The following is a 57,671-nucleotide window of genomic DNA, read 5'->3' as shown; positions in this document are numbered from 1 at the left end:
GTAAAGTTATCCACAGCGATGCGTTGGTACGCGTTGAGAAGAACCATTTGCCAACGCCGCCAAGTGGTCCGCCCAAAGCCTTTCGAGTCGGCGTTCCGGCATTCGATCTGTTTCCTTTCGAGGTCTGGGCCAAGCTGAACGCGGCTTTCTGGCGCAAACCGGATTTACAGCAACTGTGTTATGGCGACCCGGCGGGCGACGAGCGTTTGCGCGGCATGATCGCCGCGTATTTGCGCAGTTCGCGAGGGATGCAGTGCTCGGCTGAGCAAATAGTGATCACCAGTGGCGCGCAGCAGGGGATCAGCCTTTGTGCACAGCTGCTGGTGGAGCCGGGCGATGGGGTGGCGATTGAGAATCCGGGGTATCGGGCAGCAGGTCATGCGTTCGCCGTGGCCTGTGCGAAACTGCATGGCGTGGCAGTGGACAGTGAGGGCATCGACTGCAACGAATTGAACGGTCTCAGCGATTGTCGGCTCGCGTATGTGACGCCTTCGCATCAATACCCGACCGGGGTGGTGATGAGCCTGGCGCGACGCCTTGAGTTACTGGCCTGGGCCGAACGCACCCAAGGCTGGATCGTCGAGGACGACTACGATGGCGAATACCGCTATAGCGGCGCGCCGCTGGCACCGTTGGCTGCGCTTGACCGGCAGGGCCGGGTTTTGTACGTCGGGACGTTTGGCAAAGTTGCTTTCCCGGCGTTGCGCCTGGGTTACCTGGTGTTGCCACCAACGCTGGTGCAGGCGTTCTCGCAGCGTCGAGCAGTGGACGTTCGGCATTCCGAGGTGAGCACCCAAGCGGTCATGGCCGAGTTCATGGCCGCCGGGCATTTCCAGCGGCACATCCGCCGCATGCGCCGCGCGGCCCTGAGCCGACGCAATACCTTGCTGGCCGGTTGGCCGCAGAATATTCCCGGCATCGGCAGCCTGCCGAGTGTTGCGGCCGGGCTGCACCTGACGGTGGCGGTCGACTCACAGGCCCGCGAGCGCGAACTGGTGGAGCAGGCGGCCAGCGTCGATGTCGAGATCAATGCGCTGAGCAGCTACTGGTTGCCGGACTCGACAAAACCTGTGGACCAGCGCGCCGGGTTGGTCCTGGGTTTCGCGGCGGTGCCCGAAGCGGCCATCACCGCCGCACTCGGGCGACTGAAAAAGGTCTGGAGTCGTTAAGGGTTACGATGCGGTTTCTGCCTGTGGTTCCAGGTCCAGAAACAATTTACGTAACCCGGGATCTTCGATCTTTCTGAACACCCCATCGATGGGCTCGAAGGTCGTCAACGCCTGTTGCTGCTCAGACGACAGCGTTTTCAGATAGTCATCTGAGACTTTCAAATGGGCCGCGGTGGGCGTTTTCGCCGGGCTCGTCAGGGTTTCGTAGTGGAAATGCGCAACCCATAACGGCTGATTGCGGAACTTGTCGAAAATCCGGTATTCCTGGAAAAAGTCGCCGAGCCCCTTTGTCTGGATGCGCCCTCGTTTATCGCGGCTGATGTCGAGCTGCCCGTTTTCATGCATCCATTTGAAAATACTCTGGGTGGGTTTGCGCCGCGTGTACAGGTCGGCTCGAACGCTGACACCCTCCTTGCGAAGGCGGCTGGCCCCATCACGTAGATCGCGGCTCAGCGCAGCAACCGGAATCGGCGATCCTTCGGTCTTCCTGCTGTTGATCAAGGCTTGATCAACACTGTTGGCAGTCTGTTCCAGTTTCAGTGCCCGCTGATCAAACACATCTTGTATGTCGGCAGGGACGCGTCTTGGGAGCAAAGCGTCTTTGCGGGTGCGTTCGATGAACGCGTTCGTGTCCAGGTTCAGCTCAATTCCGGCCTCGATCGTTCCGGCATCATCCAGCAACGCAGTGGGTGGCTGGTAAACGGTGGGAGTGAATGGCTTGAGCGGATCTTCCGCGATTTTTTCGGGCTCATTTTTGCTGGAATCGCGAGGCCGCGTCTTGCGCACTTTGATCGGCTGTCGTGATGTGCCCGGTCGTTCTCGTTCTACTGGCGTTTGCACGGCCATGGGCTCTGGCTCTGGAAGCAATGTCTGTAAGTGGTTTTGTGCCAGCTGCGCGAATTCGGCGATGAGTGATTGCAGATGATCGAGCCTGGATTGCTTGACCAGTCCGGGGTACGTGCCCGGCAATTCCTGAATGCGCTGGTCGGCGTCGGCAAATGTCTCCACGAGACTGTTCAGTTCCTCGACACGCGCCTGCACATTGGAAGGTTCGCCTTCGACTTTCATCAGGTCCGCCACGTGCATTGCGGCCTTCGCGGCACTTGCAGCGATATGTCCCACAGCGTTACGAGCCTGCTGCATCAGGGGGCTGACCTGATCATTGAGGCACAGTTCCTGCGCCATGCCGACCTCGTTGGCTTTGATATCCAGCGTGGTAAACGAAGGCGCCAGTTTTCTGATTTCCATCGCGCGTTCAATGCCAGGTCGTCCGGCCGCGTGCATGTCCTCGAGTACCGATGACGACAGGGTCAGCTTTTCAACCATTTCCTCTCCGATGTCGGACGCTTTCTGCACACTGTCGACGAACGTTTGCAAGGGGACCGGTTCGTTTTGTCCGGCCTTGGTCAAGACGCTGGTGGCCTGAGCGTACTCGGATCGTTTCAGGACAAACCACAAAGACAGATTTTTCTGTAGCACCACACTCATGCGAAGCAAGTCTTCTCTGTAGTACTCCGTCCCGCCGAGGGTGCGCCATTCGCGTAAATGCCCCAGCGCCTGGCGATACTCGCCGATCGTTGCATCCAGTTTCTCCATGTACGCAGCCGTTCGTTGGGCGTAGCTTTCGGCGTTGGCCTGCCGGATGCTGTCATGCAATGTTGTCAGTTCGGTTTCCTTGGCCTTTTCATGGCTTTTGAAGGATCTCAGAACTTCTCCAAGATTGATCCTGCGCTGCTCGTCTGCCGCTTCCTGGTGGCGGCTGAACGCGTTCCCGGCCCCCCCTCGCAAGCGCAAACGCAGGTCGAGTACCCATTGCCCCTTGCCGTTATCCATCAGCATCGGACCATTTCGCGCAGGCTGATCCGGGTAAACGATGTGAACCTCTTCGTCGCCTTTCACGTCGACACAAAACCACCGATTGCCCACTTGGGCGTAGTTTCTGAAGTTATGTTGGTAAAGATGCGGAGGGACTTCCCTGACCTTCGTAACGTCCGCGCTGGAAATATCGGGGGCCGCCACTTTTAGCGTGTCGAGGTAGGTGCCCAGTGCGGTCGGTGTTCGACGTGGGACCGAGCCGGCCAGTTCCACCGAGGAAAGATGATTGGGAGGAAGATCCGGGGCCAGTGGGGTGAGGTTGAGCGTGACGGTCCTGGGCTTGACGACGGTCTCTGCAGCTTTTTCCCTCGTCAGCTGCTCGATCCGGGGTTTGCTAGAAACCCTTTTACGTCGAATCACCGCGTGATGGCTGAGGATAATGCCGATCGCCAGCAGAATATCTGACATCGACGTCCATTCGATGAAGCGATCATCCCGGTCATGGGCATCGCGGACCTGTTGAATCTGATTGATGGTCTGCCAGACCCAGACGGCTGTACCGACCGCACCGCTGAGAAAATTCGAAGCGACATTGAAGAGCGCCCAGCCACTGTCCTTCAATACACTCCAGCGCCGTTCGGCATTGGATTGTACTTTCCGGTCGGCGAGGCTGACCAGCATCCGCGCGTTGCTTTTGAACAGCACAGACAGAATGTCGCCCGTGATCTCGACGCTTTCGAAAACCACGCGCCCGAACTTGTCTGCCCGCTGCAATGGATTGACGACTTGTTCCACGATCAGCCACGGAGAGGGGAGTCCGGTGGGAAACACATACTGGGCGTATTCAAAGCTCAGGTTTGTTTTGGGCAGCCAGGCCAGTACCGAATCCCTGAGGTCGCCGGGTTGATACAACGCGTACAAAAGGTTTTGCCTTGAAGGGAATTGCAGCAGGGGCTCATCGAGCATCGGCCGATAGAGCAGGCAAGGCCCGCGGCGTGCGTCTCGAGGGCTGATAATGAACATGTTGTCGACAGTGTCGCTGCTGCTGATCAAGCGATGTTGCGGCGTCATCGTCAGCGGGAAGAGGGCGATGGTTTTGAGTGTGGTATCGGGATCGAGCAGCTCGCAGACGTATCGGTAGCCGCGTTCGTCCACACCGGTTTCAGGCTTGAATCTGGCTTCCAGTGCCTGGAGAGGTAACAAATAACTCAACTGATCGCGATAGAAGTTTTCCTGACGTCGGGCGGCGACCGGGTCATCCAAAAGCTTGGGCTTGATCAGTTCGGGGTAGGCTTTGCCAACGTCCACTTGCGCTGACAGGGTAGTAAGAAATTCAACGGTCAGCCAATCCGGCACCGTCCCCCCACCCTTGAAAAATACGCTCGCCATGTAGGGCGCTTCGTTCTCCAGAGCGAACTCGGCCAGGGTTTCAATGCGCTGATCGAGCGGGTTGGGAAGGGTGAAATTGTCGGCGGTAAAACTGTTGGTGATTTTGATCCGCAGATCATCCAGCGCAAGATCGGCGACGCCAACCGCCAGTGGATCCGCGATGATCGCTTCACGCATCTGCCGCTGGGCGTGATCGGTGATGGACGGAATTTCTGCTTTGGCCAGTTTGCTGTCCGGTTGCCGATACAATTTGCCCAGTGCGCTGATGTAACGGCTGTAGTCCTGGATATCGTCGGAGGAGGCGTGGCGCAACCACTCGGGAATCGCGTTGTCCAGTTGCAGGAATCGCGCTTTTTCGTTGAGGTCGAGCCCGGTTTCAGGCTCGACCTTGTCGTCTGCCGGTGCGTCAAGAAACTGCAACGAGCTGATCGCATCCATTTGTGACGAGACCAACGCCCACGCCATGTGATCGAAGACGTTGCCTTCCGGTTCGTAAAGCCGCCACGTCAGACCGCGTCCTGCCAGTTGATCCTCCAGGCGTGCGGGAAGCGAGTTACCCAGTCCTTCCATCGAACTGAAAGACTCGTACGCGCGCTCGATGGTGTACATCACCAGCAGGTTGCGTTTGCGATACGTGGCCTTGAGCACCAGGGCGCCGCCGATCAATAGGTGACGGGTGGTGTCATTCTCGACGGTATCGATATCGAGAAGGCACGCCTCAATGACGGAAAATTCGCTGTTTACATTTTCACGGGTGGTTTTGTCCGGGGCGTTGGACACCTCTCGCGCCATCGCGCATTCATCGGCGTCCCAGCCCTTGACCGTCTGCACATTCAACGCTTTGCGCAAGGTGTCGGAAAGCTCCTGCCAGCGGGGGATCGCATGTCCCTTGTCATTCCAGAATTCCAGTTGCCGTACTTGAGCCTCGACGAACAGCCTCGACGCCGAGTCATTGAGCATCTTGGCAATATCCTCAATGCTGACGGCGAGGTGAACCGGGTTTTCGCTGTCCGGTTCAAGGGTCAGGAAGTGCTCGCCTTCGAGATAGTTGGCCGTGGTTCCATACAGGCCCTGGCGCATCAGTGCCAACGTCAGTGATTCGAACGTGGTCGGGCCAGCCTCGACATGATCGACCACGATGAGCCATTGAGGCGTGCCGACGAAGGCGTTATCAGGATCAATCTGCAATTCTGGCCAGGATCTTTCCAGCGTCTGGCGCAGCAGATGCGAAGCCACTTCGCTGAGCGTGGGGCTGTGGCTGGTCAGGCTCACCAGGTCACTGGTTTCCACCAAGGGCGCCGAATCAATCCGGGACGATGAAGTGTTGTTGCTCATGGCGAATACCTGGGCGCAATGACGAGGCCGGGACAGCCTCTTGGTGCATCGAAGGTAATCAGGCGTCGGCTGCCTGGGGTGGTAGATATATATCGCAGGCAAAAAAGACCCGCGAATGCGGGTCCAGGGTTCAGCACAATGTAAGGCTTACGGCCCTGATACCGGGGCCGACGCTTTTGCGAAAAACAGGGTGGTCGCCAGTTGCGGACTGATTTCGCTGCGGTAGATCGAAATCGCCTGGAGATCGTCGTTCGTGTTGCGAGCCTCGGATGCGCCCCCCAGCAGCCGTTGCTGTACGGTTTTCAGGTGCGCCGCGGTATAGGTATGAGCAGGCGATGCGGGCTCTGAATAGTGGAAGTGGGCATACCACAGAACTTTTTGGGTACCGTGATCACGGATCTCGTATTCCTCGAGGTAGTCTCTTTTACGGCTTTTGAGCAATCGGCGGCCGGCGTTCTTGACGATGTCGACCTGATCTTCGCCCTGCAGCCAGCGGACCCGCTCCGCCGTCGGCGGCTGTAGTTTGGTCATGCTGATTCGCGTCGCGCGTCCCTGGCTGTAGAGTTTGGTCGCCCCATCGTTCAACTGCTTGGCCAGTGTGACGGTGGACCCCGGACCACTTTCGGTGGAATTACTGGCGGTCAGCGCGTTGTCGATTGCGCTGGCGGTCTCCTGCAATCGATGGGCGTGCTGATGAAACATTTCCTCTATTTCCACGGGTATTCGTCCCGCGCCTTTTGAATGGGCTTCCATTCGGCGAATGAACGCCTCCAGCCCGTCCAGCAATGCCTGGCCGTGGATCGTGCTTGCACCCAAGTCGGGTCGGACGACGACGTGGGAAACCGGTTTCGGCGTCACTCTTTCAACCCAGACACCCGGGGACTTCTCATGAAAAGTCGAGATGACTTGACCGGTCAACGCCGAGGTCACGTCGATCAGTTCTGACCCAGGCGTCACGGAGTCGGCGCGTAGCTGGCCCACCACCGTGCCTTTGTAACGGGTCTTGATGATTCGCTTGGCGGGAGCGGTAGGCTGACGGGAAGGGCCAGGCTGCGGTTCCAGTGCCTGGCGCTCCCGCAGCAAGCTCGCCAGATGCTTCACGGTGCGTTGTTGAAAGCCGGCGATACGTTGGCGCATCAAATCGAGGGGGGGTTGCAGGAACTGACCGGGAAACTCGGTGGGCAGATCGACGATGCGCTGGTCGGTAAGCGTGAGTTGCTCCACCAGATCGCTGAGCCCATCGATCCGCTCCGGTAACCGCCGTACCTCTTCGTCAGCGGCCAGGTCCAGTGAGGCCTGAATGGCAAGGGCGGCGTTCTCCACTACGTTCTCCAGCGCCGGGCGGGCCTCAGGCTCGGTCGCAGCGCTGAGGTCGAGGCACAACTCCTGCCCCAGTGTGATCTGGAACAGTTTGAGGTCCTGTAATTCGAACGACGGCATATGAGCCTTGACGTCGCGGATCACTTCAACACCTTCTTTGCCGAGCAGGTTCAATTGCTCGAAGCGCGAACGTGCAAACTCGATTTTGTTGATGTAGCTTCCAGTCAAATCGCTCATGAACTGATGGGTTTGCCGAGCGGTCAGGACGTTTTCCGTTGGCGGGTTGTCGAGAAGATCGATGGAAAGGCGCATTTGATTGCCGAAAACCGGCTGCTGGTGATCGAACCATTTTTGCAGCAGCGAAAGCTGGAAATCCAGGCGGCTGATCATCGCTTTTCGGTAATTGGGAATGGCCTCGCGAGCATTGAAGGCTTTCATCTGCTCCATGTTGGCGCTGATGAACGACATCTGCTGGTCGAGCATCTCAAGGTACAAGCGGCGATGGGTATCGGTGGCGGTTGTCGCCTGCGCGTTTTTTTCCGCTTCCTTGAGTTCGGTCTCGCGGCTTTTGGTTTGGCTTTCGAACGCGATCATTTGTTGTTTCAGTTCAGCCTGGCGCTGCTGGTTTTGTTGTTCCAGGCGTTTTTTCTCCTTGCCCCCGGCCCGAAGCCTCAGCCGAGTATCGATGAACCACTCACCCCTGGCGTTCTTGATCAGCAGCGGTCCGGTGCGTGTGGGAGAACGGCGTGAGTCAATGATCTGCACATCGTTGTTGTCGTTGAGGGTGACTTCGAACCATCGCTGGCCCACCTTCGCATACCATTTTCCATTGAGTGACCTGAGGTGTTGGTGAGGGCCGGGCTCGCTGGAAGCGACGGCCATTCCTTTGGGTTCGGCGATGGCCAGTTCATCAAGCAAGACGCCCAAGGACGTAGGCGGCAGCGTAGCGATGGCGTGCAGGGATGACTCATGGGACGGCGGAAGCTGATTGAGATCAGGTAGATGGGTGATCGTGATTTTATGGGCTGGCTTGCTTTCGGGGACCAGGGATGGCGGCTCGACCTTCTCGGGTAACGGCGAGACGGGTTTATGGCGAGTGGCAGCCTGATGGGCCAGCACCATGCCGAGCATCAACAGCAGATCGGTCAGGGCAGACCAGGCGAGTTGGCTGTCGTCGTTCTCTTCGGCATCGGTAATGTCCTGCAAGTCGTCCATAATCTGCCAGACCCACGCGGCCACCCCGGCGGTGCGACCGAGAAAGGGCAGCGCGACATTGAACAACATCCATGTGCCTTGCTTGAGTGTTGCCCAGCGAGCTTGCGCATTGGACACCGATTGGCGGTCAGCCAGGGTAATCATTGCGTTGGCGTTGGCTTTGAACAGGGTCGCCAGTGGCACGTCATCAAGGGCTGTCGCACTGAGCGTCACCGTGCCCATCCTGCCCAAGGCTGAAGTGGTATCTACCAGCAATTGGGTCAGCGTCCAGAACGAAGGCAACTCACCCGAAAACACATACTGGGAATAATTGAAGCGCACATCGTCTGACAGCCAGGCCAGGATCGATTGGCGAAGGGTTTTTTCGTGCTTGATCGCATACAGCAGATTGGCCTCGCTGGGGTACTGCGTCAGCGAGGGGGAGAGCAATGGCCGGTAGAGCAGACACGGGCCTTTATCGATGAGCCGCGGACCGATGACGAACATGTTGGCGACTTCATCGCCTTTGCTGTCGGCGGAATCACCGGTAATAAAAGCCAACGGTCGAATGACGATCTCCTGTCCGTTCACCCAGCGATCGGCTGCGTTTTCCTGCATGGCAGCATTAACGTATTGATACCCGTGTTCATCAATCCCGGCCTCGTCGCGCATCTTGTGCTGCAGCGCCTGCAAAGGTAACTGGACGCGCAGGTGGCGGGTGTAAAGACCCTGGCGGCGCAACGTTTCACGCGGATCTTCAAGCAGCTTGTGCTTGATCAACGCCGGGAAAACAGCACCGATATCGACCTGCGTGACGAGTTTTTCCAGGTAGGCGGGGGTCATCCACGCAGGCACCGCGTCGCCGTTTTTGTAGCTCACCGTCTTGTTGCCCAGTGGAACGGCAATCAGGTTTTGCAGCGCCAGGTCGATCAGCGACAGCGTGGTGGTTTGCGTCTTGCCCGGTACCACGACAGCGCCCAGCACCACGACGCTGGTGATGTTGATTTCAATGTCTTGCAGATCCAGGTCCGAGGCCGTTGGATGATCCTTGATCATCTGCTCCCGCAGGGTTTGCAGCGCAAATTGCGGCAGTGACGAGATGCCTTCATCGAAGGTTTTTCCAGCGTCCTGTTCCCGCAACTGCGCCAGGTCCATCAAGTGTCGGCTGTAACGGGTAAGGTCCGCCGACGAGGCGTCTTTCAACCAGCCTGTCAGTAACCCCTGAACCTTGCTGAAGCGCGACGACGGCAGGGCTTCGAATTCGGTGAAGCTTTTTGCGGCGGCGCTGATTTGTGGTGAAAGACTCGTAAAGGAAGCACGTTGAAACGTATTGAATGTTCCGATGGCCTCGGCTTCGAGTGCTATCAGGGCGCAGGCCTGATGGTGAAAGAAATTACCCTCGGGTTCATACAGACGCCATTGCAGTGTCAGCTCGACGCTTGACGTGCCAGGCTGGGCGAACAACGTTTTACCCAGTGCTTCAACAGAGTCGTAGCGCTTGAACCCTTCGGCAATCGAATGCGTCAGCACCAGGGTACGCGCACCCAACGTGCCCACGAACACGGCGATATCCAGAACGCGCAGATGTTCGGCCACCGTGTTTTCAATGCGATCGGTATCGATCAGGCAGGCCTTGGTCAGGTACTTGTCCTGTAATCGTCGCATTGCGCGATCCGGATGATTGAACACGGCTCGGGCCATCGCTTTTTGATCCGCATCCCAGTTTGAGGCCTCATCCAGGTTCCAGATGTCTTGCAGCGATTGCGACAGCGAATGCCAGCGCGGGGTCGAAGGGCTTGTCTCCTGGTTCCAGAAATCAAGCTGCTGTTGCTGATAGGCGATGAACAGCTGCGGCGCGAGCGTGTTGAGCAGGCATCCGATGGCATTGATTTTCACCGGCAGATGAGCCTGCGGTTCAGCGCCCGGTTGCAGGGTCAGGAAATGTTCGCCATCGATGAGCGTCACCGTCGATCCCGACAATCCAAGGCGCACCAGCACATCGGTGAGTGATTCATACACATTGCGGCCGGGCACGACCTCGGTGCCGGTATCGACCCAGGTCGGGGTGACGACCGTGGCGAGTGTCGGATCAATCTTCAACTGCGGATACAGTGCGTTGAGCGCAGGACTCAATGCGCTTGCTGCAACCTCTCTGATCGTGGGGCCGGTGACCAGTTGGGTCAGTACCTCTTCTGCACTCGGGGCAACGGTTTCGGGCATGGTCGTCTCCTGACTGAGAGCGCGCCGACATTGATTGCGCAGCGCTGGATCAGGGGAAGGTATCGGGCGTCCGAGCGTGCCTGGCGGTACATATATATCGCAGGCAAAAAAAGACCCGCGAGTGCGGGTCTTTGATTTCAGCCGTTGTTTCAGGTACCGGACTTGATCTTGGTCCAGGCTCGCGTGCGCGCACGTTCGGCATCACGCGGCAATGGTTGCAGGGTGTACAGCGTACCCATCGCCGTTTCGGTCGGGTACAGGTTCGGGTTGTTGCGGATCGCCGGGTCGACCAGTTCCGTGGCGTCCTTGTTCGGGTTCGGGTAGCCGACGAAGTCGCTGACTGGCGCGATCACCTTGGGTTGCAACAGGTAGTTGATGAAGGTGTAGGCGTCTTCCGGGTTCTTCGCGCCTTTCGGAATCGCGAGCATGTCGAACCAGATCGGCGCGCCTTCTTTTGGCAGGCGCATGTCGACGATCACACCATTCTTGGCTTCCTTGGCGCGGTTGGCGGCTTGCGAGAAGCTGCCGGAATAACCGACCGCGACGCAGATGTCGCCGTTGGCAATGTCGGCCATGTATTTGGAGGAGTGGAAGTAGGTGATGTACGGCCGGATTTTCATCAACAGCGCTTCAGCCTTTTCGTAGTCCGCCGGCTTCTTGCTGTTGGGGTCCAGACCGAGGTGTTGCAGCGCCAGCGGCAGGATCTCCGACGGCGAGTCGAGCAAGGCGACGCCGCACTGCTTGAGCTTGCTGATGTTCTCTTCCTTGAAGATCAGGTCCCAGCTGTCCACCGGCGCATTGTCGCCGAGGGCGGCCTTGACCTTGTCCGGGTTGAAGCCGATCAGGATGGTGCCGTACATGTACGGCACGGCGAATTTGTTGCCCGGATCGTTGCCTTCGAGCAGCTTCATCAACTTCGGATCGAGGTGGTTCCAGTTCGGCAGTTTGCTGCGGTCCAGCGGCTGGAACACGCCGGCTTCGATCTGCTTGGCGAGGAACACATTGGACGGCACTACCACGTCATAGCCGGAGTTGCCGGTCAGCAGCTTGGCTTCCAGTGCTTCGTTGGTGTCGAAGATGTCGTAGACCAGTTTGGTCTGGGGGTTCTGCGCCTTGAAATCTTCCAGCGCCTTGGGCGTGATGTAGTCGAACCAGTTGTAGACGCGCAACGTTCGCTCTTCAGCGTGGGCGGCGCCACCGAGCACCGTGGCGCATAGCGCCGGTGCAATAAAACGCTTGAGTCTGTTCATTGTTCTAATTCCTCATTGGGCGCTTTCAAAACCTTCGAGAACGTTCACGGCGTTGATGCCGATTTCTTCCACCGCGTAACCGCCTTCCATCACGAACAGCGTTGGTTTTCCGAGCTTCGCGATGCGCGCGCCCATGGCCAGGTAATCCGGGCTGTCGAGCTTGAATTGGGAGATCGGATCGTCCTTGAACGTGTCGACGCCCAGGGAGACGACAACGATGTCGGCGCCGTATTGCTCGATCTCGTTGCAGGCTTCATCCAGAGCGGCACTCCAGCTGTCCCAGCCGCTGCCGGCCGGCAAAGGGTAGTTGAAGTTGAAGCCTTCGCCCGGGCCTTCACCCAGCTCGTCTTCATAGCCGAGGAAGAACGGGAATTCGGCTTCCGGATGGCCGTGGATCGAGGTGAACAGCACGTCGCTGCGTTCGTAGAAAATCGACTGAGTGCCGTTGCCGTGGTGGTAGTCGACGTCGAGGATCGCGACTTTTTTGTGGCCCTGATCAAGGAACGCCTGAGCGGCGATGGCGGCGTTGTTGAGGTAGCAATAACCGCCCATCAAATCGCTGGCGGCGTGGTGTCCGGGCGGACGGCACAGGGCGAAGGCACTGCGGGCGCCGCGCTGGATGGCGGCTTGCGCGGTGAGGGCCACTTGCGCTGCACTGTATGCCGCTTGCCAGGTGCCGGCGGTGATCGGTGCGCCGCCGTCGAAGCTGTAATAGCCGAGCTGGCCGTGCAGGCTGGTGGGGATGATCCGGCGCAGGGTGCGGGCCGGCCAGGTGTAGGGCAGCAAGTCGCCGTCGGTATTGAACTCGGTCCAGCGTGCCCAGGCACCTTTGAAGAAGTTCAGGTAGTCGCCGCTGTGGATGCGTGCGATCGGGTCCAGGCCGAAATCCTGCGGCGCTTCGACCGGGCCGAGATTTTGCGTTTGCACACGTTGCAGCACATGGTCGGCACGTGAGGGCATTTCGAAGCAGGGCATCAGTTGCCCGTCCATCAATTCACAACGGCCGTGGTGCAGGTGGTGATCGTCCGAGTAGATCGTCAGCATTTCTTGTTCTCCGCAGGCTGATTCGGTTGAACACAGTCTTGCGGGAGGCGGCGTTCGGGAGAACGGCAGGAAAGGCCAAAAGGGGATCGATATGGCCAAAAGGTTTGACCGGAATTCGCCCTTTTTTGGCGCGTCGGTGGTTCAGCATTGGGCGTGAAATGCAAAATCCTGTGGGAGCGGGCTTGCTCGCGAAGGCGATGTGTCAGTCAAATCAATGTCAACTGATACGCCGCCCTCGCGAGCAAGCCCGCTCCCACAGTGGGAAATCAGTGTGGTCTGAACTGGCTCGGCGCGACACCGCTCCAGCGCACAAACGCATGGCGGAAGCTTGCGGTTTCGCTGAAGCCCAGCGCTTCGGCGATCCGGTAGATCGGCAGCTGATCTTCGCAAAGCATCTGCTTGGCCTGCTCGAAGCGCAGTTCGTCGAGCAATTCCTGATAACTGCACCCCAGGTCCTTGAGATGGCGACGTAACGTGCGCGCCGAGCAATTCATCTGTAACGCCAGACCGTCCAGCCCCGGCGCCGCATGCAGTTGCGCACGGAGCAACTCTCGAATCCGCCCCAGCCACGCCTGACGCCCGGTGAATTCGGTGTTCTGCTTGCGGCAGCGTTCGACCATGGCTTGATGGGTGATGACATCGGCAAGTGGCAAAGGCTGGTCGAGCCAGCGCTTATCGAAAGCAAAGGCGTTATCCCGCGCGTCGAAGTGCAATGGGCAGTTGAAGTGTTCGGCGTAGGTCGCCTGGTAGTCCGGCGCCGCATGTTCCAGACGCGCCGCGAGTAAGGGCAGCGGGTGCCCGAGCAGGTCATCGCAAATGACTTTTAGCGACACCAGACAGAACTCGGCATTGAACACCGCCAGCGCCGGGTTCTCCCGATAATCGGCGGCCACGAACCAGATACGCTCGCCGTCCTCTTCCAGGCTTAGCTCGAAAAGTGTTCCCAACAGCGCCGGATAACGCATCGCCAACCGCAAAGCGTCACCGAAGGTGGCACAGGTGAGCAGTGCATAACCGAGCATGCCATAGGACGAAACGTGCATCCGCCGGCCCAGTTCCAGGCCGATATCACGCTTGAGCGCGACGGCGTTGGCGCAGACCTGCATCTCCTGGTTGGTGGTGATGCGCGTGTCCGCCCGGCTCAGATCCGTCGCGCTGATGCCACTTCCCGCCAGCAGCGCTTCGCTGGACAAGCCTTCGGCCTTGAAAGTGTTGAGCACCAGGGAGACGGCGTTGAGGGTGGTGAGGTGGGAGTGGAGCATGGGATGTTCCAGCCTTGGGATGCTGGAACGGCAGCAAGTTGTGTGCCCATTGAAGATCCTTGTGGGAGCGGGCTTGCTCGCGAAAGCGGTGTGTCGGTCACATCGATGTTGGATGTGCCGCCGTCTTCGCGAGCAAGCCCGCTCCCACAGGTTTAGTGTGGGGTCAGCTGAGTTCGCCGCAGAGGTCGAGTTCGACCAGGCGCCGCACTTCAGCAGTGTCGAGCCCGGCACCCAGCAATCCATGCAACTTGCCGAACGCCGCCTCACGGGTCATGCCGCCACCCGAAAGCACACCAACTCCACGCAATCGGCTGCCGGCCTCATACACATCCAGCTCGACACCACCTTCGTGGCACTGCGTAACCGCCACAATCACAACACCCTTGTCCCGCGCCCGTTCCAGACTGACGAGAAACTCAGGGTTATCGCTCGGCCCGGTGCCGCTGCCGTAGCACTCCAGTACCAAGCCTTGAATGCCGCTGTTCAGCAGGCCATCAAGTTGCTCGGCACCGATGCCTGGAAATAACGGCAGCACCGCGACTTTGGCCAGTTGCTTACTCTGGCTGTAGTTCAATTGAGCTGGCAGCGAAGTGGCCTTCATGCCACCGCCCTGGCGCTCCAGCCGCTTGAACGGGTGACGGCCGAAGCTGCGAACCTTCGCGCAACGGGTCGGATCCAGCAGTTCGCCGTGGAAGTACAGGTGAACACCCGGTGCCAGGCCATGGCCCAGCGCAACCAGCGCACCGCTGAGGTTTTCCCAGGCATCGCTGTCGGTGACGCCGGCCGGCAGCATGGAACCGGTGAACACCACGCGGGCCTGCAGGCCGAGCAATTGAAAACTCATTGCGGCGGCGCTGTAGGCGAGGGTGTCGGTGCCGTGCAGGATCAGCACGCTGTCGCAGCCCTGCACATCAACGGCATCGACCACCGCCTCACGCAGTTGCTGCCAATACGCCGGGCTCATGTTGGCGCTGTCGATCAGCGGCGACATCTCGCGAAAGCGCCACTGTGGCACTGCGAGTTCAGGTTGGCTGTGCAGGTATTCGCGCATCCGCGCTTCGAAACCGGACGCCGGGGCCAGGCCGTTGGCGCTGGCCTGCATACCGATGGTGCCGCCGGTGTAGAGCACCATGACGTGCTGAGCGGCAGGGTAGGTCGAGGAATTCATGGAGACTCTCCGAGAACGATGACTTCCCTGTGGGAGCGGGCTTGCTCGCGAAGAGGTCGTGTCAGTCGATAGTGATGTCGACTGATAGACCGCTTTCGCGAGCAAGCCCGCTCCCACAAGGGGTTTCGCATTTTAACCGATCAGCGTTGCGCTGCGGGTACGCCTTGCGGCTCAGCTTCGGCTTTGGGAGCGGCGGCTGGCGGATTGGCTGGCCAGGCTTTCAGATCCAGGTCCAGATCCGGGAACTTGCTCGAATCGAACACCGGCGTCTTGATCCCGGCAGCGCGCTGGTCGTCGTAGTCACGCAGGATGCGCATGCCGACCTTGAACAGCAGGAACAGCGCGATCAGGTTCACGAACGCCAGCAGGGTCATGGTGATGTCGGCGAAGGCGAACACTGTGCCCAGGTTCTCGATTGCACCCCAGAAGATCAACACCAGCACCAGCGCACGGTAGCCGATCAGCGCCTTGCGGTTTTCACCGATCAGGAAGCGCAGGTTGCTCTCGCCCAGGTAGTAGTTGTAGAGGATCGAGGTGAACACGAACAACGACAGGGCTACGGAGATAAAGCTCCGGCCCCAGTCACCGACCACGGCAGCCAGGGAGTTCTGGGTCAGGGCAATGCCGTCGCCTTCGAAGCCCGGGGTGTAGAAGCCCGAGAGCAGGATCAGCAATGCGGTGCAGGTGCAGATCACGAAGGTGTCGAGGAACACGCTGAACGCCTGAACCACGCCCTGTGCCACCGGGTGCTCGACCGACGCTACGGCTGCCACGTTTGGCGCACTGCCCAGGCCCGCTTCGTTGGCGAACACGCCACGCTTCACGCCCATGACAATGGCGCTGCCAATCAGGCCGCCGAAGGCTTGATCCAGACCGAAAGCGCTTTTCACGATGGTCATCAACATCGCCGGTACGTGGTCGAATTGCAGCACGATCACATAAATGGTCACGCCGATGTACACCAGGGTTTTGACCGGCACCAGCAGGTCCGCGACCTTGGCAATACGCTTGATCCCGCCGATGAACACCATGCCCAGCAACACTGCCAGGGCCAGGCCCGTGTAGGTGGTGTCGAGGCCGAACGCGTTGTTCAGCGAGTGGGTTACGGCGTGGGCTTGCAGGCCGTTAAAGGCGAAGCCGAAGGTCACCAGCAACAGGAACGCCATGACCATACCCAACCAGCGCTTCTGCAGGCCGTGCTGGATGTAGTAAGACGGGCCGCCACGGTAGGTGCCGTCGGCATCCGTACGTTTGTAGAGCTGACCAAGGGAGCATTCGAAGAAGCTGCTGGACATGCCGACCAGTGCGGTCACCCACATCCAGAACACCGCACCTGGCCCACCGAGGGTCACGGCGATGCCGACACCGGCGATATTCCCCGCGCCGACACGGCCGGCGAGACTGAGCATCAAGGCCTGGAACGAACTGAGTTGCCCGGCGCTGCTTTTCAGGCTGTCGCGGAACACCGCGAACATGTGGAAGAAGTGGCGCAATTGAACGAAACGCGAGCGGATCGTGAAGTAGCTACCGAGCCCGACAATGAGCACGATCAGTACTTTCCCTGAGAGGAAGTCGTTAATGACTTCGAGCATGGATTATTCCTCGCTGTTTTTTGTTTAGGCAAATGCTGGGCAGGTAGAAACATCGCGTTACACCGGAGTGCACATGGCACAACAGTGAGGCGAGTGTTCGTCCCGGGCCCATATCGCAGGTTTGTTATTAGTTCGGGTTTCGCATGGGTTTGGGCCTCGTTACCGACGACCGCTCACGCGAAGAGGGGCGGCACTATACCTAGGAGAGTGCCGTCCGTCTGCACGGTTGTGGTGCATTCGGTGTAACTAAGCTTTGAAACACCTGACCCTGTGGAGGTCCGGTTCATGTGGGAGCGGGCTTGCCCGCGATGCAGGCACCGCGGTTATCAGGAACTCCGCGTTATCGTTCATCGCGGGCAAGCCCGCTCCCACAGGTTCTGCGTTGTTGCAAAACGAGTTAAAAAAAAGGGCTTGGGGAATAAATCCCCAAGCCCTCAAAAGGTGAGAGGTGTCTAGTCCCTCGACCTGGTGAGCGGTGCTACAAGTAACGCGTCGGATCAGGCTTTAAGCGGAACCAGACGCGGAGCAATCATGTTTTCCGGGCGCAGGATGTCGGCGAGCATTTCGTCGTCGAGCAAGCCTTCTTCGCGCACCAGTTCCAGCACGCCGCGGCCGCTTTCCAGCGCGATACGGGCAATGCGGGTGGCGTTTTCATAGCCGATGTACGGGTTCAGCGCGGTGACCAGGCCGATCGAGTGCTCGACCAGTTCACGGCAGCGCTCTTCGTTGGCGGTGATGCCGACGATGCAGTGCTCGCGCAGCATGTCCATGGCGCGTTGCAGCAGGCGGATCGAGTCGAAGATCTTGAACGCGATCAGCGGCTCCATCACGTTCAGTTGCAACTGGCCGCCTTCGGCCGCGATGGTCAGGGCCAGGTCGTTGCCGATGATCTGGAACGCCACTTGGTTCACGGCTTCCGGGATAACCGGGTTGACCTTGCCGGGCATGATCGAGCTGCCTGGCTGACGCGCCGGCAGGTTGATTTCGTTGATGCCGGTGCGTGGGCCGCTGGACAGCAGGCGCAAGTCGTTGCAGATCTTCGACAGCTTGACTGCGGTACGCTTGAGCATGCCGGAGAACAGCACGAAGGCGCCCATGTCGGAGGTGGCTTCGATCAGGTCGGCCGCCGGAACCAGCGGTTGACCGCTGATCAGTGCCAGACGCTCGACAGCCAGGTGCTGGTAACGCGGGTCGGCGTTGATGCCGGTGCCGATCGCGGTGCCGCCCAGGTTCACTTCGGTCAGCAGTTCAGGTGCCAGTGTTTTCAGGCGTGCCAGGTCTTCGCTCAGAGTGGTGGCGAAGGCGCGGAATTCCTGGCCCAGGGTCATCGGCACGGCGTCTTGCAGCTGGGTACGGCCCATCTTCAATACGTGGCTGAACTCGACACCCTTGGCAGCGAACGCCTGAATCAGGCTGTCGAGGCTGGCCAGCAGCGCGTCGTGACCCAGCAGCAGACCCAGGCGGATCGCGGTCGGGTAGGCGTCGTTGGTCGACTGCGCCATGTTCACGTCGTTGTTCGGGTGCAGGTATTGGTATTCGCCTTTCTGGTGACCCATGGCCTCCAGCGCGATGTTGGCGATGACTTCGTTGGCATTCATGTTGGTCGAAGTGCCAGCGCCGCCCTGAATCATGTCCACCACGAACTCTTCGTGGAAATCGCCGCGGATCAAACGTGCACAGGCTTCGCTGATGGCAGCGTGCTTGGCTTCGCTCAGGTGACCCAGTTCGCGGTTGGCGTCAGCGGCGGCCTGTTTGACCATCGCCAGACCGACCACCAGCTTCGGGTAATGCGAAATCGGAACGCCGGAGAGACGGAAGTTGTTCACCGCTCGCAGGGTCTGGATGCCGTAATACGCTTGAGCAGGTACTTCGAGTACGCCAAGCAGGTCTTTTTCTGTGCGGAAAGATGCAGCGGAGGACATGATAGAAATCATCTCGATAAGGACCCGGTCTGTGCCGGAACACTGCAAATGCTAGGCTTGTAGAGAATTTTCGGCCAATGCTGTTAAACACTGGCCTATGCACATTCGGCATAATGCCCATGTGACGCCGTGTGTGCGGCGAGCGTGTGACCTAAATTGGTGCGTGTCCGGGAGGACGTGATGAATCTGGAAAGTAAATGGCTCGAGGACTTCAGCGCCTTGGCCGCGACACGCAGCTTCTCCCAGGCTGCGGAACGACGCTTCGTGACTCAGCCGGCGTTCAGCCGCCGGATCCGCAGCCTTGAAGCCGCGCTGGGGCTGACGCTGGTCAATCGCTCACGCACGCCTGTTGAGCTGACAGCGGCGGGGCAGTTGTTTCTGGTGACTGCGCGGACCGTGGTCGAGCAGCTCGGCGAAGTACTGCGCCACCTTCATCATCTGGAAGGCGGGCAGGGCGAAGTGATGCAAGTGGCCGCCGCTCACTCATTGGCGCTGGGTTTCTTTCCGCGCTGGATCGCGCAGTTGCGTAACGAAGGCCTGAATATTGCCACGCGTTTGGTGGCGACCAACGTCGGCGACGCTGTGCATGCGCTGCGCGAAGGCGGCTGCGACTTGATGCTGGCGTTTTATGACCCGGACGCGGCCTTGCAGATGGACCCGGAAATCTTTCCGTCGCTGCACCTCGGCCACACCGAGATGCTGCCGGTGTGCGCGGCGGATGCCGACGGCAAGCCGCTGTTCGACCTTGAAGGCGAAGGCAGTGTGCCGCTGCTGGCCTACAGCGCCGGTGCGTTTCTCGGACGTTCGGTGAACATGTTGCTGCGCCAGCGTGCGCTGCGCTTTACCACCATCTATGAGACCGCCATGGCTGACAGCCTGAAAAGCATGGCGCTGGAGGGCCTGGGGATTGCCTGGGTGCCGCAGCTCAGCGTACGCGCCGAACTGGCGCGCGGTGAACTGGTGGTCTGCGGCGGCCCACAATGGCATGTGCCGCTGGAGATTCGTTTGTATCGCTGCGCGCTGGTGCGCAAGGCGAATGTGCGGTTGTTGTGGCGCAAGCTGGAAGGCGGCGCAGCGCAGGGCACAACCGGCTCCTGAGACTGATAGAGATGAAATGTGGGAGCGGGCTTGCTCGCGAAGGCGGTGGGGCAGTCGACATCAATGCTGCCTGACACACCGCCTTCGCGAGCAAGCCCGCTCCCACAGGGATTTGTGGTGTATTTGATTGACCTTCAGGTCAATAAAACCGGCACTTTGCGCCGTATGACAGATGGTCGTTTCGGGGGCTGTTTATCTGCTTCATTGAGGTATACTGCGCGGCCTTCGGCCGGTTCGTCCGGCCATAATTCGTACAATCAAGCCACGCATTTTGCGTGGCTTGTTGTTTTTTGACGCGCCTGCGGGCGCCCAGAGAGAAGAGGCACGACGATGAGTGCACTGGTTGGCGTGATCATGGGCTCCAAGTCCGATTGGTCCACCCTTAGCCACACCGCCGATATGCTGGAAAAGCTCGGCATTCCTTACGAGGTGAAAGTGGTCTCTGCCCACCGCACCCCGGACCTGCTGTTCCAGTACGCCGAAGAGGCCGAGGCGCGTGGCATCGAGGTGATCATCGCCGGTGCCGGTGGCGCGGCCCACTTGCCTGGCATGTGTGCGGCCAAGACCCACCTGCCGGTGCTGGGCGTTCCGGTGCAGTCGTCGATGCTCTCGGGCGTCGATTCGCTGCTCTCGATTGTGCAGATGCCCGCGGGCATCCCGGTTGCCACCCTGGCCATCGGCAAGGCCGGCGCGATCAACGCAGCCCTGCTGTCGGCGAGTATCCTCGGCGCCAAGCACCCGCAGTTCCACGCGGTGCTGAAAAAATTCCGCGCTGAGCAGACAGACAGCGTCCTGGAAAATCCAGACCCACGCATCGCCTGAGGTTGTTGACGATGAAGATCGGTGTAATCGGTGGCGGCCAGTTGGGTCGCATGTTGGCGTTGGCGGGCACTCCGCTGGGCATGAACTTCGCTTTCCTGGACCCGGCGCCGGATGCTTGCGCAGCCGCGTTGGGCGAACACCTGCGGGCCGATTATGGCGATCAGGATCACCTGCGTCAGCTGGCCGATGAAGTCGATCTGGTGACCTTCGAGTTCGAAAGCGTCCCGGCCGAAACCGTGGCGTTCCTGTCGCAATTCGTCCCGGTCTACCCGAGCGCCGAAGCCCTGCGCATCGCGCGTGATCGCTGGTTCGAGAAGAGCATGTTCAAGGACCTGGGGATTCCCACCCCGGCGTTCGCCGACATCCAGTCGCAAGCCGATCTGGACGCCGCCGTGGCATCCATCGGTCTGCCGGCCGTGCTGAAAACCCGCACCCTGGGTTATGACGGCAAGGGCCAGAAAGTCCTGCGCACACCGGAAGATGTGGTCGGCACCTTCGCCGAACTGGGTAGCGTGGCGTGTCTGCTGGAAGGTTTCGTGCCGTTCACTGGCGAAGTTTCGCTGATCGCCGTTCGGGCTCGCGATGGTGAGACGAAGTTCTACCCGCTGGTTCACAACACCCATGACAGCGGCATCCTCAAGCTGTCCGTGGCCAGCACCGATCACCCGCTGCAAGCACTGGCCGAAGACTACTCCAGCCGCGTGCTTAAACAGCTGGAATACGTCGGCGTGATGGCGTTCGAGTTCTTCGAAGTCGACGGTGGCCTCAAGGCCAACGAAATCGCCCCACGCGTGCACAACTCCGGGCACTGGACCACCGAAGGCGCCGAGTGCAGCCAGTTCGAAAACCACCTGCGGGCCGTTGCTGGGCTGCCGCTGGGTTCGACAGCCAAGGTTGGCGAGAGCGCGATGCTCAACTTCATCGGTAAAGTGCCGGAGACCGAGAAAGTCCTGGCCATCGCCGATTGCCATCTGCACCACTATGGCAAGGCGTTCAAGGTCGGCCGCAAGGTCGGTCATGCCAACCTGCGTTGTGCAAACCGCGAAACACTGGCCGCGCAGATCCTCAAGGTCGAAGCACTCATCGCCGAATAGACAGTTTCATGTGGCAGCGGCGGAACCATTCAAGGTCCGCCGTTCTCTCATGGCAGGATGCGAAAGTCTGACTAGGCTTTCGCATAGCCATCCAAATCAGAGGGAAATGCCATGGGAATTATCGGAACCATCTTTATCGGCTTGATCGTCGGCCTGCTGGCTCGGTTCCTGAAACCGGGCGATGACAGCATGGGCTGGATCATGACCATCCTGCTCGGTATCGGCGGTTCGCTGGCGGCCACTTACGGCGGTCAGGCTCTGGGCATCTATCGCGCGGGCGAAGGTGCAGGCTTCATCGGTGCGCTGGTCGGCGCGGTGGTGTTGCTGGTGATCTACGGCTTGATCAGAAAGAACTGATTCAAGCGACGAAAGTCCTCTCCGCGCCGCACGCGGGGAGGGCTAGAATGCTCGGCGTTACACCGTCCTTTCCTTACCGAGCACCTCCATGCGCCGTCTTTTTTTGACTCTCCTCCTGTTGGGCAGCGGTTTGGCCCACGCCGGCGAATTGCCGGAAACCGACTGGCTCGAACTGATGCCCAAGTCGGACCAGAAAGCCCTCGAGGCCATGCCCGAAATCGACCACAACTCTCCTGAAGGCGATGGCACCTTTACCGAAAAAGGTGGCATGAAGCAGAGCAAGGGCTTGCCGGCGGTGATGTATTCGACCAAGACCGTGCCGTCGATGAACGACAAGAACATTCGCATCGGTGGTTATCCGGTGCCGCTGGAGTCTGACGCCAAGGGCCGCAGCACGCTGTTCTTCCTCGTGCCGTACCCGGGCGCCTGCATCCACGTGCCGCCACCGCCACCGAATCAGTTGGTGCTGGTGCGTTATCCGAAAGGTTTGAAGCTGGATGACATCTACACGCCGCTATGGGTGACCGGCACGTTGAAGATCGAGAAGGTCAATAACGACCTGGCTGATGCGGCGTATGCGCTGGATGCGGCGAAGGTGCGGGTAGTGCAGGAATCAGATCTCTAAAAGGCACTCGAAATAACTGTGGGAGCCAGCCTGCTGGCGATAGCGGTGGGTCAGATACTTCCAAGTTGACTGACACGACGCCATCGCCAGCAGGCTGGCTCCCACATTTCGTATTGCGGTATGGTTTAGAGCGGTTTTGCGCCGACGCTGACACCCAGGGTATGACTCGCACCCGGCGCCAGTGTCACCACGTCATCCATCACATTCGCCGTCTCGATGCACAGCATCTTCTGCCAGCCATCGTCGGCCATGTCGCTGAACGCCGCCGCGCGTTCGATCCACGGGTTCCAGATCACTGCCGAGCGCGAACCACTGCTGGTCAGCTCGATGCGTCGTTCCCAGGCCGGGTCGACAATGCTCAGCTTCTGCGGAGGATTGAGGTAGATGCGATCAGTCTCGCCGGTAAAACGCAGTTCACCGGTTTGAGCCTTGGTTTTCCAGTCTTCCAGGGTTTCGATGTAGCTCAAGCCATCCAGCCCTTCGACATGCACATTGCGCACATCACTGACCGCGAAATAACTGTGCAGTGCCTGGCTGATGGTGACTTTATCAGTGCCCTGGTTGTGGCTGGTCAGGCTGATGTGCAATTGCTCATCCAGACGAATGCTCAGCTTCAAATCGACCTGATGCGGCCAGCCCGCAAAGCCGCCTTCGGGGTAGGGCAGGACGAATTCCACCTTCAGGCTTTCACCTTCGGCTTCGATACCGCCCAGTTCCCAATCCATCGCCCGGACAAAACCGTGGGCGGTCGGCGGTTCGTTGCTGACGCGCATCGCCTGGACGCTCTGCGGGTTGCGCGGGAAATTGCCGAACCACGGCCAGCACACCGGCACACCGGCACGGATGCTCTTGCCGGTCTTGAACACGGCCTCGTCGTTAAGCCAGATCACCGGCGGTTGGCCGGCCACTTGATAACTGAGGATGTGCGCGCCTTGCTGGGCTACCAGCAATTCGGCCTGACCGTGGCGGATCCGCCAGCAGTTCAGTTCATCCAGTTTCACGGCTTCAACGTTGGGCGTGCTCATGGGGCAACTCTCGATCAGGAACAATGACTGCAATGGACCGCAGAAAGGTCGCGGTGTTTAACGCGCGCGCGGAGGAACCGAGCGAGTACGGCCGCTGCCATCGATCGCGACAAACACAAACACAGCTTCAGTCACTTTACGCCACTCGCTGGACAGCGGATCGTCGCTCCACACTTCGACCATCATCTGAATCGAGCTGCGGCCGATTTCCAGTGCCTGGGTATAGAAGGAGAGCTGAGCGCCCACCGCCACCGGCACCAGGAACGCCATGCGATCAATCGCCACGGTCGCCACGCGTCCGCCAGCGACTTTGCTGGCCATTGCGGTACCGGCCAAATCCATCTGTGCCACCAGCCAGCCGCCGAAAATATCGCCGAAGCCGTTGGTTTCACGCGGAAGTGCGGTGATTTGCAGGGCCAGGTCGCCTTGCGGGATTGGATCTTCTTGTTCGAGCTCTATCATGCCGGGGGTGCCTCTGACCCGTGACTCATCGTAGGTGTAGCGGGGTGAATAGCCGTCTCAAGGAAAAACGATTCAGCCCGAACATACTACGTTCGTCACGTTTTTCGTAAGGCGTCTAAAGGGAAACTCTGCGAAAGCGACTGAACCACGCAATTACCTTGCCTGACAGCCAGCGCGTTTTCGCACAGCAACCCCTTACAAATGCCGCAATGCAGCGAGTATATCGATCGGTAGACTCCGAGACGACCGCCCGGTTCTCATTTTGACCGTCAAATACGCACCTCTATGTGCTTTTTCGAACAATTTGCTATCGTGCCGGACCTGCCCAAGCCTCAGCCAGCGTTGTTGGGGTTGCAGATCCGACTATAAGAGAAGCCCTTGCCATGACCACAGCGCCCTCTAGCATCGCGCAGCCGACCCAGCCCGCACGCCCGTTAACCCGTAGCGACTACAAGACGTTATCGCTGTCTGCCCTGGGCGGCGCGCTGGAGTTCTACGACTTCATCATCTTCGTGTTCTTCGCCACGGTGGTGGGCAAACTGTTCTTCCCGGCGGACATGCCCGAGTGGCTGCGCCTGATGCAGACGTTCGGCATCTTCGCCGCCGGCTACCTCGCCCGTCCGTTGGGCGGCATTGTCATGGCGCACTTCGGCGACCTGTTGGGGCGCAAGAAGATGTTCACCCTGAGCATTTTCATGATGGCGGTGCCGACCCTGATCATGGGCTTGCTGCCAACCTATGCGCAGATCGGCATGTGGGCACCGATCCTGTTGCTGCTGATGCGGGTGATTCAAGGCGCTGCGATTGGCGGTGAAGTGCCGGGCGCGTGGGTATTCGTTTCCGAACACGTCCCTGCGCGTCATATCGGTTATGCCTGCGGCACCCTGACGAGCGGTCTGACGGCTGGCATCCTCTTGGGTTCATTGGTCGCCACCGCGATCAACAGCATTTACACCCCGGTAGAAGTGTCCGATTACGCCTGGCGGATCCCGTTCCTGCTGGGCGGCGTGTTCGGTTTGTTCTCGGTCTATCTGCGCCGCTGGTTGCACGAGACCCCTGTGTTCGCCGAGCTGCAACTGCGCAAAGCACTGGCTGAGGAAGTGCCGCTGCGCGCTGTGTTGCGTGACCATCGCGGTGCGATCCTGATTTCCATGCTGCTGACCTGGCTGCTGTCCGCCGGCATCATCGTGGTCATTCTGATGACCCCGACCGTGCTGCAGACCGTTTACCACTTCTCGCCGACCACGGCGCTGCAGGCCAACAGCCTGGCGATTGTGTTCCTGAGTTTTGGCTGCGTGGCGTCCGGTGCTTTGGCTGACCGTTTCGGGGCTGGCCGGATCTTCGTGTTCGGCAGCGCTTTGTTGCTGCTCAGTTCGTGGACTTTCTACCACAGCCTGTTCAATCACCCGGACTGGCTGTTCCCGATGTACGCCTTGACCGGTTTCCTGGTCGGGACCATTGGTGCAGTGCCGTATGTGATGGTCAAAGCCTTCCCGGCGGTGGTGCGCTTTAGCGGGTTGTCGTTCTCTTACAACCTGGCTTATGCGATTTTTGGCGGCTTGACGCCAATGGTGGTGACGCTTCTGTTGAAGGAAAGCCCGATGGGGCCTGCGTATTACGTGGCGATCATTTGTGGAGTAGGGATCCTTGTGGGTGCATACCTCTGGAAGAAGGGTCGCTGAATCAGTAACTGATCGTTCCCACGCTCTGCGTGGGAATGCATCCCGTGACGCTCCGCGTCACATCTCACAGCGGACGCAGAGCGTCCATGGCGGCATTCCCACGCAGAGCGTGGGAACGATCTGTCACTAGATGCTGGCCTTTCATCCAATTGTCATATTTCAGCCATAGAGTGTTCACACGGCCTGCTGATACTTGGCCCCGACTTAACACACCCTATCTGCTAGGAGTAAGGCATGAAACTGAAGCGTTTGATGGCGGCAATGACTTTTGTCGCTGCTGGCGTTGCGACTGCCAACGCGGTTGCCGCTGTTGACCCTGCTATCCCGAGCTACACCAAGACCACTGGTGTGTCGGGCAACCTGTCCAGCGTCGGCTCCGATACCCTGGCCAACCTCATGACCCTGTGGGCTGAGAACTACAAAAAAGAATACCCGAACGTAAATATCCAGATTCAGGCCGCCGGTTCCTCGACCGCGCCACCTGCGCTGACTGAAGGCACCGCTAACCTGGGCCCGATGAGCCGCAAGATGAAGGACAACGAGCTGCAGGCCTTTGAAACCAAATATGGCTACAAGCCAACCGCTATTCCGGTTGCCGTGGATGCCTTGGCTGTGTTCGTGCACAAAGACAACCCGATCCAGCACATGACCATGGAACAAGTTGACGCGATCTTCTCGTCCACTCGTCTGTGCGGCGCTAAAACCGACGTGAAAACCTGGGGTGACCTGGGTGTGACCGGCGACCTGGCGAACAAGCCGGTTCAGCTGTTCGGTCGTAACTCGGTTTCCGGCACCTATGGCTACTTCAAAGAAGAAGCCCTGTGCAAAGGTGACTACAAGCCAAACGTCAACGAACAACCAGGTTCGGCTTCGGTCGTACAGTCGATCAGCTCCTCGCTGAACGGCGTTGGTTACTCGGGTATCGGCTACAAGACCGCTAGCGTGAAAACGGTAGCTCTGGCCAAGAAAGGCAGCACCGAGTTCATCGAAGACACCGAAGAAAACGCCCTGAACGGCAAGTACCCGCTGTCGCGCTTCCTCTACGTTTACGTCAACAAAGCCCCGAACAAGCCTCTGGCCCCGCTGGAAGCTGAGTTCGTGAAGCTGATTCTGTCCAAACAGGGTCAGGAAGTAGTAGTGAAAGACGGCTACATCCCACTGCCGGCCAAGGTTGCTGCCAAAGCACTGGCTGACCTGGGTCTGCAGGAAGGCGGCAGCGTAGCAAAAAAGTAAAACCCTAGGTTCGGGGTAAACCCGGACCTGTAGGAGCCGGCTTGCTGGCGATCCTGTCGACTCGGTCTGACAGGTTCACCACGGTGATGCCATGGCCAGCAAGCCGGCTACTACACCCCCAAATTTCCGGTCCACTGCCAGTTCCCGCTGGCGGCGGATTTGTTGCGTCACTGCATTGTCATCTTTCTGTCATACAGGATCGCTAGGGTGTGCGCATGAATGATCTGGCCAATTCCACCATGACTACTAATCCCCCCAAGCGAATTGATTTCAATACGCCTGAGCTGCAACGCAAGCGCCGCATCCGCGCGCTCAAGGATCGCCTGACCCGCTGGTACGTTCTCGTGGGCGGCCTGGCCGTTCTCGGTGCGATCACGCTGATCTTTTTCTTCCTCGCCTACGTCGTCTTCCCCCTGTTCCAGGGTGCCGATCTGACTGCCAAGGACTCCATCACGCCCGCCTGGATGCAAGACGCCGGCAAGCCTCTGATGATCTCTCTGGAAGAGCAGAACCAGGTCGCCATGCGGGTTTCCGACAAGGGCCAGGCGTTGTTCTTCGACATCGACAGTGGCGCCGAACTCAAGCGCGTTGATCTGCCGATCCCGGCCGGCACCACAGTCACCTCCATCGGTGAAGACCAGCCCGGTCACCCACTGGTGGCGGTCGGCTTGTCCAACGGTCAGGCGCTGGTGTTCCGTCACACGTATAAAGTCAGCTACCCGGACGGCAAGAAGACCATCTCGCCAGCCGTCGAATACCCGTACGGCGAAACTCCGATCGCGCTGAACGAAGCGGGCGGGGCGCTGGAACACGTCAGCCTCAACGCCACCGACACCACCCTGATGCTGGTCGGCTCCACCGGTTCGCAACTCAATGTGCTCTCGCTCACCAGCGAAGAAAACATGATGACCGGCGAAATCACCAACGAGCAGAAGCGCATCGATCTGCCGCAAATGACCGAACCGGTGAAGAACATCTTCGTCGATCCGCGTCAGCAATGGCTGTACGTGATCAACGGCCGCGCCCAGGCCGACGTCTTCAGCCTGCGCGACAAGAGCCTCAACGGTCGCTACAAACTGCTTGAAAACGGCGATGCGGAAATTACCGCCAGTACGCAATTGGTCGGCGGCATCTCGCTGATCCTCGGCGATTCCAAGGGCGGTCTGGCGCAATGGTTCATGGCCCGCGACCCGGATGGCGAGCAGCGTCTGAAGCAGATCCGCACGTTCCAGATGGGCACCACGCCAATCGTTGAAATCACCGCCGAAGAGCGTCGCAAAGGCTTCATCGCCCTCGACGCCTCCGGCAAGCTCGGCGTGTTTCACAGCACCGCCCACCGCACCTTGCTGGTGGATCAGGTGGTCGATGGCCAAGGCATCTTCGGCCTGTCGCCACGGGCCAACCGAGTGATCGTCGAAGCGGGTGGCAAGATTCAACCGCTGCTGCTCGACAACCCGCACCCGGAAGTGTCGTGGAGCGCGTTGTGGAGCAAGGTCTGGTACGAGAACTACGACGAGCCTAAATACGTCTGGCAATCGACCGCCGCCAACACCGATTTCGAACCGAAGCTGAGCTTGTCTCCGCTGACCTTCGGTACTTTGAAAGCCGCGTTCTACGCCATGCTGCTGGCCGCGCCTCTGGCCGTTGCCGCCGCGATCTACACCGCGTACTTCATGGCCCCGGGCATGCGCCGCAAGGTCAAACCGGTGATCGAGCTGATGGAAGCAATGCCGACGGTGATCCTCGGTTTCTTCGCTGGCCTGTTCCTCGCACCGTATGTGGAAGGGCATTTGCCGGGCATCTTCAGCCTGCTGATGCTCCTGCCGATCGGCATCCTGGTGGCCGGTTTCGTCTTCAGCCGCCTGCCTGAGTCCATCCGCCTGAAAGTGCCGGACGGCTGGGAAAGCGCGATCCTGATCCCGGTGATCCTGTTTGTGGGCTGGCTCTCGCTGTACATGAGTCCGTACATGGAAACCTGGTTCTTCGGCGGCGACATGCGCATGTGGATCTCCCACGACCTGGGCATCACCTACGACCAGCGCAACGCTCTGGTGGTCGGTCTGGCCATGGGCTTCGCGGTCATCCCGAACATCTACTCCATCGCCGAAGACGCCGTGTTCAGCGTGCCTCGCGGCCTGACCCTCGGTTCCCTGGCCCTCGGCGCCACGCCGTGGCAGACCATGACCCGCGTGGTGATCCTCACCGCCAGCCCGGGCATTTTCTCGGCACTGATGATCGGCATGGGCCGCGCGGTCGGTGAAACCATGATCGTGCTGATGGCCACCGGTAACACCCCGGTCATGGAAATGAACCTGTTCGAAGGTCTGCGAACGCTGGCCGCCAACGTCGCGGTGGAAATGCCCGAATCGGAAGTCGGCGGCAGCCACTACCGCGTGCTGTTCCTCTCGGCGCTGGTGCTGCTGCTGTTCACCTTCGTCATGAACACCCTCGCGGAACTGATTCGTCAGCGTCTGCGCAAGAAATACTCGTCGCTTTAAGAAAGGTAGAAGTCTGTGAAACAGAACTCCCTGAATGGATGGTTCAAGAGCGGCGCCCCAGGCGTCTGGATCAGCGGTGGCGCGGTGTCCATCGCGGTCATCATGACCATTGGCTTGCTGGCGGTGATTGCCGTGCGCGGTCTGGGTCACTTCTGGCCGGCGGATTTGATTCACGCCAGCTACGACGTGCCGGGCCAGGCCAATCACCTGGTCATCGGCGAAATCGTGCAGAAAGAAGAAGTGCCGCGCGAGCGACTGAAAAGCGCTGGCCTGCCGGTGCCCGATCAGGGCCCGGAGTTCATGACCCGGGAGCTGATCAAGGTCGGCAACCGTGACCTGAACGGCAACGACTTCACCTGGATCGTCGGCGAGTGGCTGACCAACCAGAAGACGCCGCCGGAGCTGATGGCCATCGAGCGCCGCGAGTGGGGCAATTTCTACGGCTACCTGGTCAACGTCAAACAGGAAGGCAAGGTTATTGCTGAAGGCGAAGCCGCGTGGCCTGAGTTGCAGGCTCGTGTCGCCCGCGTCAACGAACTCGCCGCACAGCTCAAGACCCTTGAAAAAGTCGACATCGGTGCGATCAACGCCGGCCTCGAACGCATCCGCCTGCACGGTCGCAAGCTGGAACTGGCCGGCAAGCTCGATGCCGCCGCACAAGCGGACATGGAATCCGAGCGCGCCGAGCTGAACGCACGTTATCAGGACATCGAAGCACGTCTTGCCGACCTGCACGCCCAGTTCAACCGCGACAGCCTGACTGCCCGCGATGCGAACGGCAAAGAGATCGTGATCGACATCGGCAAAGTGGTTCACGCCTATCAGCCGAACGCCATGGGCACCTTCACCAAGATCGGCTTCTACTTCAGCAAGGTCTGGGAATTCCTCAGCGATGATCCGCGTGAAGCGAACACCGAAGGCGGGATCTTCCCGGCGATTTTCGGCACCGTGATGATGACCCTGATCATGGCGATGATCGTGACGCCGTTCGGCGTACTGGCGGCGGTTTACCTGCGTGAATACGCCAAGCAGAACGCGCTGACCCGGATTATCCGCATCGCGGTGAACAACCTGGCAGGCGTTCCAGCCATCGTTTACGGCGTGTTCGGCCTGGGCTTCTTCGTCTATGTACTCGGCGGCTCGGTTGACCGGTTGTTCTTCCCTGAAGCGTTGCCGGCACCGACCTTCGGTACGCCGGGTCTGCTCTGGGCGTCCCTGACCCTGGCACTGCTGGCGGTGCCGGTGGTGATTGTGGCCACAGAAGAAGGCCTGGCGCGGATTCCCCGCACCGTACGTGAAGGCTCGTTGGCACTTGGCGCGACCAAGGCTGAAACCTTGTGGAAGATCGTGCTGCCGATGGCCAGCCCGGCCATGATGACCGGCATGATCCTCGCCGTGGCTCGCGCCGCCGGTGAAGTGGCGCCGTTGATGCTGGTGGGTGTGGTGAAACTGGCGCCGTCGCTGCCACTGGATGGCAACTACCCGTACCTTCACCTGGACCAGAAGATCATGCACTTGGGCTTCCACATCTATGACGTCGGCTTCCAGAGCCCGAACGTAGAGGCCGCGCGACCGCTGGTTTACGCCACGGCGCTGCTGCTGGTGCTGGTGATCGCGACATTGAACCTGTCGGCCGTTTATATCCGTAACCATCTGCGCGAAAAATACAAAGCATTGGATAGTTAATAGGTCGGCGCGGACCTTGTGGGAGCGGGCTTGCTCGCGAAAGCGATCTGTCAGTCACATCTTTGCTGGATGTGCCGACGTCTTCGCGAGCAAGCCCGCTCCCACACTGGACCGCGTCCACCGGAACATTTATTGGGCATGCCGCGAAGCGGTGGTCCGAACCGAATTTGTTAGCACAGGGAGCCTCCCATGCAGCACGAAGCACATACCCACGGCATCAACATGTCTGCCCTGGGCCGCGACAAACAGAGCCTGAGCCTTGAACAGGAAACCGTGGCCATCGAAGTACCGGGCCTGAACCTGTTCTACGGCGACAAACAAGCGCTGTACGACGTCAGCCTGAACATCCCGAAACAGCGCGTGACCGCCTTCATCGGTCCGTCCGGCTGCGGCAAGTCCACGCTGCTGCGGACTTTCAACCGCATGAACGACCTGGTCGATGGCTGCCGCGTTGAAGGTGAAATCAACCTGTACGGTCACAACATCTACCGCAAGGGCGAAGACGTGGCCGAGTTGCGTCGCCGGGTCGGCATGGTGTTCCAGAAGCCGAACCCGTTCCCGAAGACCATCTACGAAAACGTGGTCTACGGCTTGCGCATCCAGGGCATCAACAAGAAACGCGTCCTCGACGAAGCGGTCGAGTGGGCGTTGAAAGGCGCGGCGCTGTGGGACGAAGTCAAAGACCGTCTGCATGAATCGGCACTCGGCTTGTCCGGTGGTCAGCAGCAACGTCTGGTGATCGCCCGCACCATCGCCGTAGAGCCGGAAGTGCTGCTGCTCGACGAGCCGTGCTCGGCACTCGACCCGATCTCGACGCTGAAAGTCGAAGAGCTGATCTACGAATTGAAATCGAAGTTCACCATCGTCATTGTGACCCACAACATGCAACAGGCCGCGCGGGTTTCCGACTACACGGCGTTCATGTACATGGGCAAACTGGTGGAATTCGGCGACACCGACACCCTGTTCACCAATCCGGCCAAGAAGCAGACCGAAGACTACATCACCGGTCGTTACGGCTAGGAAGCTGTAGTCGCTCACTGAATTGACGCTGCGGTCCACCGCACCTTACCGGACGCTCCAAGGACGCCAACATGATTAGTAAAGAAGGCCTTACCCATCACATCTCCGCGCAGTTCAACGCTGAGCTGGAGGAAGTTCGCAGCCACCTCCTGGCCATGGGCGGTCTGGTGGAAAAGCAGGTCAATGACGCGGTGACTGCGCTGATCGAGGCCGACTCTGGCCTGGCCCAGCAAGTTCGCGAGATCGACGACCAGATCAACCAGATGGAACGCAACATCGACGAAGAATGCCTGCGCATTCTGGCCCGCCGTCAGCCGGCCGCGTCGGACTTGCGTCTGATCATCAGCATTTCCAAGTCGGTGATCGACCTGGAGCGCATCGGTGACGAAGCGACCAAGATCGCCCGCCGCGCTATTCAGTTGTGCGAAGAAGGCGAGGCGCCGCGCGGTTACGTCGAGGTCCGCCACATCGGCGACCAGGTGCGCAACATGGTTCGCGATGCGCTGGACGCCTTTGCCCGCTTCGACGCCGACCTGGCGTTGTCGGTAGCCCAGTACGACAAGATCATCGACCGCGAATACAAGACCGCGCTGCGTGAGTTGGCAACCTACATGATGGAAGACCCGCGCTCTATCTCGCGCGTCTTGAGCATTATCTGGGTGCTGCGTTCACTGGAGCGGATCGGCGACCACGCGCGCAATATCTCGGAACTGGTGATTTACCTGGTACGTGGCACGGACGTGCGTCACCTGGGCCTCAAGCGCATGAAAGAAGAAGTTGAAGGCACAAGTGGCGAAACCGCTAATGTTCCGGGCAAAGCTGACGATAAGTAAGACTGCCCAAGAAAAACGCCCGGTCCTTTGGCCGGGCGTTTTTTTGTGTGGTTTTCGACTTCAACAGCATCACCCGCGAACGAAAAGTCCCGGCGTGACTGAAGGTTTTTGGCAATGTGCCATCAGCAAAACGGTATGCTTGCCGGGATTTTTTCGAGGGGTGGTGGATGAGCAAGATCAGTGTGTTGGTGGTGGACGATGCGGCGTTCATTCGTGACCTGGTAAAGAAGTGCCTGCGTAACTACTTTCCGGGTATCCGGACCGAAGATGCCATCAACGGCAAAAAGGCCCAGGCCATGCTGGCCAAGGAAGCATTCGACCTGGTGCTGTGCGACTGGGAAATGCCGGAAATGTCTGGCCTGGAATTGCTGACTTGGTGCCGCGAGCAAGACAACCTCAAGACCATGCCCTTCGTCATGGTGACCAGCCGTGGCGATAAAGAGAACGTGGTCCAGGCGATTCAGGCCGGCGTTTCCGGCTACGTCAGCAAGCCCTTCACCAACGAGCAACTGCTCACCAAGGTCAAGCAGGCGCTGAACAAGGTCGGCAAGCTCGACGCCTTGATGAGCGGTGCGCCAACCAAAATGAACTCGGCTTTTGGCAACGATTCCCTGAGCGCATTGACCGGCGGCAAGGCTGCCGTGGTCGCGGCTCCGACACCGGCGGCGGCCCCGTCGCGCGGTTTGCTTAACAGCCCGCCGGTCAAGGCACCGGTCCCTGCTTCCGCACCGGCCAGTGGTCGGGGTCAAGGCCAATTGCGTTTGCCGAGCGGCATTCAGCAATGCGTGATCAAAGCCTTGAGCATCAAGGAAGCGCTGCTGGTGGTGAAGCGCACCGACACATTGCCGCAGGTCCTTGATAGCGCGGTGCTCGACCTGGAGCAGGGTGAGAACGCCGAAGTCGCCCGTCTCAATGGCTACCTGCACGCTATCGTCGCGTTTGAACCCAAACCCGACAGCGACTGGCTGCAACTGACCTTCCGTTTTGTGGATCAGGATGCGCAGAAGCTCGACTACATCTCCCGCCTGATTGCGCGTGGTACGGCGCAGAAGCACTTCGTTCCAGGCGCGTAATCTTCGTCGCCTAGTAGTCCGTCATCGCTAGCAGGCTAGCTCCCACAATTGGAATGCATTCCCCTGTGGGAGCTAGCCTGCTAGCGATGGGGCCCTCAAATTCACCACACATCTGGTGGAACGCCCATTTTGAAACATCTGCCGACTACCCGGGTCCATTGCAGCTGCTAGGCTCCTCCCCAGGCCTTACTCGACAGATTCTTGCCCATGCTCGCGCGCCTGCTGTTTTTCTGTGGTCTGTTCATGGCCTCCACCTCGGCTGTGGCCATGACGATCTACAAGTCCAAAGACGCCAATGGCGTGGTCTCCTACAGCGACCGCCCCACCAAAGGCTCCCAGGTGTTCGTTTTTCGAGATCGCATGGTCGAGCACCTTGAGCGCCAGGTGTACCTCGAGATCAAGAAGCAGAAGGGCGGGGACAACGTGTTCGTGCGCAACGACCTGTACGCACCGGTCGAGATCGAGCTGAGTTTTGCCGGACTGAAAAACGTCAGCGGCGCGCCGAGCCGGCCGATCCGTCGGGTAATGCCGGCTCGCAGCAACATCCGTCTGGCGCTGCTCACGGCGACGAAGGCCGGAAGACCGCTGGCGTACACCCCAAGGTTCCAATATTCCCTGGGCGACCCGTCAGGGGCCGCCATGGCCTATCGGTATCCGTTGCCTTGGCGTGGCGGGCCGTTTCGCCTGAGTCAGGGCAACAACGGCCAGTACAGCCACTTCGGCGCCAAAAACCGTTACGCCATGGACATCGCCATGCCCGAAGGTACACCGATCATTGCGGCGCGTGGCGGAGTGGTGGTGAAAATCGAGAATGCCCAGACCGGGCGCGGCACCGATCCATCGGGCAACTTCGTGCGGGTGCTGCACGATGACGGCACCATGGGCGTGTACCTGCACCTCAAGCAAGGCTCGGTCAGCGTTCGCGAGGGGCAACGGGTAGCGGTAGGAAGTGCGCTGGCACTGTCGGGCAATACCGGCAACAGCAGTGGGCCGCATTTGCACTTCGTGGTGCAACGCAATACGGGGTTGGGGCTGGTGTCGATTCCGTATCAGTTCAATCAACCGGTGGGCAGCCTGCCGAACTTTGCGCTCGGCAAGCAGTGATGTGTTGCCTGTGCTGACGCATTCGCGAGCAAGCCCGCTCCCACACTGGTTTTGTGTCGATCACCTACAAAGGGTTCGACGCAGTTCCAATGTGGGAGCGGGCTTGCTCGCGAAGGGATCGACGCGGTTTAGGCCAGGGACGACTTAATCCAGCATCAACACCTTGGCCAGAATAATCTTCGGCCCTTTCATCTTCTTGATGATGATTCGCAAGCCTTCGACTTCCAGCACTTCTTCCTCTTCCGGCACCCGTTTCAGGGTTTCGTAGATCAGCCCGGCGAGGGTTTCGGCTTCGATGTGGTCCAGATCGATGCCCAGCAGGCGTTCAACCTTGAACAGCGGCGTGTCGCCCCGCACCAGCAGCTTGCCCGGCTGGTAAGCGAGGATGCCGCGTTCAGCCTTGCGGTGTTCGTCCTGAATATCGCCGACCAGCACCTCAAGCACGTCTTCCATGGTCAGGTAGCCGATGATGTTGCCATCGGCTTCTTCAACCAGCGCGAAGTGCGAACCACCTTTGCGGAACTGTTCCAGCAACTGCGACAGCGGCATGTGCCGCGACACGCGCTCCAGTGGTCGGGTCAGCTCGGCGAGGTTGAACGACTCGGGAATGTGGTCCAGGGCCGCCAGTTCCAGTAACAAATCCTTGATGTGTAGCAGGCCGACGAACTCCTGACTGTCGCTGTCATACACCGGATAACGGCTGAACTTGTGGCGACGGAACATCGCCAGGATTTCCTTGAGCGGCGCGTTGAACTCCAGCGTCACCAGGTCTTCCCGGGAGTTGGCCCAGTCGACCACTTCCAGTTCGCCCATTTCCACGGCGGAAGCCAACACACGCATGCCTTGGTCGCTCGGGTCCTGGCCACGGCTGGAGTGCAGGATCAGTTTCAGTTCTTCACGGCTGTAATGGTGCTCGTGATGCGGGCCGGGTTCACCCTGGCCGGCGATCCGCAGGATCGTGTTGGCGCTGGCGTTGAGCAGGTAAATCGCCGGGTACATGGCCCAGTAGAACAGGTACAGCGGCACCGCGGTCCATAGCGACAGCAGCTCGGGTTTGCGAATAGCCCAGGACTTCGGGGCCAGCTCGCCGACCACGATGTGCAGGTACGAAATGATAAAGAACGCCGTGAAGAACGACACGCCTTTGACCACTTCGGCGGACTCGACGCCAACGGCGCTCAGCACCGGTTCGAGGATGTGCGCGAACGCCGGCTCACCGACCCAGCCGAGGCCCAGGGAGGCGAGGGTGATACCCAATTGGCACGCCGAGAGGTACGCATCGAGCTGACTGTGAACGGTGCGCAGGATGTGTCCGCGCCAGCCGTTTTTTTCAGCGATGGCCTCGACCCGGGTCGAGCGCAATTTGACCATGGCGAATTCCGCCGCAACGAAAAAGCCGTTGAGCAAAACCAGGATCAGAGCAAAAAGAATCATGCCGAAATCGGCGAAGAGTGTCGCGAGGGTCAAGCCAGGGGAAGGGTCCATGATGGAGTTTTGCGGGTTCCGTGTATTCGAAAAGGGGGTCGATGCGGTGCCTGAAGGGCAGGCACAAGTCAGCCAATGTAGCGGCTGACTTGATGATTGCCTAGTGGCGAGTGCTGGCCGGTATCAGTCGGCGGTGCTGATGACCCGGGTTTTCGTGACCTGGGCCGGCGCGAAATGGCAGGTAAACGTGCTGCCATGCCCCGGCACACTGCTGATTTCCATCCGCGCGCGATGCCGTAGCAATACGTGTTTGACGATCGCCAGACCGAGGCCGGTGCCTCCGGTGTTGGAGTTGCGGCTGGAGTCGACGCGGTAGAAACGTTCGGTCAGACGCGGCAGGTGTTTGCTGTCGATGCCGATGCCGGAGTCCTGCACGCTCAAGTGTGCGCCTTGCTCATCGCCCCACCAGCGGATGCGGATATTGCCTTCGGCCGGGGTGTATTTCACCGCGTTGAACACCAGGTTGGAAAACGCGCTGCGCAACTCGGCTTCGCTGCCTTTGAGCAGAATCGTCGGGTCGGCTTCCAGGGTGATGCGCTGGTTTTTCTGGCCGGACAACTGCTGGGCATCGCTCGTGATCGATTGCAGCAAGCCGTCGATGGCTACGGGCTGGTTGTCCGACGGGTAATCGGTGGCTTCCAGTTTGGCCAGCAACAGCAAATCGTTGAGCAAGGTCTGCATGCGCCCGCCTTGTTGCTGCATTTGCTGCAAGGCACGGGTCCAGCGCGGGTTCACTTCCTCGACGTTGTCGAGCAAGGTTTCCAGGTAGCCACAGATCACCGTCAGCGGTGTGCGCAATTCGTGGGACACGTTGGCGATGAAGTCTTTGCGCATCTGTTCGAGCTGATGGATGCGCGTCACGTCGCGCACCAGCATCAGGTGTTCATTGTTGCCGTAGCGGGTGATGTACAGCTGAATGCGCAGGCGGTCGTTGATCGGTGACGGGATTTCGAGCGGTTCGGCGTAGCTGTCCTGCTCGAAATATTCCTTGAAGCGCGGATGACGCACCAGGTTGGTGACCGGCTGACCGCTGTCTTGCGGCGTCTTGAGGCCGAGCAGGGTTTCGGCGGCGCGGTTCCACCATTCCAGGTTGCCATCGCTGTCGAGCATGATGACGGCGTCTTTCAGGGCGGCGGTGGATTCCTGGACGCGGTCGATCACCGCTTGCAGACGCCCGCGCACGCGTTGGTCGCGACGTTGAAGGTGGTAGATGCTGTCGAACACTTCACCCCACAGGCCATAGCCGTCGGGCGGTGCTTCGTCGGGTTTGTGCAGGCGCAGCCATTCGTGCAGGCGCAGCAGTTGCTTGAGGGTCCAGGCCAGGTAAAGCCCCAGGCCCGCGGCGAGGCTCCAGCCGTAGTAGCCGGTGATCAGGCCGATCACCAAACAACCGGTCACCAGCAACAACATGTGGCGAATCAGGGTGCCATGCCAGTTCTGGTTCAATTGAACACGCGTCCTTGTCAGCTTGTCGGGCGGGAAAGGTCTTGGTCAGGCTTTGGTCGAAAAGCGGTAACCGGTGCCGCGCACGGTTTGTACCAGATTCTCATAGGCATCACCGAGGGCTTTGCGCAGACGACGGATGTGCACGTCGACGGTGCGCTCTTCGACATACACGTTGCCGCCCCAGACCTGATCCAGCAACTGGCCACGGGTGTAGGCCCGTTCCTGGTGAGTCATGAAAAACTGCAGCAGACGGTATTCGGTCGGGCCCATTTCGGCGGGTTTGCCGTCGATGGTCACGCGGTGGCTGATCGGGTCGAGCAGCAGGCCGCCGACTTCGATCGGTGTCTCGCCGTCGGTTGGGCCGGCACGGCGCAGCACGGCTTTGAGGCGTGCCACCAGCTCACGAGGGGAAAACGGCTTGGTGATGTAGTCGTCGGCGCCGACTTCCAGGCCCTGGATCTTGTTGTCCTCTTCGCCCTTGGCGGTGAGCATGATGATCGGGATGTCCCCGGTCAGCTCATCGCGCTTGAGACGACGGGCCAGCTCGATGCCGGACGTGCCGGGCAGCATCCAGTCGAGCAGGATCAGGTCCGGCTTGCGGTCGACGATGATGGCATGGGCCTGCTGGGAGTTCTCAGCCTCCAGGCAGTCATAGCCGGCCATTTCCAACGCAACGGCGATCATTTCGCGAATGGGCGCTTCGTCGTCGACGATCAGAATGCTCCTGCCAACCATGCCTTAATCCTCTTGTCATTTAACTGTCTTGCGCCGCATTAGATAACGGAATTATTGCAGTCGTGTGACAGTATTTTAGTCGACCGGCGATTGTCATGAACCTGAACTAAGCTTTAAGTCCGAATCCTGACAACCACAAAAGGAAGGTTTCCATGAAGCACATTGCTCAATCCTGGAAGGCATTGTTAGTGACTGCAGCGCTAACGATGCCGACCATGGCCTTCGCCGCCGACCCGGCGATGATGAAGGACGGGATGATGGTCGACCACAAGGGCATGACCTTGTACACGTTTGACAAGGACAGCGGCGGCAAGTCGATGTGTAATGACGACTGCGCCAAAAACTGGCCACCCATGATGGCTCCGGCGGGTGCCACGGCCGCTGGCAAGTGGAGCGTCATCAAGCGCGATGACGGCACGAGTCAATACGCTTACGACGGTAAACCGCTTTACACGTTCGTGAAGGACCAAAAACCCGGCGACATGGTGGGCGACAAAATGAAGGACGTCTGGCACGTTGTTCACGAGTCGCAAAAGTAGCTGACTCAAAGCCTGTAACCGCTGCCGAAGCATTGCGTTCGGCAGCGACTTGGCTGCTCAGCGAGTGGCGTAATCCAGCACAATCCCCACAAAGATTGCCAACCCGGCCCAGTGGTTGTGCAAAAACGCCTTGAAGCAACGCATCCGGTCCTTGCCACGGGTGTACCAGAACTCCCACGCAAAACAGCCCGCCGCCGCCAGTAGCCCGAGGTGGAACCAGCCGCCCAGCTCGAATTTAGAGCCCGCAAGTAGCAGGCAGCCCAGCGCCAACCCCTGCAAGGTCAGGATGATCGCCCGGTCCGCATCACCAAACAGAATGGCCGTGGATTTCACGCCGATCTTCAAGTCGTCGTCGCGGTCGGTCATTGCGTAGTAAGTGTCGTAGCCCACGGTCCACAGCAGGTTGGCAATCCACAGCAACCATGCGGCGGCCGGCAGTTCACCGGTTTCGGCGGTGAATGCCATCGGCATGCCCCAGGAGAACGCCGCGCCCAACACCACTTGCGGGTAATAGGTGTAGCGCTTCATGAACGGGTAACTGAAGGCCAGCGCCAGGCCGCCGAACGACAGCCACACCGTGGCCGCGTTGGTGCACAGCACCAGCAGGAAACTCACGCCCATCAGCAATGCGAAGAACACCAGGGCTTCTTTGGAGCTGACCTTGCCGCTCACCAAAGGGCGCTGTTCGGTGCGTTTCACGTGGCCGTCGACCTTGCGGTCCGCCCAGTCATTGATCACGCAGCCGCCGGCGCGAGTCAGCACCACCCCGAGGACGAAAATCACAATGTTGGCCAGGGATGGCGAACCTTTGCCGGCAATCCACAGCGCCCACAGCGTCGGCCACAGCAGCAGATAAATGCCGATCGGCTTGTCCATGCGGGTCAGCTGAATGAAATCCCAGGCCCGGGGGTTCAAGCGGTTCAGGGACTTGAGCAGGCTCTGGTACATCAGCAGTTCTCCGGGTGGGCGCGGGTGGCGAGCCACAAGGTCGGCAGGAAGATCTCGGCTACCAAAACGCTCAAGGCGCCACGGTCGAAACGCGAGCGACGGCCCCACAGCTCAGGGGCCCGGGACTCCAAGGGCAGCCAGTCCTGAGGATAGTGACAAACCTCGATGGCGCGACGCTGGAATGCCTGATCGCAAAACAGCAATTCGCCCAACGAGCGGCTACCCAGTTCATCCATGTGCAAGCCGTCGTCCTGTAGGGCGCTGCGCGCTGCCACGCTGCGGGCAAACACCCAGGCTTCGCCGTGACCGCGCAAATACACCTCGCGCACCCAGCCTTCGCAGCCTTCCTCCAGTTCCAGCGCGGCACATTCGTCGGCGCGCAGCGGTTGCCAGCCTTCAAACAGCGGCGTGACGCTGAAGCCGTCATTCGACAAACGGATCAGGCGTCGGGTCAGGGAGCCTTCGTCGAACAGCCAGTCGAGGGTAGACGTGTCGGGGAGGGGCGTCAGTTGGCTTTGAGGGAGCCAGAGCGGGGTTGCGGAGGGGGATTTTGAGTGCGGCACAGTGAGTCATTATTGGCAGCAAATGAGGCGGCGAGCTTACCATGTCAGCCAGCGATTTTGATTGATCCGGGCCGCCGTTACGCCGAACAGGCTTGCATCTGCCGGGCTCGATCAGTACAAAACGCCCCTGAGCCGGACGGCATCGCTCCACCTGGCGACCGTCCGCGCCGGCAATAAGCCTGAATCCTGAGGAAGTACCTGAATGAAAAAGTGGCAATGTGTGGTCTGCGGCCTGATCTATAACGAAGCCGACGGCTGGCCGGACGACGGCATTGCGCCGGGCACGCTGTGGCAAGACGTGCCGGAAGACTGGCTGTGCCCGGACTGTGGCGTCGGCAAGATGGATTTCGAAATGATCGAAATCAACTAACAAGACATCAGAGGAGTAAGGAATGAACGCACCTGTCGTGATCGTCGGCACCGGGCTGGCTGGCTATAACCTGGCCCGAGAGTTTCGCAAACTCGATGGCGAAACCCCGCTGCTGCTGATTACCGCCGATGACGGACGCTCCTACTCCAAGCCGATGCTCTCCACCGGTTTCGGCAAGAACAAGGACGCCGACGGCCTGAGCATGGCCGAGCCGGGCACCATGGCCGAACAATTGAAGGCCGAAGTGCGTACGCACACGCGCATCAGCGGCATCGATCCGGGTCACAAACGGCTGTGGATCGGTGAGGAATCGGTGATCTATCGCGACATGATCCTGGCCTGGGGTGCGGAAACCGTGCGGGTGCCCATCGAAGGCGACGCGGCTGATGCGGTGTTCCCGATCAACGACCTGGAAGATTACGCACGCTTCCGGGCCGCCGCGGCGGGTAAGCGCCGGGTGTTGTTGCTCGGTGCCGGCCTGATCGGTTGCGAGTTCGCCAATGACTTGATCGTCGGTGGTTACGAGGTGCAACTGGTTGCACCGTGCGAGCAAGTCATGCCGACCCTGCTGCACCCGGCGGCTGCCGCTGCGATTCAGACCGGGCTGGAAAGCCTGGGTGCGCGTTTCCACCTTGGGCCGGTGCTCAACCGCTTGCAGCGCGTCGCGGACGGTCTGGAAGCGCATCTATCCGATGGTCAGGTGATTCCTTGCGACGTGGTGGTCTCGGCTATTGGCCTGCGGCCACGTATCGATCTGGCGGCTGCGGCCGGTGTGCAGGTCAATCGCGGGGTGGTGGTCGACCGCCTCCTGAAAACCTCCCACGCCAATATCTACGCCCTGGGCGACTGCGCCGAGGTCGATGGGCTGAACTTGTTGTACGTCATGCCCCTCATGAGCTGTGCGAGAGCGCTGGCGCAAACCCTTGCCGGCAACCCGACCGCCGTGAGCTATGGCCCGATGCCGATCACCGTGAAAACCCCGGTCTGCCCGTTGGTGGTTTCGCCGCCACCACGGGGCGCCGAGGGCGTCTGGACCGTCGAAGGGCAGGGCGCGGACATAAAAGTATTGTGCCGTGATACCAGCGGAAAACTGCTCGGTTATGCCCTGACAGGCGCGGCGGTGATGGAAAAACTGGCCCTCAACAAAGAGCTTCCGGCGCTGCTGGCGTAAATACCGGTCGTTCTGTCGGAATCACCCCGCTTTTGCCCCTACAAAGGTCGCGCCGAGACTGGCGCGGCTCTTCCGTGCATGCCATTCTCACTCCCGTCTGCCGCAGAGTAGAGCACCTGCGGCGCTTTGGGCGCTGTTCCAACGAGAACAGCACGGACATAACAACAAAAAACCGTCAAAGGGGCTTCACTAATGCGTAAACCAGAACTCGCCGCCGCCATCGCGGAAAAAGCAGATCTCACCAAAGAGCAGGCCAACCGCGTTCTTAACGCCGTTCTCGAAGAAATCACCGGCGCTCTGCACCGCAAGGACAGCGTGACGCTGGTAGGCTTCGGTACTTTCCTGCAACGCCACCGCGGTGCCCGCACCGGCAAAAACCCGCAAACCGGTGAGCCAGTCAAAATCAAGGCCAGTAACACCGTTGCGTTCAAGCCGGGCAAATCGTTGAAAGACAGCGTTAATCCATAATTGCGGCGAACTCCCTGAATAACGGAGAGAACCGTATTGAAAAATGGGCACACCGATTGAATCGGGTGCCCATTTTTTATGCGCAGCTTTTAGTTCTGTATATGTTTCTTGGACTGTTTAATACAGGTTGGAAAATAACCGTCCACAGGATCCCATTGTTTGCGGCGACCATACAAAAATAATGCTTTATATGAAATGCCATCATTTTGGTGGCACTTTCTTAATGCTCTGTTGTCGGCATTCGTTTTGTTCACAGATGACCGCAATCTTTCGGACCATTCCTACATTCATCCTCCTTTATTGTTGGCATGCTTCACGCCCGGCATTCGCGGGATGCCGGCCACGACTTGAGGAAGGTTTCGTCGGCCGCTCTGCCTCAAGGGTTTCAGGGCTGTCGGCTGGAGCGGTAAATATTAATGCGACATCAGGGAAACCCCTTGCACATATAGGGGGATCTCCTACACGCAATAAACAACAGTTCGTCTTGTTGTTTAATCGGATGCTTGCTAGTGGCCATCATTGTGATTACGATGCGCCCACTTGAAAGAGCACGAACTCAATTGGATGAGATTCATCGCAGCTCTTTGATACTGTCCCGCGCCGCTGCAACTGCAATTGGCGTTCGACCGTAATCCTAAATAAAGGCCATGGATGTCCTACTCAAGCAAACTTTCTGCTCATTACCTTGATCTCGCAAAAGCCTCTGTTTCCAAAGAGAATTTCGCGGGCGAGGACGTTCGCTTTTCGAGCGAATATGAGGCACTGGAAAGCGAGCTGGCGAAAGCCTCGTCCATGCACGAAAGCGGTCAGATCGACTGGCTGAAAATCCGCGAAAACAGCGAAAACCTGCTGCGCACCCAGTCCAAGGATTTGCGGGTCGGCGCCTGGCTGACGTGGGCCTTGTACCAGCGTGAATCCTTTCAAGGCCTGTTGGCCGGCCTCGGTTTGTTGCACCACCTGTGCGAAAACCACTGGGCCGAAGTTCACCCGAACAAGGCCCGTACCCGCTCCGCTGCGATCAGCTGGCTGGTGCCGCGCCTTGAGCAGGTGCTGACCGAAAACGTCGCGATCAAAGAGCAGTTGCCGATGTTCCGGCGGCTGGTCGAACACCTGGAAGGGCTCGATGCCGCTTGCACCGAGCACTTGGGCGACGATGCACCTCTGCTCCTGCCGATCTCCCGCCGCCTGAAAAACATGGTGCAGCGCGCCGCTGACAACCAGCCGGAACCCGGCGTGGTGGGTGCCGCTGTGGCCCAAGTCAAACAGGCCGCCACGCAGCTGTTCACCCCCGGTGCGCCGATCGACAACGAAAAAGAAGCCCACAAAGCCCTGCGCGCCCAGCAGGAAAGCGCCCGTCCGTTGTGTGCCTGGTGGCTCAAGCAGAAAGCCACCGACCTGCGCGCCTTGCGCCTCAATCGCACGTTGCTGTGGTTGCCCATCGACGCGGTGCCTGAGCGTAACGCCGAGCAAATCACCGTGCTGCGCGGCTTGCCCGCCGACAAGCTGAAGGCCTATCAGGACCGTTACGATCAGGCCAAATACGCCGACCTGCTGGTGGAACTGGAGGCGAGCCTGGCGAAGGCGCCGTTCTGGTTCGACGGCCAGCGAATGGTCTGGGAATGCCTTCAGGGCCTGAATGCCGAGATGGCGATGCGCGAAGTGGAAATCCACTTCGCGCTTTTGATTCAGCGCCTGCCCGGCATCATCGAATTGCGTTTCCACGACGGCGCGCCGTTCGCCGATCCGGCCACCCGCGCCTGGATCAGCGCCAACGTCATGCCGCACCTGCAAAGCGCCAGTGCGCCGCGCAAGGTCGAAGTCGCCGACACCCAGCCAGCCTGGGAAGTGGCCCTCGAAGAAGTCCTGCCGATTTTGCGCAAGGACGGCCTCAAGGCCGCCGTGCAGATCCTCAAGCAGGGCCTGCAAAGTGCCCATGGCGGACGCGTCCGATTCTTCTGGCAGTTCGCCCTCGCGCGACTGTGCTTCATGGCCAAGAAGTACGAACTGGCCAAGACCCAACTCGAAACACTCGACCAAACATTACAGGACTCAGGCCTGAACGCCTGGGAGCCCGATCTTGCGCTGGAAGTGCTGCATTTACTGCATAGCTGCTGCGAGTTGCTGCCGCAGAACCATGCCGTACGTGAACGCAAGGAAGAGATTTATCGCAGGCTGTGCCACCTCGATCTCGAAGTGGTACTCGAATAGGCCCCAGGGCCACAACCGCAAGGAGAAAAGCCATGGCCAAAGAAGGCTCGGTAGCCCCCAAGGAACGCATCAACGTCACTTTCAAACCTGCCACCGGTGGTGCACAGGAAGAGATCGAACTGCCGTTGAAACTACTGGCAATCGGTGACTACACCCACCGCAAGGACGAACGCAAAGTCGAAGATCGCAAGCCGATCAGCATCGACAAGATGACGTTTGACGAAGTGCTGGCCAAGCAAGAGCTGAGCCTGACACTGAGCGTGCCGAACCGTCTTCAGGAAGAAAGCGACACTGAAGAACTGGCCGTGAAACTGCGCGTCAACTCGATGAAGGACTTCAACCCGGCCTCGCTGGTCGAGCAAGTGCCAGAGCTGAAAAAACTGATGGAACTGCGCGACGCGCTGGTGGCCCTCAAAGGCCCGCTGGGTAACGCGCCTGCGTTCCGCAAAGCCATCGAAGGCGTTCTCGCCGACGACGAATCCCGCGGTCGCGTACTGGGTGAGCTGGGCCTGAACGCCGCAGCCCAGGACGCCCCCCAGAACGTCTGAGCCACCATCAGTCAAGGAAGCCAACAATGAGCACTAGCGCAGCACAGCAAAAGAGCAAAGAGAACGGCGAATACAGCATTCTCGACAGCATCATCGCCGAAACCCGCCTGACGCCGGACGACGAAGCCTACGACATCGCCAAGCGCGGTGTGTCGGCCTTCATCGAAGAGCTGCTCAAGCCGCAGAACAACGGTGAGCCGGTCAAGAAAGCCATGGTTGACCGCATGATCGCCGAGATCGATGCCAAGCTCAGCCGTCAGATGGACGAAATCCTGCACCACCCTGACTTCCAGTCCCTGGAATCGTCGTGGCGTGGCCTGCAGTTGCTGGTGGACCGCACCAACTTCCGCGAAAACATCAAGATTGAAATCCTCAACGTCTCCAAAGAAGACCTGCTGGACGATTTCGACGATTCGCCGGAAGTGATGCAATCGGGTCTGTACAAGCACATCTACACCGCTGAATACGGCCAGTTCGGTGGTCAGCCGGTTGGCGCGATCATCGCCAACTACTTCATGTCCCCAAGCTCGCCGGACGTGAAACTGATGCAGTACGTGTCCAGCGTTGCCTGCATGTCGCACGCACCGTTCATTGCCGCCGCCGGCCCGAAATTCTTCGGCCTGGAAAGCTTCACCGGCCTGCCGGACCTGAAGGATCTGAAAGATCACTTCGAAGGCCCGCAATTCGCCAAATGGCAGAGCTTCCGCCAGTCGGAAGACTCCCGTTACGTTGGCCTGACCGTGCCGCGTTTCTTGCTGCGCAACCCTTACGACCCGGAAGAAAACCCGGTCAAATCGTTCGTGTACAAAGAAACCGTCGCCAACAGCCACGAGCACTACCTGTGGGGCAACACCGCCTACGCGTTCGGCACCAAGCTGACCGACAGCTTCGCCAAATTCCGCTGGTGCCCGAACATCATCGGCCCGCAGAGCGGTGGCGCGGTTGAAGACCTGCCGTTGCACCACTTCGAAAGCATGGGCGAAATCGAAACCAAGATTCCTACGGAAGTTCTGGTTAGCGACCGTCGTGAATACGAACTGGCCGAGGAAGGCTTCATCTCCCTGACCATGCGCAAAGGCTCCGACAACGCGGCGTTCTTCTCCGCGAGCTCGGTGCAGAAGCCGAAGTTCTTCGGCATCAGCGCAGAAGGCAAGGCTGCAGAGCTGAACTACAAGCTCGGCACCCAACTGCCGTACATGATGATCGTCAACCGCCTGGCTCACTACTTGAAAGTGCTGCAGCGCGAGCAACTCGGTTCGTGGAAAGAACGTACCGACCTCGAGCTGGAACTCAACAAGTGGATCCGCCAGTACGTGGCCGACCAGGAAAACCCGAGCGCCGAAGTGCGTGGCCGTCGTCCACTGCGCGCTGCCCAGATCATCGTCAGCGATGTCGAAGGCGAGCCTGGCTGGTACCGCGTCAGCCTGAACGTGCGCCCGCACTTCAAGTACATGGGTGCCGATTTCACCCTGTCGCTGGTTGGCAAGCTGGACAAAGAGTAAGAGGAGCCTGAGTCATGACTGGATACGGCAGCCTTTTCGAACGCCTGGGTGGCGACGCGGACAAACGCGTCGGCTGGAGCCGCGAGGTCTCCGCCATGGCGTCCGTGGCTGCCCATCTGGCCAAGATGCTCAGCACCCGTGCGGGCAGCGTGCAAACGCTGTCCGACTACGGGCTACCCGATCTCAATGACATGCGTCTGAGCCTGCACGACTCCCTGAGTCAGGCCCGTCTGGCGATCGAAAATTTCATCGAAGCCTACGAGCCACGCCTGAGCAATGTGCGTGTCATCTCCCTGCCGCGTGATCACGATCAGCTTCGCCTGTCCTTCAGCATCGAAGGCCTGCTGGAAGTTGATGGTTTCAAGCGTCAGGTCAGTTTCGCCGCGCGCCTGGATGGCAGCGGTCAAGTCAAGGTCAACTAAGGAGATTCGTATGTCCGGTAAACCCGCAGCCCGCGTATCCGACCCCACCGCTTGCCCGCTCCCCGGCCACGGCACCAACCCGATTGTCGCCGGTTCCGGCGACGTCTTCTTCGACGGCCTCGCGGCCGCCCGCCAAGGCGATGCCTCGGCGTGTGGTGGTGCGATGTCGGGTGGGTTGGCGACGACGGTTTTGATCAACGGCAAACCGGCGGCGACAGTGGATTCGGTTGGGACACATGGCAACAAGGTTACGGCTGGGTCCGGGACGGTGATTATCGGGAATTCGCATTCGCCGGTGCCGTTTGTGGCGCCAGAGCCTGTGGTTATTCCTGGGGTATTTAATCGTGTTTTTTCGTTCCAGACGGCAGATGGGCAGTCGGTCTCCAACTTGAATTACAGGATGCTTTCTGAAAGCGGAATAGAGAAAGTAGGGTGTTCAGCAGCAGATGGCGCCACTGGGTGTTTTTCAACCGGCAAGCAAAGCGAAATAGTCACCATCTACGTTGCGTCGGAGTAATAGCGTGGAAACCACTATTGTCATCGGCGGTGTTGCTCATGTTTTCGAAACTTCCGACGGGAAGACGGAGCTGAAAATAAAGGCGGAAACGACGCCTAGTAAGGACAAAAAGCCAAAAGTACTTCCAATACCTAATGTCTGGCTGGTAACCAGGGGTAATGGAGTGCCGCTCTTTGCTCTTGAACCAGCACCGACAGATATTCAGTTCAAGATTCTGACAGCTGATAAATTGTATGAAGCAAAGCGCCAATGGTTTGAACCTTTGGCGGATAATTATAGAAAAAAGATATGGATTAACCCGGAATCTCTTTCGGTTGGCTCAGAATCTTATAGCGCGTATAAGCATTTTACTTGGGCTCAACTTATTAAGTTCGCGATAGTAGATCGGATGTCGATTAGCTTCGCACCGACTATGCCCGGTGACTGGAAGCACAGCCCTGAAGGTGGGGCCGGCTTCATATTGGTAATGATTGAAGGTGAGCCTTATTGGGCCGATGGCGTAGGGCAAATCCCGTTTGCTACCGACACCTATCGTCTTTATCTGGAAGAAACCAATCAGCCTGAAGCTTCTATCCTGAAGACAGTTGATACCGGCATTAAATATGGTGATGGCATTCCTATTTTTCCTAAGGAGGACCTTACTAATGAATATGATAATTATATGGTGCTGCGTGGCGCGCTTTGGGCTTCGGAAAACTTCGATGTTCATGTGGAAAAGGTAAGAGTGTTCGCAGGTCGCATGGGTTATCGCGAAAAAATTGTAACAAATACGCTATATCGGGGGGCATCAGATCAAAAACTTAAAAGCTCCATTACTCAGGAATCAGTAAGTAAGTATGGAGTGTGGAAAAAATGATGACGAGGGTGATGGTGGCGTTACTTGTCCATTTTGCTGCTTGCGTGGCATATGTAGTGCTTAATTATTATGGTGTTTCGCTATACAAGTATTTGTTTGGTGGGTTGACCTCCCGTGGTGTATCCATCGGGATAGCTATGTATTTGGTCTTTTATCTGTTCGTTATTGTGAACTTGATTGTGGCGTTGGTTCCGAAAGTTTCAATTAAGTCGATTGTTGTTTGTTTTATGGTGGCGGCAATATTGATCTATCTGCTGCCTCTTTATCCGGTGCGTGCTGTTGCGTACAGCATATTGACTGGGGGTTTGACCGCTTTGGCAATCTTTGTTTCTGGAAAGGCGGAAAAATTAATATTACAGCGGCGCGGAAGATGAGAACTGAAAAATGCGAAAGGGGGGCAGACCCGACTATCCCCAATCTAATTTTTTTCAGGGCCGCTCTCTGGTCTCCGCTCTTGGTGATGTTGGCTTTGACACTGGTCGAGCAGGGTACCGGATACGCGGCGGTTCTGGATTGGCAGCAAATGATGTTGATCTACGTTCTCTCATTCGGAATCCCGGCCTACATCGCCTTTGCCCTGTGGGCAACGCGAGTACTGAATGGAAAAACCGAACAGCAAATTTTAAGAAGTGTGTGGCGCGCACCGCTGACGTTCATCCCTTTTTACGCCGCTCCTTGGATGATATGTGGGTTGGCCTTTGTTCTTCTGGGGAACGTTGCCGGGTTCCCGATGATGTTTGGCTGGCTGGCTTTTCTGCCGTACCTGCTCATCGCCGGTTACGTAGTTGCCGGTCTGACAGTCGCGCTCTACAGGACAGTTTTTTCATGAGATCCACCACCAGGCAGGTACCCCGTGTCCTTTAACCACTACTACCAAAGCGAACTCACCGCACTTCGCCAGTTAGGTCGTCGATTCGCCGAGCGTAGCCCGGCGTTGGCGCCTTTCCTGGGTCAGGCCGGGCGGGATCCGGACGTGGAGCGGTTGCTGGAGGGTTTTGCGTTCCTGACCGGGCGCCTGCGGCAGAAGCTCGACGACGAACTGCCGGAACTCAGCCACTCGCTGATGCACCTGCTATGGCCCAACTACATGCGGCCGCTGCCGGCGTTCAGCATTTTGCAGTTCGATCCGTTGAAACGCTCGGGTCCGGCGCTGATGGTCGAGCGCGATACGCCAGTCGAGAGCGTGCCAATCGATGACGTGCGGTGCCGCTTCCGCACCTGCTACCCCACCGAAGTCTTGCCGCTGGATCTGGCGGCGCTGAATTACTCGGTGAAGGGCGACGGTTCGCTGTTGAGCCTGCGTCTGGAGATGAGTGCTGACGGTCACCTCGGTGAGTTGGAACTGAGCCGCCTGCGTCTGCACTTCGCGGGCGAGCGTTACATCAGCCAGATGCTTTACCTCAGCCTGCTGCGCAATCTGGAAGGCATCGAACTGATCCCGCTGGACGGCGCCGGCAAGCCCATCAACGGCGTCAACGGCCTGCCGATGGCGTTCAAGATGCCCGGCGACCGTGTGCAGCCGGTGGGTTTTGCCGAAGAAGAAGCGTTGATCCCGTATCCGCTGAACACCTTCCGTGGCTATCGCTACTTGCAGGAATATTTCGCCTTCCAGGACAAGTTCCTGTTCGTCGACGTCAACGGCCTGGACATGCTCAAGGCGTTGCCGGAAGACACGTTGAAGCAAATGCGCGGTCTCGAATTGCGCTTCGACATTCGCAAGAGCGGCATCATGCGCATGCGTCCGACGCTGGACAACGTGAAGCTCTACTGCACGCCGATTGTGAATCTGTTCAAGCACGACGCCTTGCCGATCCGCCTCGATGGCAAGCAAGACGAATACCTGCTGCTGCCCGCCGAATTCGATCTGCAGAACTGCGGCGTGTTCTCGGTGGAAACCGTCACGGGATGGAAGCCCGGCGGTCTCGGTTATCAGGAATACGTGCCGTTCGAATCCTTCGAGCACGACCCGAGTTTCGACGTGCCCAACAGCCGTCCGCACTACAGCATCCGCCAGCGTTCGTCGCTGTTGCACGACGGCCTCGACACGTACCTGAGCTTCGGTATCCGCCACACCGAAGCTCACGAAACCCTGTCGATCGAGCTGATGTGCACCAACCAGAACCTGCCCAAAAAGCTCAAGCTCGGCGACATCAGCCAGGCCTGTGAAGAGACGCCGGAGTTCCTGAGTTTCCGCAACATCACCCCGGCCACGCCCAGTTATGCGCCGCCGCTGAATCGCGACTTCCTCTGGAAGCTGATCAGCAACATGTCGCTCAACTACCTGTCGCTGGCCGACGTCAACGCGTTGAAGGTGATTCTGGAAACCTACGACCTGCCGCGCTACTACGACCAACACGCTGAAAAAGTCAGCAAGCGCCTGTTGGGTGGGCTCAAGTCGATCAAGCACCAACACGTCGACCGGTTGCACCGGGGGTTGCCGGTTCGCGGGTTGCGCACCGAGCTGACCATCGACCCGGAAGGGTATATCGGCGAGGGCGACCTGTTCGTTTTCGCCTCGGTTCTTAACGAGTTTTTCGCGCTTTACGCCAGTCTCAATTCGTACCACGAGCTGCGGGTAAAAAGCACACAGGGAGAGGTGTACCAATGGACACCACGTATGGGCCTTCAGCCGCTTCTTTAAGCGGACTGACCCGAGGAATACGCGAGTACTCGCTGTTTCAGGCCGTGCTGCTGGTGGTTGACCGGCTGCGCGAGGCCCACCCGCACCTGAGCCAGGACGATCTGTACGACCAGCTCGAATTCCAGGCCAACCCGAGCCTGGGTTTCCCGGGCAGCGACGTCGATCGCGTGGAGTTTTTCCACGAGCACGGGCAGATGCGCGCGCGCCTGCGTTTCAACCTGATCGGCCTGGTCGGCTCCGGTTCGCCGCTGCCGGCGTTCTACGGTGAACAAGCCCTGGGCGACAGCGAAGACGGCAACCCGACCCGCAACTTCCTCGACCTGTTCCACCATCGTCTGCAACGGCTGATGCTGCCGATCTGGCGCAAGTACCGCTACCGCGCCAGTTTCGAAAGTGGCGCGCTTGATCCGTTTTCGGCGCAGCTGTTTGCCTTGATCGGCCTCGGCGGTGAAGAGATCCGCAAGGCTCAGGAACTGAACTGGAAACGCCTGCTGCCGTACCTCGGTCTGCTCAGCTTGCGGGCGCACTCGGCGGCGCTGATCGAAGCGGTGCTGCGTTACTACTTCAAGCACGCCGAACTGACCATCGAGCAGTGCATCGAGCGCCGCGTGGAAATCCTCGACGAGCAGCGCAATCGTCTGGGCCGCGCCAACAGCCTGCTCGGCGAAGACCTGGTGCTGGGCGAACACGTGCGCGACCGCAGCGGCAAATTCCGCATCCACATTCGCGAACTCGACTGGCAACGCTTCCACGAATTCCTGCCGATCGGTTTCGGCTACCAGCCGCTGTGCGCGCTGGTGCGGTTCACCCTGCGTGACCCGCTCGATTACGACATTCGCCTGGTGTTGCGCCAGGAAGAAATCCGCGAACTGCGCATCGGTGAGCAAAACGCCTGTCGCCTGGGATGGACCAGTTGGCTGGGCCGCGAGAAAGCGGACGGCGTGGTGACCCTGGGCAGCAAAATTCATTAAGGACAGATGACCAATGATCAACGTAGACCTGCAACAACTTATCCAGGCGCTGGACGCCGAAACCCGTCGTGATCTGGAAAGTTCGGCCGAGCGTTGCGTCGCCCGGGGCGGCAGCAAAATCCTCGTCGAAGACTTGCTGCTCGGCCTGCTGGAGCGCCCGCAAGGCTTGCTCGCACGCGCGCTGCAAGATGCCGAAGTGGATGCCGGTGAGCTGAGCGCCGCGTTGCAATCGCGGGTCGAGCACAGCGCGTCGCGCAACCCGGTGTTCGCCCCGGAACTGGTGCAGTGGCTGCAAGATGCGTTGCTGGTGGCCAACCTTGAACTGGGCCAGAGCCAGGTCGAGCAAGCCGCGTTGATCCTCGCGCTGCTGCGCAACCCGATGCGCTACGCCGGCAGCCGCTACCAGTCGTTGCTGGCCAAGCTGAACATCGAACGCCTGAAAGAATTCGCCCTGTCGCAGAAAGAGCAACCGGCCACCGGCAAACCGGCCGTGCCCGGCGAATCGCTGCTGGAGCGCTTCACGCATAACCTCACTCAACAGGCCCGCGACGGCAAACTCGACCCGGTGCTGTGCCGCGATGGCGCGATCCGGCAGATGGTCGACATCCTCGCCCGTCGCCGCAAGAACAACCCGATCGTGGTCGGTGAAGCCGGCGTCGGTAAAACCGCGATCGTCGAAGGTCTGGCCTCGCGCATCGCTGCCGGCGAAGTGCCGCAAGTCTTGAAAGGCGTGGAGCTGCTGTCCCTGGACATGGGCCTGTTGCAGGCCGGCGCCAGCGTCAAAGGTGAATTCGAACGCCGCCTCAAAGGCGTGATCGACGAAGTTAAAGCCTCGCCGAAACCGATCATTCTGTTCATCGACGAAGCGCACACGCTGATCGGTGCGGGCGGCAATGCCGGCGGTTCCGACGCGGCCAACCTGCTCAAGCCAGCCCTGGCCCGTGGCGAGTTGCGCACCATCGCCGCCACCACCTGGGCAGAGTACAAAAAATACTTCGAAAAAGACCCGGCCCTGGCCCGTCGCTTCCAGCCGGTGCAACTGCACGAACCGACCGTCAGCGAAGCGGTGACCATCCTTCGTGGCCTGGCTCAGGTCTACGAGAAAAGCCACGGCATCTACCTGCGCGATGACGCGGTGGTTGCAGCGGCCGAACTGTCTGCGCGTTACCTCGCAGGCCGTCAGCTGCCGGACAAAGCCGTCGACGTCCTCGACACCGCGTGCGCCCGCGTCCGCATCAGCCTCGCCGCCGCCCCGGAAAGCCTTGAGCGCCTGCGTGGCGAACTGGCTGAAGGTGGACGACAGCGTCAGGCCCTGCGCCGTGATGCCGAAGCCGGTTTGCTGATCGATCACGAAGCGCTGGACGCTTTGGAGGATCGCTTGGCTACCGCCGAAGAGGAAAGGGTCGCACTGGAAACCCTGTGGACCGAACAGAAAGAACTGGCTGAACGCCTGCTGGATCTGCGTCAGCAACTGGCCAAAGCCCGCGAAGCGGCTGCCGCCGAGCCGACCATCACGGTTGAAGAAGACGCCGAAGGCACCGTGATCGAAACGCTGCCGGTGGACGAAGCGCATAGCGTCGAAACCCTGGAAGCCGCGCTCAACGACACTCACAAAGCGCTGACCGAGCTGCAAATCAAAGAACGCTTGGTGAGCTTTGAAGTGTGCCCGCGTCTGGTCGCCGAAGTGATCAGCGCCTGGACCGGCGTGCCATTGGCGCAACTGGCTCGCGAGCACAACGCCAAGGTCGCGAGCTTCGCCACCGACCTGCGCACGCGCATTCGTGGCCAGGAACAAGCCGTTCACGCACTCGACCGCTCGATGCGTGCCACCGCTGCCGGCCTCAACAAACCGGACGCACCGGTCGGCGTGTTCCTGCTGGTCGGTCCGAGCGGCGTCGGCAAGACCGAAACCGCACTGGCCCTCGCTGACTTGCTGTACGGCGGTGATCGTTTCATCACCACCATCAACATGTCCGAGTTCCAGGAGAAGCACACCGTCTCGCGCCTGATCGGTGCGCCGCCGGGCTACGTCGGTTACGGCGAAGGCGGCATGCTCACCGAAGCCGTGCGCCAGAAGCCGTACTCGGTCGTGTTGCTCGATGAAGTCGAGAAAGCTGATCCGGACGTGCTGAACCTGTTCTACCAAATCTTCGACAAAGGCGTGGCCAACGACGGCGAAGGGCGCGAGATCGATTTCCGCAACACGTTGATCCTGATGACCTCAAACCTGGGCAGCGACCGCATCAGCGAGCTTTGTGAAAACGGCGCACGCCCATCGGCCGAAGTCCTCGAAGAAACCATTCGCCCGGTGCTCAGCAAGCACTTCAAACCGGCGCTGCTGGCGCGGATGCGGGTGGTGCCTTACTACCCGGTCGGTGGCCCGGTGCTGCGCGAGCTGATCGAAATCAAACTCGGTCGTCTGGGCGAGCGTCTGAACCGTCGTCAGCTGGATTTCACTTACTCGCAAGACCTGGTCGATCACCTGGCCGAACGTTGCACCCAAAGCGACAGCGGCGCGCGTTTGATCGACCACTTGCTGGACCTGCACGTGCTGCCGCTGGTGGCCGACCGCTTGCTCGACGCGATGGCCACTGGTGAAAACCTCAAGCGTGTCCACGCGACGCTCGACGGCGGCGCCAGTGTGACGTGCGAGTTCGCCTGAGGTGGGTGTGATGTTCACTCAAGTGCCGCAACCGCTGGTCTATGCCGAAGCCTTGCTGGCGCAGTTCGCCAGCCTGTCGCGCGCGGCGGACGGTGCTGCGCTGCTGGGTGACTTCGTGCGCGGGTTGGCCGAGCTCAGTGGTTGCGAATTGACGCAGCTGTACCTGCTGGACGCGACCCACACCTGCCTGGGGATGAACGCCGAGTGCCTCAACGGCATCCTGCAACCCCGTGAAGCGGAGAGCCTGCCGGCGGATTACAACGGTGAACAACTGCTGCAATTCGCCCTGTGCCAGAACCGCGTGGTGAGCCTCAGCGAGTTGAGCGGCAGCCTGCACGAAACCAGCTTCCTGCCGCCACAGGCCACGCCTTGGCAGTCGCTGTTGTGCGTGCCGCTGGTCAATCAGCAGAAGGCCGTCGAAGGCTTGCTGCTGTGCGCCAGTCGCCGGCACATCGACCTGCAAGGCTTCGCCGATTCCCTCGGGCAACTGGGTTCGTTTGTGCTGGGTCAGTTGCATTTGCTGCAACGTCTGCGTCAGCCGACCGGTGACGTACGACCGATGAAGGTCAGTGTCCCAAGCGCCAGCGGTTACGGCCTGATCGGCAAGAGCAAGGCCATGCGCCAGACCTACTCCCTGATCAGCAAAGTCTTGCACAGCCCGTACACCGTGCTGCTGCGGGGCGAAACCGGCACCGGCAAGGAAGTGGTCGCACGCGCCATCCACGACTGCGGCCCGCGCCGTTCCCAGGCGTTTATCGTGCAGAACTGCGCGGCGTTCCCCGAAAACCTGCTGGAAAGCGAGCTGTTCGGCTACCGCAAAGGCGCGTTCACCGGCGCCGACCGCGACCGTGCCGGGCTGTTCGATGCTGCCAACGGCGGCACCTTGTTGCTGGATGAAATCGGCGACATGCCGTTGTCCTTGCAGGCCAAGTTGCTGCGCGTGTTGCAGGAAGGCGAGATTCGTCCGCTGGGTTCCAACGACACCCACAAGATCGACGTGCGCATCATCGCCGCGACCCACCGTGATTTGTCGGTGCTGGTCAGCGAAGGCAAATTCCGCGAGGACTTGTACTACCGCCTCGCGCAATTCCCGATCGAGTTGCCGGCCTTGCGTCAGCGCGAAGGCGACATCCTCGACCTGGCCCGGCACTTCGCCGAGAAGGCTTGCTCGTTCTTGCAACGGGACGCGGTGCGTTGGTCCGATGCGGCGCTGGATCACCTGTCCGGTTATGCCTTCCCCGGCAACGTGCGCGAACTCAAAGGTCTGGTCGAACGTGCAGTGCTGCTGTGCGAGGGCGGCGAGTTGCTGGCCGAGCATTTCTCCCTGCGCATGGAAGCCATGCCGGAAGACAACAGCCTGAACCTGCGCGAACGCCTGGAGCAGGTCGAACGCAGCCTGTTGCTCGATTGCCTGCGCAAAAACGACGGCAACCAGACCCTCGCCGCCCGCGAACTCGGCTTGCCACGGCGCACGCTGCTTTATCGCCTCGGGCGCCTGAATATCAACCTGGGTGATTTCGATGGCTAGGCAACTGACCGTCGATTTCACCTCATCCGCTTCTAACAGCGCCGCCCAACCGGGTCGGCGCTTTGTGCTTTGTCTACCCATGGAGACCCTCTGATGCCTGTTCGTCACTGGCAAGCCGTCCTGCTGGCCCTCGTCGTTTTATGCGGCCTCGGCGGCTGCAGCGGCAATTACAAATACAACGACAACACCTATCGCCCATTGGGTGATCCGCAGGCGGTCAATCGCGGCAAGTGACCGCAAGGAGTATCACCATGGAACTGGTTTTCGAAATGCTGAACACCAAGCAGTTCGTGCCCACGGATTTGTGCCAGAAGACCTTCAAGCAAGCCGGTGGCGTGATTGGCCGGGGTGAGGATTGCGACTGGATCATTCCCGACCGCAAGCGTCACCTGTCCAACCACCACGCCGTGATCAGCTACCGCGAAGGCACGTTTTTCCTGACCGATACCAGCAGCAACGGTATTCAGGACAGCGAAAGCGGCGCACGCCTGCGCAAGGGCGAAGCGATGCGTATCGAGCACGGCAGCGTGTACGTGCTGGGTGATTTCGAGATCCGTGCGCGACTGGTGCGCGACCCGGCGACCTTCGACGTGGAAGTCGGCCGTCCGCAAGCGGCGGGTAGCATCATTCCTGATGACGCGTTTCTCGATCTCGATCCGCTGAACGCCCTTGATCAGCAAGAGCGCGTGTACTCGGAAATCGAAGAGTTGATCACCCCGAGCACCACCATCGAGGACACCCGTCAGCGTGCCGACTACGCCCGCATCGACATGGAAAGTCTGATGGTGCCGGAGCT

The 57,671-nt window shown here is 59.6% G+C and carries 47 protein-coding genes (2 of these 47 running past the window's edge); 32 read left to right on the top strand and 15 right to left on the bottom strand.

What is annotated here, in order from left to right; all coding sequences use genetic code 11:
* A protein-coding gene (pdxR, locus tag ACA072_RS28855) for a MocR-like pyridoxine biosynthesis transcription factor PdxR (protein ID WP_497622161.1) crosses the window boundary here: on the top strand, positions 1-1,169 show its 3' portion. 382 nt of this gene lie to the left of the window's left edge; the window shows 1,169 of its 1,551 coding nt (coding positions 383-1,551); its start codon lies beyond the left edge, outside the window; it ends in the stop codon at positions 1,167-1,169.
* A gap of 3 nt (positions 1,170-1,172) precedes the next feature.
* Here pdxR and ACA072_RS28850 read toward each other — a convergent pair whose 3' ends face one another.
* The 8 genes from ACA072_RS28850 to aspA all read right to left on the bottom strand — a co-directional run bounded on the left by ACA072_RS28850 (position 1,173) and on the right by aspA (position 18,680).
* A complete protein-coding gene (locus ACA072_RS28850) occupies positions 1,173-5,708 on the bottom strand; it encodes a dermonecrotic toxin domain-containing protein (protein WP_497622159.1) in 4,536 nt (1,511 codons plus the stop codon).
* Positions 5,709-5,855: 147 nt separating this feature from the next.
* Entirely contained in the window at positions 5,856-10,442 is a 4,587-nt protein-coding gene (locus ACA072_RS28845) for a dermonecrotic toxin domain-containing protein (RefSeq protein ID WP_497622157.1), read from the bottom strand.
* A gap of 149 nt (positions 10,443-10,591) precedes the next feature.
* Entirely contained in the window at positions 10,592-11,692 is a 1,101-nt protein-coding gene (locus ACA072_RS28840) for a polyamine ABC transporter substrate-binding protein (RefSeq protein WP_497622155.1), read from the bottom strand.
* A 12-nt stretch (positions 11,693-11,704) separates the two neighbouring features.
* Complete coding sequence (locus tag ACA072_RS28835; RefSeq protein WP_497622153.1) at positions 11,705-12,736, bottom strand: histone deacetylase family protein; 1,032 nt, start codon at positions 12,734-12,736, stop codon at positions 11,705-11,707.
* A 266-nt stretch (positions 12,737-13,002) separates the two neighbouring features.
* Positions 13,003-13,998, bottom strand: coding sequence for an AraC family transcriptional regulator (locus tag ACA072_RS28830; protein WP_497622151.1), 996 nt, complete (start codon positions 13,996-13,998; stop codon positions 13,003-13,005).
* Positions 13,999-14,161: 163 nt separating this feature from the next.
* Positions 14,162-15,166, bottom strand: a complete 1,005-nt coding sequence (locus ACA072_RS28825) for an asparaginase (protein WP_497622149.1) — start codon at positions 15,164-15,166, stop codon at positions 14,162-14,164.
* A gap of 140 nt (positions 15,167-15,306) precedes the next feature.
* Entirely contained in the window at positions 15,307-16,758 is a 1,452-nt protein-coding gene (locus tag ACA072_RS28820; RefSeq protein ID WP_462029293.1) for an alanine/glycine:cation symporter family protein, read from the bottom strand.
* Positions 16,759-17,255: 497 nt separating this feature from the next.
* Positions 17,256-18,680, bottom strand: coding sequence for an aspartate ammonia-lyase (gene aspA / locus ACA072_RS28815; protein WP_033059267.1), 1,425 nt, complete (start codon positions 18,678-18,680; stop codon positions 17,256-17,258).
* Between the two features lie 180 nt (positions 18,681-18,860).
* Here aspA and ACA072_RS28810 point away from each other — a divergent pair, with 180 nt between their 5' ends.
* The 5 genes from ACA072_RS28810 (at position 18,861) to ACA072_RS28790 (ending at position 22,676) form a co-directional block, all read left to right on the top strand.
* Entirely contained in the window at positions 18,861-19,778 is a 918-nt protein-coding gene (locus ACA072_RS28810) for a LysR substrate-binding domain-containing protein (protein WP_219094670.1), read from the top strand.
* A 330-nt stretch (positions 19,779-20,108) separates the two neighbouring features.
* Positions 20,109-20,600: a 5-(carboxyamino)imidazole ribonucleotide mutase gene (purE, locus tag ACA072_RS28805; RefSeq protein ID WP_008150032.1), complete on the top strand. Its 492-nt coding sequence runs from the start codon at positions 20,109-20,111 to the stop codon at positions 20,598-20,600.
* An 11-nt stretch (positions 20,601-20,611) separates the two neighbouring features.
* Positions 20,612-21,694 carry a 5-(carboxyamino)imidazole ribonucleotide synthase gene (locus tag ACA072_RS28800; RefSeq protein WP_497622146.1) on the top strand — a complete coding sequence of 361 codons (1,083 nt, stop codon included), beginning with the start codon at positions 20,612-20,614 and terminating at the stop codon, positions 21,692-21,694.
* A gap of 111 nt (positions 21,695-21,805) precedes the next feature.
* Positions 21,806-22,051 (top strand): GlsB/YeaQ/YmgE family stress response membrane protein, encoded by a 246-nt coding sequence (locus ACA072_RS28795; protein ID WP_131058957.1) that lies wholly within the window; start codon positions 21,806-21,808, stop codon positions 22,049-22,051.
* 88 nt (positions 22,052-22,139) lie between these two features.
* The gene (locus ACA072_RS28790; protein WP_109626811.1) at positions 22,140-22,676 is read left to right on the top strand and encodes a DUF3299 domain-containing protein; all 537 of its coding nucleotides are present in this window, start codon (positions 22,140-22,142) and stop codon (positions 22,674-22,676) included.
* A 125-nt stretch (positions 22,677-22,801) separates the two neighbouring features.
* Here the strand turns inward: ACA072_RS28790 and ACA072_RS28785 are convergent, their stop codons facing one another.
* Together ACA072_RS28785 and ACA072_RS28780 are read right to left on the bottom strand one after the other, a co-directional pair.
* On the bottom strand, positions 22,802-23,701 hold the full coding sequence (locus ACA072_RS28785; RefSeq protein WP_497622143.1) for a D-hexose-6-phosphate mutarotase: 900 nt from the start codon (positions 23,699-23,701) through the stop codon (positions 22,802-22,804).
* A 57-nt stretch (positions 23,702-23,758) separates the two neighbouring features.
* A complete protein-coding gene (locus ACA072_RS28780) occupies positions 23,759-24,163 on the bottom strand; it encodes an acyl-CoA thioesterase (RefSeq protein WP_007896491.1) in 405 nt (134 codons plus the stop codon).
* Positions 24,164-24,546: 383 nt separating this feature from the next.
* On the opposite strand from ACA072_RS28780, the gene ACA072_RS28775 reads away from it, so the two are divergent.
* The 8 genes from ACA072_RS28775 (at position 24,547) to ACA072_RS28740 (ending at position 35,295) form a co-directional block, all read left to right on the top strand.
* The gene (locus tag ACA072_RS28775) at positions 24,547-25,845 is read left to right on the top strand and encodes an MFS transporter (protein WP_497622141.1); all 1,299 of its coding nucleotides are present in this window, start codon (positions 24,547-24,549) and stop codon (positions 25,843-25,845) included.
* 234 nt (positions 25,846-26,079) lie between these two features.
* Positions 26,080-27,078: a phosphate ABC transporter substrate-binding protein PstS family protein gene (locus ACA072_RS28770; RefSeq protein WP_497449496.1), complete on the top strand. Its 999-nt coding sequence runs from the start codon at positions 26,080-26,082 to the stop codon at positions 27,076-27,078.
* A 464-nt stretch (positions 27,079-27,542) separates the two neighbouring features.
* The gene (locus ACA072_RS28765) at positions 27,543-29,576 is read left to right on the top strand and encodes an ABC transporter permease subunit (RefSeq protein ID WP_497625053.1); all 2,034 of its coding nucleotides are present in this window, start codon (positions 27,543-27,545) and stop codon (positions 29,574-29,576) included.
* A gap of 15 nt (positions 29,577-29,591) precedes the next feature.
* The gene (gene pstA / locus ACA072_RS28760; RefSeq protein ID WP_497622139.1) at positions 29,592-31,262 is read left to right on the top strand and encodes a phosphate ABC transporter permease PstA; all 1,671 of its coding nucleotides are present in this window, start codon (positions 29,592-29,594) and stop codon (positions 31,260-31,262) included.
* 189 nt (positions 31,263-31,451) lie between these two features.
* Entirely contained in the window at positions 31,452-32,285 is an 834-nt protein-coding gene (gene pstB, locus ACA072_RS28755; protein ID WP_010465315.1) for a phosphate ABC transporter ATP-binding protein PstB, read from the top strand.
* Between the two features lie 71 nt (positions 32,286-32,356).
* Positions 32,357-33,118: a phosphate signaling complex protein PhoU gene (gene phoU / locus ACA072_RS28750; RefSeq protein WP_008150055.1), complete on the top strand. Its 762-nt coding sequence runs from the start codon at positions 32,357-32,359 to the stop codon at positions 33,116-33,118.
* Positions 33,119-33,285: 167 nt separating this feature from the next.
* Positions 33,286-34,191: a response regulator gene (locus tag ACA072_RS28745; RefSeq protein ID WP_497622136.1), complete on the top strand. Its 906-nt coding sequence runs from the start codon at positions 33,286-33,288 to the stop codon at positions 34,189-34,191.
* Positions 34,192-34,398: 207 nt separating this feature from the next.
* On the top strand, positions 34,399-35,295 hold the full coding sequence (locus ACA072_RS28740) for a peptidoglycan DD-metalloendopeptidase family protein (RefSeq protein WP_497622134.1): 897 nt from the start codon (positions 34,399-34,401) through the stop codon (positions 35,293-35,295).
* Between the two features lie 144 nt (positions 35,296-35,439).
* Here the strand turns inward: ACA072_RS28740 and ACA072_RS28735 are convergent, their stop codons facing one another.
* The 3 genes from ACA072_RS28735 to phoB all read right to left on the bottom strand — a co-directional run bounded on the left by ACA072_RS28735 (position 35,440) and on the right by phoB (position 38,961).
* A complete protein-coding gene (locus ACA072_RS28735) occupies positions 35,440-36,780 on the bottom strand; it encodes a hemolysin family protein (RefSeq protein WP_438658827.1) in 1,341 nt (446 codons plus the stop codon).
* A 123-nt stretch (positions 36,781-36,903) separates the two neighbouring features.
* Entirely contained in the window at positions 36,904-38,190 is a 1,287-nt protein-coding gene (gene phoR / locus ACA072_RS28730; RefSeq protein ID WP_257605207.1) for a phosphate regulon sensor histidine kinase PhoR, read from the bottom strand.
* A gap of 81 nt (positions 38,191-38,271) precedes the next feature.
* The gene (gene phoB / locus ACA072_RS28725) at positions 38,272-38,961 is read right to left on the bottom strand and encodes a phosphate regulon transcriptional regulator PhoB (protein ID WP_008150066.1); all 690 of its coding nucleotides are present in this window, start codon (positions 38,959-38,961) and stop codon (positions 38,272-38,274) included.
* 152 nt (positions 38,962-39,113) lie between these two features.
* On the opposite strand from phoB, the gene ACA072_RS28720 reads away from it, so the two are divergent.
* Positions 39,114-39,500: a COG4315 family predicted lipoprotein gene (locus ACA072_RS28720; protein ID WP_497622133.1), complete on the top strand. Its 387-nt coding sequence runs from the start codon at positions 39,114-39,116 to the stop codon at positions 39,498-39,500.
* Between the two features lie 57 nt (positions 39,501-39,557).
* Here ACA072_RS28720 and ubiA read toward each other — a convergent pair whose 3' ends face one another.
* Positions 39,558-40,448, bottom strand: a complete 891-nt coding sequence (gene ubiA / locus ACA072_RS28715; RefSeq protein WP_497622132.1) for a 4-hydroxybenzoate octaprenyltransferase — start codon at positions 40,446-40,448, stop codon at positions 39,558-39,560.
* The gene (locus ACA072_RS28710; protein WP_497622131.1) at positions 40,448-41,011 is read right to left on the bottom strand and encodes a chorismate--pyruvate lyase family protein; all 564 of its coding nucleotides are present in this window, start codon (positions 41,009-41,011) and stop codon (positions 40,448-40,450) included. The genes ubiA and ACA072_RS28710 overlap by 1 nt, the downstream gene beginning before the upstream one ends.
* Before the next feature lie 202 nt (positions 41,012-41,213).
* Between ACA072_RS28710 and ACA072_RS28705 the strand changes: the two genes are divergently transcribed.
* The 17 genes from ACA072_RS28705 to tagH form a co-directional block, all read left to right on the top strand.
* Positions 41,214-41,381 carry a rubredoxin gene (locus ACA072_RS28705; RefSeq protein ID WP_007954349.1) on the top strand — a complete coding sequence of 56 codons (168 nt, stop codon included), beginning with the start codon at positions 41,214-41,216 and terminating at the stop codon, positions 41,379-41,381.
* A 22-nt stretch (positions 41,382-41,403) separates the two neighbouring features.
* The gene (locus tag ACA072_RS28700; RefSeq protein WP_497622130.1) at positions 41,404-42,552 is read left to right on the top strand and encodes an NAD(P)/FAD-dependent oxidoreductase; all 1,149 of its coding nucleotides are present in this window, start codon (positions 41,404-41,406) and stop codon (positions 42,550-42,552) included.
* A 192-nt stretch (positions 42,553-42,744) separates the two neighbouring features.
* Positions 42,745-43,020, top strand: coding sequence for an HU family DNA-binding protein (locus ACA072_RS28695; RefSeq protein ID WP_003213368.1), 276 nt, complete (start codon positions 42,745-42,747; stop codon positions 43,018-43,020).
* 651 nt (positions 43,021-43,671) lie between these two features.
* A complete protein-coding gene (gene tssA, locus ACA072_RS28690; RefSeq protein ID WP_497622129.1) occupies positions 43,672-45,228 on the top strand; it encodes a type VI secretion system protein TssA in 1,557 nt (518 codons plus the stop codon).
* A 32-nt stretch (positions 45,229-45,260) separates the two neighbouring features.
* On the top strand, positions 45,261-45,776 hold the full coding sequence (gene tssB, locus ACA072_RS28685) for a type VI secretion system contractile sheath small subunit (protein WP_401354998.1): 516 nt from the start codon (positions 45,261-45,263) through the stop codon (positions 45,774-45,776).
* A 26-nt stretch (positions 45,777-45,802) separates the two neighbouring features.
* Positions 45,803-47,278, top strand: a complete 1,476-nt coding sequence (gene tssC, locus ACA072_RS28680) for a type VI secretion system contractile sheath large subunit (protein WP_109626782.1) — start codon at positions 45,803-45,805, stop codon at positions 47,276-47,278.
* 14 nt (positions 47,279-47,292) lie between these two features.
* The gene (gene tssE, locus ACA072_RS28675) at positions 47,293-47,700 is read left to right on the top strand and encodes a type VI secretion system baseplate subunit TssE (protein ID WP_008150080.1); all 408 of its coding nucleotides are present in this window, start codon (positions 47,293-47,295) and stop codon (positions 47,698-47,700) included.
* A 10-nt stretch (positions 47,701-47,710) separates the two neighbouring features.
* On the top strand, positions 47,711-48,217 hold the full coding sequence (locus ACA072_RS28670) for a PAAR domain-containing protein (RefSeq protein ID WP_497622128.1): 507 nt from the start codon (positions 47,711-47,713) through the stop codon (positions 48,215-48,217).
* A gap of 4 nt (positions 48,218-48,221) precedes the next feature.
* Entirely contained in the window at positions 48,222-49,073 is an 852-nt protein-coding gene (locus ACA072_RS28665) for a hypothetical protein (RefSeq protein WP_497622126.1), read from the top strand.
* Complete coding sequence (locus ACA072_RS28660; protein ID WP_497622124.1) at positions 49,070-49,447, top strand: hypothetical protein; 378 nt, start codon at positions 49,070-49,072, stop codon at positions 49,445-49,447. Before ACA072_RS28665 ends, ACA072_RS28660 begins: the two co-directional genes overlap by 4 nt.
* Positions 49,444-49,902 carry a hypothetical protein gene (locus ACA072_RS28655; RefSeq protein ID WP_497622122.1) on the top strand — a complete coding sequence of 153 codons (459 nt, stop codon included), beginning with the start codon at positions 49,444-49,446 and terminating at the stop codon, positions 49,900-49,902. Before ACA072_RS28660 ends, ACA072_RS28655 begins: the two co-directional genes overlap by 4 nt.
* A gap of 24 nt (positions 49,903-49,926) precedes the next feature.
* Positions 49,927-51,714: a type VI secretion system baseplate subunit TssF gene (gene tssF, locus ACA072_RS28650; protein ID WP_497622119.1), complete on the top strand. Its 1,788-nt coding sequence runs from the start codon at positions 49,927-49,929 to the stop codon at positions 51,712-51,714.
* Positions 51,678-52,685, top strand: coding sequence for a type VI secretion system baseplate subunit TssG (gene tssG / locus ACA072_RS28645; RefSeq protein WP_222589047.1), 1,008 nt, complete (start codon positions 51,678-51,680; stop codon positions 52,683-52,685). Before tssF ends, tssG begins: the two co-directional genes overlap by 37 nt.
* 13 nt (positions 52,686-52,698) lie before the next feature.
* Positions 52,699-55,347: a type VI secretion system ATPase TssH gene (gene tssH / locus ACA072_RS28640; protein WP_497622117.1), complete on the top strand. Its 2,649-nt coding sequence runs from the start codon at positions 52,699-52,701 to the stop codon at positions 55,345-55,347.
* 10 nt (positions 55,348-55,357) lie between these two features.
* A complete protein-coding gene (locus ACA072_RS28635) occupies positions 55,358-56,875 on the top strand; it encodes a sigma-54 interaction domain-containing protein (RefSeq protein WP_497622116.1) in 1,518 nt (505 codons plus the stop codon).
* Between the two features lie 93 nt (positions 56,876-56,968).
* Entirely contained in the window at positions 56,969-57,109 is a 141-nt protein-coding gene (locus tag ACA072_RS28630; RefSeq protein ID WP_430956427.1) for a type VI secretion protein, read from the top strand.
* A gap of 17 nt (positions 57,110-57,126) precedes the next feature.
* On the top strand, positions 57,127-57,671 hold the 5' end (the start) of the coding sequence (gene tagH, locus ACA072_RS28625) for a type VI secretion system-associated FHA domain protein TagH (protein WP_497622115.1). 652 nt of this gene lie beyond the right edge of the window; only the first 545 of its 1,197 coding nucleotides appear in the window; it begins with the start codon at positions 57,127-57,129; the stop codon falls past the right edge of the window.

This window comes from Pseudomonas sp. LBUM1656, from assembly GCF_059716065.1.
The sequence above is the reverse complement of the archived record's forward strand: the minus strand, read 5'-3'. Positions and strand labels throughout refer to the sequence as shown.

Bases quoted from the DNA above. Each gene is read 5' to 3' on its own strand.
- ACA072_RS28820 (WP_462029293.1), bottom strand. From the start codon at position 16,758: ATGCTCGAAGTCATTAACGACTTCCTCTCAGGGAAAGTACTGATCGTG.
- ACA072_RS28765 (WP_497625053.1), top strand. From the start codon at position 27,543: ATGCAAGACGCCGGCAAGCCTCTGATGATCTCTCTGGAAGAGCAGAAC.
- ACA072_RS28770 (WP_497449496.1), top strand. From the start codon at position 26,080: ATGAAACTGAAGCGTTTGATGGCGGCAATGACTTTTGTCGCTGCTGGC.
- ACA072_RS28635 (WP_497622116.1), top strand. From the start codon at position 55,358: ATGTTCACTCAAGTGCCGCAACCGCTGGTCTATGCCGAAGCCTTGCTG.
- ACA072_RS28670 (WP_497622128.1), top strand. From the start codon at position 47,711: ATGTCCGGTAAACCCGCAGCCCGCGTATCCGACCCCACCGCTTGCCCG.
- pstB (WP_010465315.1), top strand. From the start codon at position 31,452: ATGCAGCACGAAGCACATACCCACGGCATCAACATGTCTGCCCTGGGC.
- ACA072_RS28660 (WP_497622124.1), top strand. From the start codon at position 49,070: ATGATGACGAGGGTGATGGTGGCGTTACTTGTCCATTTTGCTGCTTGC.
- ACA072_RS28810 (WP_219094670.1), top strand. From the start codon at position 18,861: ATGAATCTGGAAAGTAAATGGCTCGAGGACTTCAGCGCCTTGGCCGCG.
- ubiA (WP_497622132.1), bottom strand. From the start codon at position 40,448: ATGTACCAGAGCCTGCTCAAGTCCCTGAACCGCTTGAACCCCCGGGCC.
- tssC (WP_109626782.1), top strand. From the start codon at position 45,803: ATGAGCACTAGCGCAGCACAGCAAAAGAGCAAAGAGAACGGCGAATAC.
- ACA072_RS28790 (WP_109626811.1), top strand. From the start codon at position 22,140: ATGCGCCGTCTTTTTTTGACTCTCCTCCTGTTGGGCAGCGGTTTGGCC.
- ACA072_RS28630 (WP_430956427.1), top strand. From the start codon at position 56,969: ATGCCTGTTCGTCACTGGCAAGCCGTCCTGCTGGCCCTCGTCGTTTTA.
- ACA072_RS28700 (WP_497622130.1), top strand. From the start codon at position 41,404: ATGAACGCACCTGTCGTGATCGTCGGCACCGGGCTGGCTGGCTATAAC.
- phoR (WP_257605207.1), bottom strand. From the start codon at position 38,190: ATGTTGTTGCTGGTGACCGGTTGTTTGGTGATCGGCCTGATCACCGGC.
- ACA072_RS28835 (WP_497622153.1), bottom strand. From the start codon at position 12,736: ATGCTGACGATCTACTCGGACGATCACCACCTGCACCACGGCCGTTGT.
- ACA072_RS28840 (WP_497622155.1), bottom strand. From the start codon at position 11,692: ATGAACAGACTCAAGCGTTTTATTGCACCGGCGCTATGCGCCACGGTG.
- tssA (WP_497622129.1), top strand. From the start codon at position 43,672: ATGTCCTACTCAAGCAAACTTTCTGCTCATTACCTTGATCTCGCAAAA.
- ACA072_RS28775 (WP_497622141.1), top strand. From the start codon at position 24,547: ATGACCACAGCGCCCTCTAGCATCGCGCAGCCGACCCAGCCCGCACGC.
- tssH (WP_497622117.1), top strand. From the start codon at position 52,699: ATGATCAACGTAGACCTGCAACAACTTATCCAGGCGCTGGACGCCGAA.
- ACA072_RS28695 (WP_003213368.1), top strand. From the start codon at position 42,745: ATGCGTAAACCAGAACTCGCCGCCGCCATCGCGGAAAAAGCAGATCTC.
- ACA072_RS28780 (WP_007896491.1), bottom strand. From the start codon at position 24,163: ATGATAGAGCTCGAACAAGAAGATCCAATCCCGCAAGGCGACCTGGCC.
- tssG (WP_222589047.1), top strand. From the start codon at position 51,678: ATGGACACCACGTATGGGCCTTCAGCCGCTTCTTTAAGCGGACTGACC.
- ACA072_RS28795 (WP_131058957.1), top strand. From the start codon at position 21,806: ATGGGAATTATCGGAACCATCTTTATCGGCTTGATCGTCGGCCTGCTG.
- ACA072_RS28785 (WP_497622143.1), bottom strand. From the start codon at position 23,701: ATGAGCACGCCCAACGTTGAAGCCGTGAAACTGGATGAACTGAACTGC.
- phoB (WP_008150066.1), bottom strand. From the start codon at position 38,961: ATGGTTGGCAGGAGCATTCTGATCGTCGACGACGAAGCGCCCATTCGC.
- tssB (WP_401354998.1), top strand. From the start codon at position 45,261: ATGGCCAAAGAAGGCTCGGTAGCCCCCAAGGAACGCATCAACGTCACT.
- ACA072_RS28735 (WP_438658827.1), bottom strand. From the start codon at position 36,780: ATGGACCCTTCCCCTGGCTTGACCCTCGCGACACTCTTCGCCGATTTC.
- ACA072_RS28740 (WP_497622134.1), top strand. From the start codon at position 34,399: ATGCTCGCGCGCCTGCTGTTTTTCTGTGGTCTGTTCATGGCCTCCACC.
- phoU (WP_008150055.1), top strand. From the start codon at position 32,357: ATGATTAGTAAAGAAGGCCTTACCCATCACATCTCCGCGCAGTTCAAC.
- ACA072_RS28825 (WP_497622149.1), bottom strand. From the start codon at position 15,166: ATGAATTCCTCGACCTACCCTGCCGCTCAGCACGTCATGGTGCTCTAC.
- ACA072_RS28705 (WP_007954349.1), top strand. From the start codon at position 41,214: ATGAAAAAGTGGCAATGTGTGGTCTGCGGCCTGATCTATAACGAAGCC.
- ACA072_RS28845 (WP_497622157.1), bottom strand. From the start codon at position 10,442: ATGCCCGAAACCGTTGCCCCGAGTGCAGAAGAGGTACTGACCCAACTG.
- ACA072_RS28830 (WP_497622151.1), bottom strand. From the start codon at position 13,998: ATGCTCCACTCCCACCTCACCACCCTCAACGCCGTCTCCCTGGTGCTC.
- ACA072_RS28800 (WP_497622146.1), top strand. From the start codon at position 20,612: ATGAAGATCGGTGTAATCGGTGGCGGCCAGTTGGGTCGCATGTTGGCG.
- ACA072_RS28745 (WP_497622136.1), top strand. From the start codon at position 33,286: ATGAGCAAGATCAGTGTGTTGGTGGTGGACGATGCGGCGTTCATTCGT.
- ACA072_RS28720 (WP_497622133.1), top strand. From the start codon at position 39,114: ATGAAGCACATTGCTCAATCCTGGAAGGCATTGTTAGTGACTGCAGCG.
- aspA (WP_033059267.1), bottom strand. From the start codon at position 18,680: ATGTCCTCCGCTGCATCTTTCCGCACAGAAAAAGACCTGCTTGGCGTA.
- purE (WP_008150032.1), top strand. From the start codon at position 20,109: ATGAGTGCACTGGTTGGCGTGATCATGGGCTCCAAGTCCGATTGGTCC.
- ACA072_RS28655 (WP_497622122.1), top strand. From the start codon at position 49,444: ATGAGAACTGAAAAATGCGAAAGGGGGGCAGACCCGACTATCCCCAAT.
- tssE (WP_008150080.1), top strand. From the start codon at position 47,293: ATGACTGGATACGGCAGCCTTTTCGAACGCCTGGGTGGCGACGCGGAC.
- ACA072_RS28850 (WP_497622159.1), bottom strand. From the start codon at position 5,708: ATGAGCAACAACACTTCATCGTCCCGGATTGATTCGGCGCCCTTGGTG.